Annotated in this window: 37 protein-coding genes, 3 pseudogenes and 1 riboswitch; of the genes and pseudogenes, 6 read left to right on the top strand and 34 right to left on the bottom strand. The window is 71.4% G+C overall.

Annotation, left to right across the window (positions count from 1 at the left end; translation table 11 throughout):
• Positions 1-139 precede the first annotated feature (139 nt).
• The 10 genes from ACZ7G3_RS32425 to rpsB form a co-directional block, all read right to left on the bottom strand.
• Positions 140-940, bottom strand: coding sequence for a maleylpyruvate isomerase family mycothiol-dependent enzyme (locus tag ACZ7G3_RS32425; RefSeq protein ID WP_426600161.1), 801 nt, complete (start codon positions 938-940; stop codon positions 140-142).
• Positions 941-965: 25 nt separating this feature from the next.
• Positions 966-1985 (bottom strand): ABC transporter ATP-binding protein, encoded by a 1020-nt coding sequence (locus ACZ7G3_RS32420; protein WP_470929954.1) that lies wholly within the window; start codon positions 1983-1985, stop codon positions 966-968.
• Positions 1986-2004: 19 nt separating this feature from the next.
• Positions 2005-3606, bottom strand: coding sequence for an ABC transporter permease (locus tag ACZ7G3_RS32415; RefSeq protein ID WP_470929952.1), 1602 nt, complete (start codon positions 3604-3606; stop codon positions 2005-2007).
• A 44-nt stretch (positions 3607-3650) separates the two neighbouring features.
• A complete protein-coding gene (locus tag ACZ7G3_RS32410) occupies positions 3651-4739 on the bottom strand; it encodes a thiamine ABC transporter substrate-binding protein (protein ID WP_470929950.1) in 1089 nt (362 codons plus the stop codon).
• 78 nt (positions 4740-4817) lie between these two features.
• Positions 4818-4923, bottom strand: a riboswitch (TPP riboswitch).
• 77 nt (positions 4924-5000) lie between these two features.
• Complete coding sequence (gene rlmN / locus ACZ7G3_RS32405) at positions 5001-6113, bottom strand: dual-specificity RNA methyltransferase RlmN (RefSeq protein WP_470929948.1); 1113 nt, start codon at positions 6111-6113, stop codon at positions 5001-5003.
• Positions 6114-6279: 166 nt separating this feature from the next.
• Positions 6280-7443, bottom strand: a complete 1164-nt coding sequence (locus ACZ7G3_RS32400) for a phosphatidate cytidylyltransferase (protein WP_426600165.1) — start codon at positions 7441-7443, stop codon at positions 6280-6282.
• Complete coding sequence (gene frr / locus ACZ7G3_RS32395) at positions 7443-8000, bottom strand: ribosome recycling factor (protein WP_345588792.1); 558 nt, start codon at positions 7998-8000, stop codon at positions 7443-7445. The genes ACZ7G3_RS32400 and frr overlap by 1 nt, the downstream gene beginning before the upstream one ends.
• Positions 8001-8181: 181 nt before the next feature.
• Positions 8182-8940, bottom strand: coding sequence for a UMP kinase (gene pyrH / locus ACZ7G3_RS32390; RefSeq protein ID WP_398133148.1), 759 nt, complete (start codon positions 8938-8940; stop codon positions 8182-8184).
• A gap of 206 nt (positions 8941-9146) precedes the next feature.
• Positions 9147-9983, bottom strand: coding sequence for a translation elongation factor Ts (gene tsf, locus ACZ7G3_RS32385; RefSeq protein WP_426600166.1), 837 nt, complete (start codon positions 9981-9983; stop codon positions 9147-9149).
• A gap of 156 nt (positions 9984-10139) precedes the next feature.
• Entirely contained in the window at positions 10140-11066 is a 927-nt protein-coding gene (gene rpsB, locus ACZ7G3_RS32380; protein ID WP_426600167.1) for a 30S ribosomal protein S2, read from the bottom strand.
• 301 nt (positions 11067-11367) lie between these two features.
• On the opposite strand from rpsB, the gene ACZ7G3_RS32375 reads away from it, so the two are divergent.
• On the top strand, positions 11368-12009 hold the full coding sequence (locus tag ACZ7G3_RS32375; protein WP_470930001.1) for a murein hydrolase activator EnvC family protein: 642 nt from the start codon (positions 11368-11370) through the stop codon (positions 12007-12009).
• A 140-nt stretch (positions 12010-12149) separates the two neighbouring features.
• Here ACZ7G3_RS32375 and ACZ7G3_RS32370 read toward each other — a convergent pair whose 3' ends face one another.
• The 17 genes and pseudogenes from ACZ7G3_RS32370 to ACZ7G3_RS32290 form a co-directional block, all read right to left on the bottom strand.
• The gene (locus ACZ7G3_RS32370; RefSeq protein ID WP_426600216.1) at positions 12150-12707 is read right to left on the bottom strand and encodes a TetR/AcrR family transcriptional regulator; all 558 of its coding nucleotides are present in this window, start codon (positions 12705-12707) and stop codon (positions 12150-12152) included.
• A gap of 128 nt (positions 12708-12835) precedes the next feature.
• Positions 12836-13678 carry an RNA polymerase sigma factor WhiG gene (gene whiG, locus ACZ7G3_RS32365; RefSeq protein ID WP_426522037.1) on the bottom strand — a complete coding sequence of 281 codons (843 nt, stop codon included), beginning with the start codon at positions 13676-13678 and terminating at the stop codon, positions 12836-12838.
• 261 nt (positions 13679-13939) lie between these two features.
• Positions 13940-15214 carry a DNA-processing protein DprA gene (gene dprA / locus ACZ7G3_RS32360; RefSeq protein ID WP_470929944.1) on the bottom strand — a complete coding sequence of 425 codons (1275 nt, stop codon included), beginning with the start codon at positions 15212-15214 and terminating at the stop codon, positions 13940-13942.
• 391 nt (positions 15215-15605) lie between these two features.
• Positions 15606-17231 carry a YifB family Mg chelatase-like AAA ATPase gene (locus tag ACZ7G3_RS32355; RefSeq protein WP_470929942.1) on the bottom strand — a complete coding sequence of 542 codons (1626 nt, stop codon included), beginning with the start codon at positions 17229-17231 and terminating at the stop codon, positions 15606-15608.
• Positions 17231-17593, bottom strand: coding sequence for a YraN family protein (locus ACZ7G3_RS32350; protein ID WP_426600171.1), 363 nt, complete (start codon positions 17591-17593; stop codon positions 17231-17233). Before ACZ7G3_RS32350 ends, ACZ7G3_RS32355 begins: the two co-directional genes overlap by 1 nt.
• 127 nt (positions 17594-17720) lie before the next feature.
• Positions 17721-18029, bottom strand: a complete 309-nt coding sequence (locus ACZ7G3_RS32345; RefSeq protein WP_003965949.1) for a DUF2469 domain-containing protein — start codon at positions 18027-18029, stop codon at positions 17721-17723.
• 56 nt (positions 18030-18085) lie between these two features.
• A complete protein-coding gene (locus ACZ7G3_RS32340; RefSeq protein ID WP_470929940.1) occupies positions 18086-18610 on the bottom strand; it encodes an NUDIX hydrolase in 525 nt (174 codons plus the stop codon).
• Positions 18600-19376 (bottom strand): signal peptidase I, encoded by a 777-nt coding sequence (gene lepB, locus ACZ7G3_RS32335; protein ID WP_470929938.1) that lies wholly within the window; start codon positions 19374-19376, stop codon positions 18600-18602. The genes ACZ7G3_RS32340 and lepB (ACZ7G3_RS32335) overlap by 11 nt, the downstream gene beginning before the upstream one ends.
• Positions 19377-19681: 305 nt before the next feature.
• Positions 19682-20683 (bottom strand): signal peptidase I, encoded by a 1002-nt coding sequence (gene lepB, locus ACZ7G3_RS32330; RefSeq protein ID WP_426600173.1) that lies wholly within the window; start codon positions 20681-20683, stop codon positions 19682-19684.
• Positions 20574-21656: pseudogene (gene lepB, locus ACZ7G3_RS32325) on the bottom strand (signal peptidase I); the annotation flags it as partial. The gene lepB (ACZ7G3_RS32330) and the pseudogene lepB (ACZ7G3_RS32325), both read right to left, overlap by 110 nt.
• 142 nt (positions 21657-21798) lie before the next feature.
• Positions 21799-22500 (bottom strand): annotated as a pseudogene (gene lepB / locus ACZ7G3_RS32320) (signal peptidase I); the annotation flags it as partial.
• A gap of 45 nt (positions 22501-22545) precedes the next feature.
• Entirely contained in the window at positions 22546-22896 is a 351-nt protein-coding gene (gene rplS / locus ACZ7G3_RS32315; protein ID WP_003973398.1) for a 50S ribosomal protein L19, read from the bottom strand.
• Positions 22897-23032: 136 nt separating this feature from the next.
• The gene (gene trmD, locus ACZ7G3_RS32310; RefSeq protein WP_470929936.1) at positions 23033-23866 is read right to left on the bottom strand and encodes a tRNA (guanosine(37)-N1)-methyltransferase TrmD; all 834 of its coding nucleotides are present in this window, start codon (positions 23864-23866) and stop codon (positions 23033-23035) included.
• Positions 23866-24456: a ribosome maturation factor RimM gene (gene rimM / locus ACZ7G3_RS32305; RefSeq protein ID WP_470929934.1), complete on the bottom strand. Its 591-nt coding sequence runs from the start codon at positions 24454-24456 to the stop codon at positions 23866-23868. The genes trmD and rimM overlap by 1 nt, the downstream gene beginning before the upstream one ends.
• Before the next feature lie 200 nt (positions 24457-24656).
• Positions 24657-24896 (bottom strand): RNA-binding protein, encoded by a 240-nt coding sequence (locus ACZ7G3_RS32300; RefSeq protein WP_426600176.1) that lies wholly within the window; start codon positions 24894-24896, stop codon positions 24657-24659.
• Positions 24897-24898: 2 nt separating this feature from the next.
• Complete coding sequence (gene rpsP, locus ACZ7G3_RS32295) at positions 24899-25318, bottom strand: 30S ribosomal protein S16 (protein ID WP_426522046.1); 420 nt, start codon at positions 25316-25318, stop codon at positions 24899-24901.
• Between the two features lie 211 nt (positions 25319-25529).
• Positions 25530-26126 carry a hypothetical protein gene (locus tag ACZ7G3_RS32290; protein WP_279561947.1) on the bottom strand — a complete coding sequence of 199 codons (597 nt, stop codon included), beginning with the start codon at positions 26124-26126 and terminating at the stop codon, positions 25530-25532.
• A gap of 671 nt (positions 26127-26797) precedes the next feature.
• Between ACZ7G3_RS32290 and ACZ7G3_RS32285 the strand changes: the two genes are divergently transcribed.
• Together ACZ7G3_RS32285 and ACZ7G3_RS32280 are read left to right on the top strand one after the other, a co-directional pair.
• The gene (locus ACZ7G3_RS32285) at positions 26798-27667 is read left to right on the top strand and encodes an SAM-dependent methyltransferase (protein WP_470929931.1); all 870 of its coding nucleotides are present in this window, start codon (positions 26798-26800) and stop codon (positions 27665-27667) included.
• Between the two features lie 212 nt (positions 27668-27879).
• Positions 27880-28476 (top strand): hypothetical protein, encoded by a 597-nt coding sequence (locus ACZ7G3_RS32280; protein ID WP_426600178.1) that lies wholly within the window; start codon positions 27880-27882, stop codon positions 28474-28476.
• Between the two features lie 60 nt (positions 28477-28536).
• Here ACZ7G3_RS32280 and ftsH read toward each other — a convergent pair whose 3' ends face one another.
• The 6 genes from ftsH to nsdA all read right to left on the bottom strand — a co-directional run bounded on the left by ftsH (position 28537) and on the right by nsdA (position 38412).
• Positions 28537-30483: an ATP-dependent zinc metalloprotease FtsH gene (gene ftsH / locus ACZ7G3_RS32275; RefSeq protein ID WP_426600179.1), complete on the bottom strand. Its 1947-nt coding sequence runs from the start codon at positions 30481-30483 to the stop codon at positions 28537-28539.
• Positions 30484-30598: 115 nt separating this feature from the next.
• Positions 30599-32149: a signal recognition particle protein gene (gene ffh, locus ACZ7G3_RS32270; protein ID WP_426600180.1), complete on the bottom strand. Its 1551-nt coding sequence runs from the start codon at positions 32147-32149 to the stop codon at positions 30599-30601.
• A 157-nt stretch (positions 32150-32306) separates the two neighbouring features.
• On the bottom strand, positions 32307-34808 hold the full coding sequence (locus ACZ7G3_RS32265; protein WP_470929928.1) for a [protein-PII] uridylyltransferase: 2502 nt from the start codon (positions 34806-34808) through the stop codon (positions 32307-32309).
• A 26-nt stretch (positions 34809-34834) separates the two neighbouring features.
• Entirely contained in the window at positions 34835-35173 is a 339-nt protein-coding gene (locus tag ACZ7G3_RS32260) for a P-II family nitrogen regulator (protein WP_142192909.1), read from the bottom strand.
• Positions 35170-36516, bottom strand: a complete 1347-nt coding sequence (locus tag ACZ7G3_RS32255) for an ammonium transporter (RefSeq protein ID WP_470929926.1) — start codon at positions 36514-36516, stop codon at positions 35170-35172. Before ACZ7G3_RS32255 ends, ACZ7G3_RS32260 begins: the two co-directional genes overlap by 4 nt.
• A 402-nt stretch (positions 36517-36918) precedes the next feature.
• Positions 36919-38412, bottom strand: a complete 1494-nt coding sequence (gene nsdA / locus ACZ7G3_RS32250; RefSeq protein ID WP_426600183.1) for a transcriptional repressor NsdA — start codon at positions 38410-38412, stop codon at positions 36919-36921.
• Between the two features lie 443 nt (positions 38413-38855).
• On the opposite strand from nsdA, the gene ACZ7G3_RS32245 reads away from it, so the two are divergent.
• Positions 38856-39527, top strand: coding sequence for a bifunctional DNA primase/polymerase (locus tag ACZ7G3_RS32245; RefSeq protein WP_470929924.1), 672 nt, complete (start codon positions 38856-38858; stop codon positions 39525-39527).
• Positions 39528-40041: 514 nt separating this feature from the next.
• Here the strand turns inward: ACZ7G3_RS32245 and ftsY are convergent.
• Positions 40042-41256 carry a signal recognition particle-docking protein FtsY gene (gene ftsY / locus ACZ7G3_RS32240; protein WP_470929922.1) on the bottom strand — a complete coding sequence of 405 codons (1215 nt, stop codon included), beginning with the start codon at positions 41254-41256 and terminating at the stop codon, positions 40042-40044.
• 176 nt (positions 41257-41432) lie between these two features.
• On the opposite strand from ftsY, the gene ACZ7G3_RS32235 reads away from it, so the two are divergent.
• A complete protein-coding gene (locus ACZ7G3_RS32235; RefSeq protein WP_426600186.1) occupies positions 41433-42887 on the top strand; it encodes a cytosine permease in 1455 nt (484 codons plus the stop codon).
• Between the two features lie 371 nt (positions 42888-43258).
• Positions 43259-43833, top strand: a pseudogene (locus ACZ7G3_RS32230) (IS607 family transposase).
• The last annotated feature ends 147 nt before the right edge of the window (positions 43834-43980 follow it).

Raw genomic sequence — 43980 nt, 5'->3', positions numbered from 1 at the left:
GGTGGTTGTTGTTGGGTGGTGCGTTTTTTATTCTCCCCGCGCGGGGGGGAGAAGACAAACCCTCGCCCCCCCCCCCCCCCCCCCTCCACCCGGGCTCCCCCCCCCCCCCCCCCGGCCCCCCCCCCCCCCCCCCGTCACATCAGGCGAACCTCGCCTTCTCCAGCCAGAGTTCCAGCAACTCGCGGTCGCCGAGCACCTGGAGTCCCGGGGCGTCCACCGGGAGCCGGCGGTAGAAGGCCAGCAGCACGTCCGTGAGGGGCCCCCGCAGCGCCACGGTGGCCTTCTCGTGACCACGGCGCCAGGTGACGCCGTCCGCGGGAAGCTCGATGAACCATTCGGCGTCGAGGTCGGCACCGGTGTCGGTGGCGTGCAGGTGGATGCTCCGGCCCGGGGCCCGCAACGCCCTCGCCGGACCGTCCGGCAGAACCCGCTGTACGAACCGCACGATGTCCAGCCACTCGTCGATCGCGTCCGCCGCCACGTCGGCCGCGACGGGCTCGAACGAGCGGCCCGCCGCGAGTGCCGCGTCCGCCCCGTGGACGACGAGTTCGTGCGTCATCCGGCGGGCCCAGAAGCCCGCGGTGTGGTCCCCCGACCACGACCACGCCCGCCCCTCCGGCCCGGCCTCCCGCAGCGCGTGGACGACCGTCGCGGCGGACTCGGCCAGCCAGGACTCCAGGGCTGCCGCGTCCCCGCGGACGTCGGGCCCCGCGGCCCCGGGCGCCCGGTCGATCGCGACGTCCTCCTCCGCGCGGGTGCGGACGATCAGCTCCGTCCAGCGCAGGGCGCGGCCGACGTGCCGCACCAGGTCCTCCAGCGTCCAGTCCGGGCAGGTCGGCACAGTGGCGGACAGGTCGGCGCCGGAGGACAGCACGGACCCGAACCGGCCCGCCTGATGGGCGACTTCATCGCAGTAGCGGTCGTGTGCGAGACGCGTCATGCCCGTCACCCTACGAGGTGGGCGATCATCGGAGCACGACGATTTCCGCCACGTCGAACTCCACCCCCACCGCCTCCCCGACCTCCGGTGCCGCCCGCAGCGCGCACGCCGCCTCCAGGCGCGGCGCGTCCTCGGGCTGGAGGTGGACGGCGACGTGGGTACCGCGGAAGGTGCGGGCGGTGACCGTGCAGCGCAGGCCCGCGTCGGCGGACACCAGGCGGACCCCGGCAGGCCGCACGAGCAGGGTGCGCGTTCCCTGCGAGGCGTCCTCGGGGACCGGCACCTTGCCCCACGGGGTGCCGGCGACCTGCCCGGCCACGGTCGCCTCCACCACGTTGTCGAAACCGAGGAAGCGGGCCACGAACGCGTCGGCCGGCCGCTGCCACACCTCGAGGGGCGTCCCCGACTGGGCGATCCGCCCGTCCCGCATCACGACGACCCGGTCGGCGAGCGCGAAGGCCTCGCCCTGGTCGTGCGTCACGGCGAGCACGGTGGTACCCAGCCGGCCGAACAGCTCGCGCAGTTCCACCACGAGCCGCTCCCGCAGCGAGCGGTCGAGCTGGCCGAGCGGCTCGTCCAGCATCAGCAGGCGGGGCCGTGGCGCGAGGGCGCGGGCCAGCGCCACCCGCTGCTGCTCACCGCCGGAGAGCGCGGCGACGGACCGGCGAGCGGCATCCGGCAGCCCGACCAGTTCCAGCAACTCCGCCACCCGCTCCCGCTGTCCGGTGCGGGAGGCGCCCCGCATCCGCGGTCCGAAGGCGACGTTCCCGGCCACGTCCCGCTGCGGGAACAGCTGGTGGTCCTGGAACATCAGCCCGACCCCACGCTTGTGCGCGGGCACCCCGGACTGGTCCCGCCCGTCGAGCGTCACCCGCCCCGCGTCCAGCGGCTGGAGCCCGGCGACCGCCCGCAGCAGCGTCGACTTGCCGCTGCCGCTGGGCCCGAGCACGCACACCACCTCGTGCTCGGCGACCTCCAGGTCGACGGCGTCGAGCACGGCCCGGCCGCCGAAGCGGACCGTCGCGCCCTCAAGGCTCAGCAGCATCCCGAGAACCCCCGCATTCCTAGAACTCCCCGCTCCGGTCGGTCCGCAGCCGCTCCAGCACCACCAGGGCCACCGCGCACACCAGCATGAGAATCGTCGACAGGGCCATCGCCTGGCCGTAGTTCATGTCCCCGGGCCGCCCCAGCAGCCGTGCCACGGCCACCGGCAGCGTCGGGTTGTCGGGCCGCGCGATGAACACGGTCGCCCCGAACTCCCCGAGCGACACCGCGAAGGCGAACCCGGCCGCGACCAGCAGCGCCCGCCGCACCATCGGCAGGTCGACCTCCCGCCACACCCGCCACGGCGACGCCCCGAGCACCGCCGCCGCCTCCCGCAGCCGTACGTCCACCGCCCGCAGCACCGGCAGCATGGTCCGTACGACGAACGGGACGCCGACCAGCGCCTGGGCGAGCGGCACGAGGATCCACGACGACCGCAGGTCCAGCGGGGGTTCGTCCAGGGCGATCAGGAACCCGAAGCCGACCGTCACGGCGGACACCCCGAGCGGCAGCATCAGCAGCGCGTCGAAGCCGCGTACGAAGCGGCCCGCGTCGCGGCGGGTGAGCGCGGCGGCGGCCAGCGCGCCGATCACCACGGCGATGGCGGTGGCGGCGACGGCGTACTGGAGGGAGTTGCCGATCGCCTCGATCGGCGGGACGAGGAAGGCGCCGCCGTCCTCGTGGGTCAACGCGCGGTAGTAGCCGAAGCCGGGTGCGCCCAGGGACCGCTGGACCAGCACGGCGAGCGGGAGCACCAGCAGCACGGCGACGGTGACCAGGACCCCGGCCAGCAGCGCCCACTGCCCGGCCCCGCGCGGCCGGCGCGCGGTCGTGCCCGCGTCGACCAGCCGCAGGGCCGTCTCCCGCCGCCGTACCGTCCAGGCGTGTACGGCGAGGACGGCGGCCACCGCGGCGAACTGGACCAAGGTCAGGACGGCGGCCGTGGACAGGTCGAAGATCTGGGAGGTCTGCCGGTAGATCTCCACCTCCAGGGTGGAGAAGGCGGGGCCGCCGAGGATCTGGACGACGCCGAAGGAGGTGAAGGTGAACAGGAACACCATCAGCGCGGCGGCGGCCACGGCGGGCGCGAGCGCGGGCAGCGTCACCTGCCGCCAGGCTTTCGGCCGCGACGCACCGAGCATCCGCGCGGCCTCCTCCTGCCGCGGGTCGAGCTGCGCCCACAGACCCCCGACGGTGCGTACGACGACGGCGTAGTTGAAGAAGACGTGCGCCAGGAGGATCGCCCACACGGTGGTGTCCAGCCGCAGACCCCACAGCTCGTCGAGCAGCCCGCCGCGCCCGACCAGCGCCAGGAACGCCGTACCGACGACGACCGTGGGCAGTACGAACGGCACGGTGACCACGGCCCGCAGCACCTGCTTGCCGGGGAAGTCGAAGCGGGCGAGGACGTACGCGCCGGGCAGGGCGATCAGCAGCGTGAGCGCGGTGGAGGCCAGCGCCTGCCAGGTGGTGAACCACAGCACGTGCCGGACGTCGGACTGCGCGAGCACGTCCGCGATCCGCCCGAACCGCCAGGATCCGTCGGTCTCCAGCCCGCGCGCGACGATCGCGGCGACGGGGTAGGCGAAGAACACCGCGAAGAACGCGACGGGCACGGCCATCAGGGCCAGCCGCGCCGCGTTCCCCGTGCGACGCCCGCGCTCGGCTACTTGAGTACGAGTGAGGTCCACGACTTGACCCACTGGTCGCGGTTGTCGGCGATCTTCGCCGGTTCCATGGTCTGCGGGTCCTCGGCCTGCGGCCCGAACTTCCGGAACGCCTCGGGGATCTGCGCGCCCTCCCGCACCGGGTAGACGAACATGTTCAGCGGCATGTCGTCCTGGAACTCCTTGCCGATCAGGAAGTCGAGGAGTGCCTTGCCGCCCTCGGGGTTCCCGGCGTTGCTCAGCAGACCCGCGTACTCGACCTGGCGGAAGCAGGTGCCGGTGGCGACGCCCGTCGGCGCGGTGGCCGGCTGCGGGTCGGCGTAGATGACCTCGGCGGGCGGGGACGAGGCGTAGGAGACGACGAGCGGACGGTCGCCCTCGGCCTTCTTGCCGCCGGACGAACCGGAGAACTCCTCGTTGTACGCCTGCTCCCAGCTGTCGACGACCTTGACGCCGTTCGCCTTCAGCTTCTTCCAGTAGTCCTGCCACCCCTCGTCGCCGTACTTCGCGGCGGTGCCGAGGAGGAAGCCGAGCCCGGGCGAGGAGCTGCCCGCGTTCTCGGTGACGAGCAGGTCCTTGTACTCGGGCTTGATCAGGTCGTCGAAGGAGTCCGGCGGCGTCAGCCCGTGCTCACTGAAGTACGCCTTGTCGTAGTTGACGCAGACGTCCCCGGTGTCGACGGGCGTGACCCGGTGCTTGTCCTGGTCGGTCCGGTACTCGGGGAGGACGAGGTCGGACCCCTTCGCCTCGTACGGCTGGAACAGCCCGTTGTCGAGCGCCCGGGACAGCAGCGTGTTGTCGACGCCGAAGAAGACGTCGCCCTGCGGGTTGTCCTTGGTGAGGATGGCCTTGTTCACGGCCTGCCCGGCGTCCCCGTCCTCCAGGACCCGGACCTTGTAGCCCGAGCTCTTCTCGAAGGCGGCGATGACGTCCTTCGACGCGGCCCACGAGTCGTGGCTGACGAGGGTCACGGTCCTGGAGTCGCCGGATCCCCGGCCGTCGTCGTCGGCCGACGATCCGCAGGCGGCCAGACCGCCGGCCATGCCGAGCCCGAGGGCCAGGGCGGTGGCCTTCCTGGTGATGCTCACTGAATTCCTCCTGGGTGACCAGGAGAAGACGCGGCCCCGCCCGGAACCCTGGCGAGGGTCCCGGGCAGGGCGCAACAGCTCGAGTGGTGACCGATCTCCCTACCCAGAATGACCTGGGCCAGGTTCGGAGGGTCTGCGGCCGGTGCCGCACTCTCAGCGCTGTGGCGCTCCCCTGTCGGAATATGAAGATGTACTTCCGTTTGAACTTCTGCACGAACTTCTGCATGAAACGTCGTACGACGATGTACGACGCCGGTCAGGTTACCGCTCGCTCGCGGCGAGCTGACCACACGCCCCGTCGATCTCCTGACCACGGGTGTCCCGGATCGTCACCGGCACACCGTGCGCCGCGATCGCCTCCACGAACGCCTTCTCGTCCTCGGGCCGCGACGCGGTCCACTTCGAGCCGGGCGTCGGGTTGAGCGGGATGAGGTTGACGTGCACGGGCCTGCCCTTGAGCAGCCGCCCGAGCCGGTCGCCGCGCCACGCCTGGTCGTTGATGTCCCGGATCAGCGCGTACTCGATCGACAGCCGGCGCCCGGACGTGGCCGCGTACTCGAACCCGGCGTCCAGCACCTCACGCACCTTCCAGCGCGTGTTGACGGGGACGAGGGTGTCCCGCAGCTCGTCGTCGGGCGCGTGCAGCGAGATGGCGAGGCGGCACTTGAAGCCCTCGCCGGTGAAGCGGTGGATGGCCGGGACGAGACCGACCGTCGAGACGGTGATGCCGCGCTGGGAGAGGCCCAGTCCGTCGGGCTCGGGGTCGGTGAGGCGGCGGATGGAACCGACGACGCGGTTGTAGTTGGCGAGGGGCTCGCCCATGCCCATGAACACGATGTTGCTGAGCCGGGCCGGTCCCCCCGGGACCTCGCCGTCCCGCAGGGCCCGCATGCCGTCCACGATCTGGTGCACGATCTCGGCGGTGGACAGGTTCCGGTCCAGGCCCGCCTGCCCCGTGGCGCAGAACGGGCAGTTCATGCCGCAGCCCGCCTGGGAACTGATGCACATGGTCACCCGGTCCGGGTAGCGCATGAGGACGGACTCGACGAGCGTCCCGTCGAACAGCTTCCACAGCGTCTTGCGCGTGCTGCCCTGGTCGGTCGACAGATGCCGCACGACCGTCATCAGCTCGGGCAGCAGAGCTTCCTGGAGCCCCCGGCGCGAGCCGGCCGGGATGTCGGTCCACTGCTCGGGGTCGTGCGCGTACCGCGCGAAGTAGTGCTGCGAGAGCTGCTTGGCGCGGAACGGCTTCTCGCCGATCGCGGCGACGGCCTCCTTGCGCTCGGCGGGCGTGAGGTCGGCGAGGTGCCGCGGTGGCCGCTTCGCTCCGCGGGGTGCGGCGAAGGTGAGCTCACCTGGGGCGGGACGGGCCACGGTCGGACAACTCCTCAAAACGACGGGCCTCGGCGAATCCCCGCTCACGCGGGGACGACGGCAGCCATGCCGAAGCCAGGAGACCTCACCGGACTGTCCCCGCGTCGGCGGGGACACACGAAAGGGCCCGCAGCAGCGCGGGCCCTTCCAGACTACCTGAAGCCTGTCAACCCGATCCGACGAAGATCACCAGCAGCAGCCACACCACCGGCGCCGTGGGCAGCAGCGAGTCCAGGCGGTCCATGATGCCGCCGTGGCCCGGGAGCAGCGTGCCCATGTCCTTGATGCCGAGGTCCCGCTTGATCATGGACTCGCCGAGGTCGCCCAGCGTGGCGCTGACGGCGACCGCGAGGCCGAGCAGCAGACCCTGCCACCAGGTGCCGCCGTCGATCACGAACTGCATGCACAGCGCGCCGGCCGCCATCGCGAACGCCACCGCTCCGAGCAGGCCCTCCCGGGTCTTGCCGGGGCTGATGCGCGGGGCGAGCTTGGTCCTGCCGAAGCGCCAGCCGACGGCATAGGCGCCGGTGTCGCTGACGACCGTCAGCACCAGGAAGACCAGCACGCGCCGCGCGCCGTCGTCGGCCATGAGCATCATCGTGACGAACGTCGCCAGGAAGGGCACGTAGAACGCCGCGAAGAGGCCCGCGGTGACGTCCTTGAGGTAGCCCTCCGGCGGCTCGGTCATCCGCCACACGAGGACCGCGAGGGCGGTGAGCGCCATGGCGACCCACGCGCCTTCGGCGCCCCGCACATACCCGGCGACCACCATCGCCGCGCCACCGACCGCGAGCGGCACGAGGGGCGCCTTGATGCCCTTGCGCTCCTGGAGCCGCTTGGTCAGCTCCCACAGGCCCACCACGACGGCGACCGCGACCACGCCGACGAAGACGGCCTTGACGACGAACAGCGAGGCGACGATCACCGCGCCGAGCCCGAGGCCGACCCCTATCGCGGCACCCAGGTCGCGCCCCGCGCTCTTCTTCTGCGGCTGGGGCCGGTGCTGCGCCGGCTGGGGGGCGTCGGGCATGGGCTCCGGATTCTGCGGCACCGCCGCATACGGCTGCGCCGACGGATTCTCGCCGCGATACGGATCGTCGCGGAACGGCTCGTCTCGGAACAAGGGGCCGCTCAGCCGAGCGGCCCCTTGTTCGTCATCCTGGTCTCCGCCGTGTTCGGGTACGTCGGGCACGATGGGCATGGGGCGAGTCTGCTGCGCGTAGTGCGCATCGTACGCGGGACCCGCCGGGGCAGCGCCCTGGACAGGTCCCTGGTCGGACGGCCCCCAGTACCCGGCTTGTGGCGGCGCTCCCCAGGAAGAGTCGTTCATCAGACCTCGAGCAGCTCGGCTTCCTTGTGCTTGAGGAGCTCGTCCACCTGGGCGACGTACTTGGCGGTGGTGTCGTCGAGCTCCTTCTCCGCACGGCGGCCCTCGTCCTCGCCGACCTCGCCGTCCTTGACCATCTTGTCGATGGTGTCCTTGGCCTTGCGGCGCACGGAGCGGATGGAGACCTTGGCGTCCTCGGCCTTGCTCTTGGCGACCTTGATGTAGTCGCGGCGGCGCTCCTCGGTGAGCTCGGGGAACACCACCCGGATGATGTTGCCGTCGTTGCTGGGGTTGACGCCCAGGTCGGAGTCGCGGATCGCCTGTTCGATGTTGCGCAGGGCGCTCTTGTCGAAGGGGGTCACCACGGCCATGCGCGGCTCCGGCACGGAGAACGAGGCCAGCTGGTTGATCGGCGTCAGCGCGCCGTAGTAGTCGGCCACGATCTTGTTGAACATCGCCGGGTGCGCACGGCCGGTGCGGATCGCGGCGAAGTCCTCCTTGGCGACCACGACGGCCTTCTCCATCTTCTCCTCGGCCTCGAGGAGGGTCTCTTCGATCACCACTTGCTCCTGCGTGTCTTGAGTAGGCCCGGCTGCGGTTCCCTGTCGGGGGTGCGGCCGGCTGCGTCGCGTTCTTCCTGCACGGTTCCCGACCGGCGGGACATTGTCCATCCCCCGGCCCGGCCCCGTCCCGTCCGTCCCCCGGACAGGTGGCGTCCGCGGACAGGGGGTGGTACTCCGGTCAGTCCCGGCTGCCTTGGTCACCCACAAGCGTGCCGATCTTCTCACCCTTGACGGCGCGGGCGATATTGCCCTCCTTCAGAAGCTCGAAGACCACGATCGGGAGGCTGTTGTCGCGGCAGAGCGTGACGGCCGTCGCGTCGGCGACCTTCAGGTCCCGGGTGATGACCTCGCCGTAACCCAGCGCGTCGAACTTGACGGCGTCGGGGTTGGTCTTCGGGTCGGAGTCGTAGACCCCGTCCACACCGTTCTTGCCCATGAGCAGGGCCTCGGCGTCGATCTCGAGGGCGCGCTGGGCGGCGGTGGTGTCGGTGGAGAAGTAGGGCATGCCCATACCGGCGCCGAAGATGACCACGCGGCCCTTCTCCAGGTGGCGCACGGCGCGCAGCGGGATGTACGGCTCGGCGACCTGGCCCATGGTGATGGCGGTCTGCACGCGGCAGTCGACGCCCTCCTTCTCCAGGAAGTCCTGGAGGGCCAGGCAGTTCATCACGGTGCCGAGCATGCCCATGTAGTCGGAGCGGGCGCGGTCCATGCCGCGCACCTGCAGCTCGGCGCCACGGAAGAAGTTGCCCCCGCCGATGACGATCGCGACCTGCGCGCCGTCCCGTACGACGGCCGCGATCTCGCGGGCGATGGCGTGCACCACGTCGGGGTCGACGCCCAGGCCCCCACCGCCGGAGAAGGCCTCTCCGGACAGCTTCAGCATGAAGCGGCCGCGTACTTTGCCGTCGTCGCTCTTCTCGGCCTTGGTGGTCATGGAGATCTCGCCTCTTTTACGTGGGTCACACACACGAAGAAGGCCACTGCCGGTGGGGGCGTGTTTCGCATCCCATACGCGGCAATGGCCTCCTCGTCAGATCTGCTGTCGCCCGCCGCCACGCGCGCGTACGCAACGGCGTAGGCGAACGGCGTCGGCGACTGCTGTCGACCCTACCGGGGTCGCGCGTCCGTCGCGGTACGGACTCAGATGCCGACCTTGATGCGCGAGAAGCGCTTCAGGGTGACGCCGGCCTCGTCCAGAACCTTCTGGACGGACTTCTTGTTGTCGAGCGCGTAGGGCTGGCCCAGCAGCGTGGCGTCCTTGAAGAAGCCGTTGAGACGACCCTCGACGATCTTCGGCAGGGCGGCCTCGGGCTTGCCCTCGGCGCGGGTGGTCTCCTCGGCGACGCGGCGCTCGGTCTCGACGACCTCGGCCGGGACGTCCTCCTTGGAGAGGTACTTCGGCGCGAAGGCGGCGATGTGCTGGGCGACGCCCTTCGCCAGCTCGGCGTTCGGCTTGTCCAGCTCGACGAGGACACCGATCTGCGGCGGCAGGTCGGGCATCGTGCGGTGCATGTACGCGGTCACGAAGCCGCCGGAGAACTGCGCGAAGCGGTCCAGGACGATCTTCTCGCCGAGGTTGGCGTTGGCCTCGTCCACGAAGGCCTGCACGGTCTTGCCGGGCTCGATCTCGGAGGCGAGCAGCGCCTCGAGGTCGGCCGGGGCGGCCTTGGCGACGTGCTCGGCGATGGCCTTGGCGACGTTCTGGAACTTGTCGCCCTTGGCGACGAAGTCCGTCTCGCACTTCAGCTCGACGAGGACGCCCGAGGTGTTGTCGTCGGCGATGATCGAGACGACGGCGCCGTTCTCGGCAGAGCGGCCCTCGCGCTTGGCGACGCCCTTCTGACCCTTGATGCGGAGCGCCTCGACGGCCTTCTCGACGTTGCCCTCGGCCTCGTCCAGCGCCTTCTTGCAGTCCATCATGCCGGCGCCGGTGAGCTCACGAAGCTTCTTGACGTCGGCGGCGGTGTAGTTCGCCATGAGTCTGTGAATCTTTCTGGAAGTCTGGAAGATCGAAGATCTGCGGGATCACGGACCTACATGGAGCTGCAGGCCCATGACCTTCCACCGACCTACGGGTGAACGGCGGGAGCGGTTTCGATGTCACCGCTCCCGCCGTCGACGCCGACGGGACGGTCAGGCCTGCTCGCCCTCGGCGGCCGGAGCCTCGGTGGCGGGCGCCTCGGCGGCGGGGGCCTCGGCAGCCGGCGCCTCGGCGGCGGGGGCGGCCTCGGCGGCCGGAGCCTCGGCGGGCTTCTCGGCGGACTCGTCGTCGGCCTTCTTCTCGGCCTTCTCGCCCTCGAGCAGGTCGCGCTCCCACGCGGCGAGCGGCTCGCCGGCGGCCTTGTCACCCTTGTCGGCGGCAGCGGCGCCGGAGCGGGCGATGAGGCCCTCGGCGACGGCGTCGGCGATCACGCGGGTGAGCAGGGTGACGGAGCGGATCGCGTCGTCGTTGCCCGGGATCTTGTAGTCGACCTCGTCGGGGTCGCAGTTGGTGTCGAGGATGGCGACGACCGGGATGTTGAGCTTCCGGGCCTCGCCGACCGCGATGTGCTCCTTCTTGGTGTCCACGATCCAGACGGCGCTGGGCACCTTGGACATCTCGCGGATACCGCCGAGGGTCTTCTCCAGCTTGGCCTTCTCGCGGGAGAGGACCAGCAGCTCCTTCTTGGTGAGGCCGGAGGCGGCCACGTCCTCGAAGTCGATCTGCTCGAGCTCCTTCAGGCGCTGCAGGCGCTTGTAGACGGTCGAGAAGTTGGTGAGCATGCCGCCCAGCCAGCGCTGGTTGACGTAGGGCATGCCGACGCGGGTGGCCTGCTCGGCGATGGCCTCCTGCGCCTGCTTCTTCGTGCCGACGAACATGACCGTGCCGCCGTGGGCGACGGTCTCCTTGACGAACTCGTAGGCGCGGTCGATGTACGACAGCGACTGGAGCAGGTCGATGATGTAGATGCCGTTGCGCTCCGTGAAGATGAAGCGCTTCATCTTCGGGTTCCAACGACGGGTCTGGTGACCGAAGTGGACGCCGCTTTCCAGCAGCTCCCGCATCGTGACGACGGCCATGGCCGTATCTCCTCGAGTTTCTCGGTTGTGCCGCGGAAGCCGGACGGCTCCCGCGCCTGACGCCCGTGACGCGCCTGCCGCAAGGGACCGAGGGGCGCTGACACGAGCCTTGACGGGCCTCGTGTCGGGGCGTGCGAAGTCGACCCGGTGACCCGGATCGCCATCAGAAGTGTACGGGACCCGCGGGGTACCGGGTGACGCGGCTGTCCACAAGCGGCAAACGGTCCACAGGGCCGGACGGCGATCGGCCCTGGTGCGGGACGGTTCTCGCATGCGAGCGAGACGATGTGCGAGTGCGTGTATGTGGGTGGTGCTGCTGGCCGTCATGGTCCCGGGACCGCCGCGACCGGCGCCGGTGGCGCCGGTGGCGCCGGTGTCGGCAACGGGGTGGGCGATGACGGTGACCGCCGCGGACGCCGGGGCGGGTCCGGATCCGACGGTACCGGCGGTGGCCCGCCACTGGCCGGTCGGTGTCCGGCCCGCGGTTCTACGGGGCTGGGAGCCCCCGGCCACCCCGTACGGCCCGGGCCACCGCGGCGTGGACCTCGCCGCGGTGGACGCGGCCCCGGTTCGGGCGGTGGCGGCGGGCAAGGTGTCGTTCGCGGGGCGGGTGGCGGGAAGAGGCGTCGTCTCACTGGAACTGACGGGGACGGGCGCCCCGCCCCTGCGGACGACGTACGAGCCGGTCGAGGCGACGGTGCAGAAGGGCGACGAGGTCGCGGCGGGTGAGGTGCTCGGCACGGTGGAGCCGACGGGCTCCCACTGCGCGGCCTGTCTGCACTGGGGCCTGCTGCGGGGCGACGTCTATCTGAACCCGCTGTCGGTGCTCCCTCCGTGGCTGCTCGCGCGGGGTCCGTCGAGACTGCTGCCGGTTCTGGGAGTTCCCCTGCCCACGCGGCCACGGATGGGCGCCGGGGTCCCCTCCCAGGCAGGCACCCCGTAGCGTCGGGCCGCGCAACCGGCTCGCAGCCAGGGCGCCGGCCCCGGGCCCAGGGAACGCCGAGGATCCTCGGTCAGTCCTGCCGGTCAGCCCCACTCCCAGCCGATCAGCTCCACCCGGCCGGTCAGCTCGGCCCCGGGCGGTCAGCCCCGCACACCCCGCAACGCCATGGAAACCGCCGCCTCCGTAATCGCCGTCGGCTCCTCCGCCGCCCCCAGCTCGATCCGCCGCACCGCCGAGTCCACGACGCCTTGGAGCAACATCGCCGCCAGCCGCGGCTGCCCGTGCCCCATCTCCCCCAGCGCCTCGACGATCATCGCGATCAACCCGCCGTGCGCCGCCCGGATCTTCTCCCGCGCGCCGGCGTCGAGCTCGCTCGCGGAGATGGCCACGACGGCCCGGTGCCGTCGGTCCCCGACCAGGTCGAGCTGCTTGCGCACATACGCCTCGACCTTGGCCTCGGGGGTCTCCTCGCGCTCCATCGCCGCCTCGACCTCCGCGGCCCAGACCGGGAAGTCGACGGCACACAGCTCCTCGACGACCGCCGCCCGCGACCGGAAGTACTCGTAGACGGACGACCGCGCGAGACCCGTCCGTTCGGCGAGGGCGGGGAAGGTCAGCGCCTCCGTTCCGCCGTCGGACAGCAGGGAGCGTGCCGCGTCCAGCAGGGAGGCACGCTGCATCGACCGGTGCTCGGCCACGGAGGCCGCTCGAATCCTTGGCACGTCACCACTTTACGGACGTGCCACGCCGTACGGGAGTCAGCCACCCGGACGCGCGACCGCCGACAGTGTCACAGGCGGAGCCGGTCGCGTGCCATAAGTCCAGGTCAGCGACCAAACCCCGCCAACTTCGCCCGCAGTTGCAACACCGACTTGGTGTGAATCTGGCTGACCCGGCTCTCCGTCACGCCCAGCACGTTCCCGATCTCGGCGAGCGTGAGCCCCTCGTAGTAGTAGAGCGTGACGACGGTCTTCTCCCGCTCGGGCAGCGTGTTGATCGCACGTGCCAGGAACCGCCGCAGCTCCCGGTCCTCGGCGACCTCCACCGGATTGTCGGCGGCGGTGTCCTCCAGCGTGTCCATGAGACTCAGCCGGTCCCCGCCCTCGCCGCCGGCATGCAGCAACTCCTCCAGCGCCACCACGTTGGCCAGCGACAACTGGCTGAACACCGCGTGGAGGTCCTCCACCGCGATCCCCATCTCGCCGGCCACCTCGCTCTCCGACGGGGTGCGGCGCAGCCGTGCCTCCAGCGTCGCGTACGCGCGTTCCACGTTCCGCGCCTTCTGCCGGACCGACCGCGGGATCCAGTCCAGTGCCCGCAGCTCGTCGATCATCGCGCCCCGGATCCGGGTGATCGCGTACGTCTCGAACTTGATCTCCCGGTCGACGTCGAACTTCTCGATCGCGTCGATCAGCCCGAACACACCCGAGGAGACGAAGTCCGCCTGCTCGACATTGGGTGGCAGTCCCACGCTCACCCGGCCCGCCACATATTTCACCAGGGGCGAGTAGTGCAGGATCAGCTGTTCCCGCAGCCGCTCGTCGCCCGTCGCCTTGTACGACCGCCACAGCTCGTCGAGCGTCGAGGGGGCGGGCGGTCGCACGCTGCCACCGTCGCGGGCGGCTGGGGGGATCGCCGCCCGGTCGGACCCGGAGGTGTGCTGGGGCATTCGTCGCCTTGTGCCGTTCTGCCGTGATGTGGTGTGTGCCTGGGTGAGGCCGCCGGTCTGCTGTCTACATGGGGGTCCTCGTGAGCGTAGCGTGACTGGACTGTCGCGGTGCGCGAAGAGCAGGGTGGGGTCGTACGCAGATACGTTCCGCTGAACGCTCTACAGGGGGGACGGCGATCGTTGCGCGTAATCACTCGAATACCTCAACTGCCACTGTTCACAAGGGCGTCGGGGTTCCCCCGGACGGCCGAACACCCTGGGTCAGTACGGATCGCGGCCTTCACGGACCGAGATCATCATCTGGCGTGTCAACATCCAGCCGTCGCCGTGTCGTTCGACGTAACCAAGTGCTCGAAGCTCGTACAGTCTCGCGATCGCGTCGTCCTGTGTGGTCTGGGCGCGGCGCGCCACCTCGGCCGCTGCCGCCGTTCCACGCGCGGGGAGCCCGGCCAGCACCTGGCGGGTGCGAGGTTCCAGCAGGTCGGTGGGGAGTACCGGCCCACGCCGGTCCGGGGGCAGCTCGCCCATGTCACCCACCAGTTCGACGACCTCGGCGGCGTCGCTGACGAGCACCGCGTCGCCACGCAGCAGTTCGTGCACACCCGCCGAGAGCGCGCTGGTGGCCGGCCCCGGCACACCCATCGTGTGCCGGCCCAGGCGCTGGGCCGCCCGTGCCGTGACCAGCGACCCGCTGCGGTAGGCGGCCTCGACGACCACGGTGCCCCGGGTGAGTGCGGCGATCACACGATTGCGCAGGACGAACCTGCTCGGCGTCGGATGATCGCCCGGCGGCAGCTCACCGATGACCAGTCCCTGTTCCGCGATCCTGGTGATCAGCCCGGTGTGCCCGGGCGGGTAAGGGCGGTCGACGCCGCAGGCGAGGACGGCGGCGGTGGCGCCGCCCGCGCCGAGAGCACCCCGGTGGGCGGCTCCGTCGACCCCGTAGGCACCGCCGGACACCACGACCCAGCCGCGTTCGGCGAGCCCGGCGGCGAGGGTGGCCGCCATGTGGGCGCCGTACTCGGTGCAGGCGCGGGCGCCGACGACGGCCACCGACCTGAGCGCCCACATACGCAGGCTGGGCCCGCCGCGCACCCACAGTCCAAGAGGCCTGGCGTCCCCGAGGTCGTCCAGCTGACGCGGCCACTCGGCCGCCCCGGGGGCAACGAACCTCACCCCTGCCGCCCGGGCGGCGGTGAGGTCCCGGCGCGGCTCGGCCCGGCCTGCTCGGGCACACAGCCCGGCCCACCGTTTCGCGCTCACCCCCGGCAGGGCACGCCCGCCCTCGCGCAGCCGCCGCACCACGTCCGCGACACCGCGCTCCCGCACCCACCGACCGGCGGTCTCGTCTCCGGGCTCGATGACCCGGGTCAGGAAGACCCGGCCGAGCAGCTCATCACCGGCCTGGGTGCCCCACGCGGCGTCGTCGTCCCTGCCCGCCCCGGCCGCTTCGACGGCATGCGGGCCGTCGTCACGGGCCGAGCCGTCACCCCGGACCGGGCCTTCGCCGCGGACCCGGTCGTCGCACGAGCCCAATGCGTCGCCTCTGGCCGGAGTGCCACCCTGGGCCACGGCGTCACCGCTTCGCCCGGAGCCGCCCCGAACAGCGGCGTCACCACTTCGTCCGGAGCCTCCCCGAACAGCGCAGTCATCCCGCCGTACGGTGTTCTCCCTGTTCATGACCTCGCCCCTCGACGCGGCGACACCCCCGATCATCGCGTCATCCGCCGCTCGACCACCGTCCTGGGCCACAGCCCGGTCCCAGGCCCCAGCACCGCGCCCAGCCCCAGCCCCAGCCCCAGCCCCAGCACTGTCCCCAGCCACGGCACTCCCTCCAGTCACAGCGCCCTCATCGGTCACAGCACCCTCCCCTCCACGGCCTTCTCCTCTGTCACGGCACCCTCGCCAGCCACAGCGCTTTCCCCGGTCACGCCAGCGCCCCAAGGGCCATGGGGACTCCCCTCGGCACCCCCGTGCGCAGTTGCAGCGCCAGAGCGACGTCCTGCGCGTCGGGGCGGTCGTGGCCGACGAGGTCCGCGACGGTCCAGGCGACGCGGAGGACCCGGTCGAGGCCACGGGCGGTGAGCACACCCCGTTCCAGGCAGCGTTCCGCGTCCTCCAGTGCGCCGGGCGCCGCGTACCAGCGGCTGCGCAGCTCCCTTCCGGGAACCTCGCTGTTGGAACGCCACGGGGTGCCCTCGAGACGTACGGCCGCCCGGTCCCGGGCCGCACGCACCCGGTCGGCGACCGTCGCGGTGGCGTCACCCCGGGGGCCGTCCCCCGCCAGCTGACTGCGCGTGACCCGGTCCACCTCGACCCGGAGGTCGACCCGGTCGAGCAGCGGGCCGGACAGCCTGGCCTGGTAGCGGCGGATCGCCGAGGGCGGGCATTCGCAGAACTCGTCCTTCTGCGAGTACCGCCCGCACGGGCAGGGATTTGCGGCCAGCACCATCAGGAACCGTGCCGGGAACCGCACCACGCCCGCGCTGCGCGCGATGACGACGTGCCCGGACTCCAGCGGCTGGCGCAGAGCATCCAGCGCATGGCTGCTGAATTCCGGTGTTTCGTCCAGGAAAAGGACTCCTCGGTGCGCCAGCGACACGGCTCCCGGCCGTCCGATGCCGGGGCCGCCCCCGACGAGGGCCTGCATCGTGGCGGAGTGGTGCGGCGCGCAGTAGGGGGCCACGTCGATCAGTGGCTTGCCCGGTGGCAGCAGGCCCGCGACCGAGTGCACCGCGGTGACCTCGAGTGATTCCGCCCGGCGCAGCCGGGGCAGGATGGCGGGCAGTCGTTCGGCGAGCATCGTCTTACCGGCGCCGGGCGGCCCTTCCAGGAACAGGTGGTGGCCGCCGGCCGCGGCGACCTCCACCGCCGTGCGCGCCGATTCCTGGCCCACGACGTCGGCGAGGTCGTGCCCGTGGTCGTGCTGCGCCGCTCCCGTGGCGTGCATTCCGGTGGCGGCGCCCGTGCCGGGCATCCGCAGGCCGGCGAGGAGCGGGTCGGGCCGGCCCCGCTGGTCCGGTTCCTCCTCCGGCACGGGCTCGTCCGCGAGGAGGGCGATCAGCTGGCGCAGGCTGCGCACGCCGAGCACCGACACGCCGGGCACCAGGGACGCCTCGGCAGCGGCGCACTCGGGGACGACCACCTGTTCGTAGCCGGCCTCCGCCGCGGCCAGTACCGCCGGCAGGATGCCGCGCACCGGCCGCACCCGTCCGTCCAGGCCCAGCTCCCCGATCATCACGATGTCGGCGAGCACACGGGGATCGACGCGCTCGGCGGCGCCGAGGACGGCCGCGGCGACCGCCAGGTCGAATCCGCTGCCGCTCTTCGGCACCGAGGCCGGACTGAGCCCCACCGTCAGCTTCTTCTGCGGCCACTCGGCGCCCGAGTTGACCACTGCGGCCCGCACCCGGTCCCGGCTCTCGGTCAGGCTCTTGTCCGGCAGCCCGACCAGAGTGAACGCCGCCACGCCCGGTTCGAGGTCGGCCTGGACCTCGACCACCACGCCCTCGACGCCGACGAGCGCCACGGAGCACGTACGCGCGAACCCCATCACGCCACCCCCCGCGCATGCTCGACCACGGGGGCGCCGCGCTGCGGCAGGAGTACACCGACCAGGTCGATGCGGACGCCGCCGGGCGGGGCTCCTCCGTGGGTCTGGATCCAGCGCTCGGCGAGCCGTCGCAGCCGCTCCGCCTTTTCCGGGGTCACCGCGGCCATCGGGTGCTCGAAGGAGCCACCCCTGCGGGTCTTGACCTCGCAGACGACCAGGACTTCCCCGTCCCGGGCGACGATGTCGACCTCACCGGTCCTGCCGCAGCGCCAGTTGCGCTCCAGGACCGCCATCCCTGCGTCGGCCAGCCGGCGGGCCGCGAGTGTCTCACCGTACTTGCCCATCGCACCTCGTGCGTTCATGTCGGCACCACCTCCGGCGCCAACGATGAGGGCAGCTCAGCGAGCTTTTGGATCTTGGTGGACGGTCAGACGGCTGTGGACAACCTCGTCACCCACACGAGTGCGGCCTGCCGGTCACGGAGCGGAGTCAGCCGCCGGGAAGCTCCAGGTCGCTCTTGTTCAGCTCCTCGATGTTCACGTCCTTGAACGTCAACACGCGCACCTGCTTCACGAACCGGGCCGGCCGGTACATGTCCCACACCCAGGCATCGGCCATCGACACCTCGAAAAACACCTCACCCTGGACCGAGTGCACCTGCATCTCGTAGTCGTTGGTGAGGTAGAAGCGCCGCTCGGTCTCGATCACGTATTTGAACAGGCCGACGACGTCACGGTACTCCCGGTAGAGCTTGAGCTCCATCTCGGTCTCGTACTTCTCGAGGTCCTCGGCGCTCATGGCATGTTCCCCTTCAGCCGTGCGGTCCCACCATTGTGCGCCAGTCCCGTGCGCCCCTAGACGATTTCGGTGTCCAGGGTCACCGGTCCGGCCGGGGGGCCTTCGTCGAGCAGCGTGCGCAGCAGCTCGGCGAGTCTGGTCGGGTACACCGTCTCATGTGCCCGGGTCAGTTCCCGACAGGTCCACCAGCGTGCTCCGGCGACACTGCGCCGCTCCAGCTCGGTGAGGCCCACGGCCCTGGTCGCGGTCTGGGTCGTGCGGGCCAGGTAGTACCACTCGTCCTGGTCCCAGCGACGGCCGGCGAAGGGGAAGGAGCACCTGCGCCGCCACAGCACCGGGCCGAGCTCGATGTCGGTGATGCCGGTCTCCTCGACGAGTTCCCGCCGCGCGGCCTCCTCACGGGTCTCGTCGCCCTCCACACCGCCGCCCGGGGTGAACCACCAGTCGTCGGCCGGATCGTCCGGTTCGTGCCCGTGCAGCAGCAGGATGCGGTCGTCGGGGTCGAGCAGGACCACCCTGGCGACCCTGCGCAACCCGCCCGCGCAGGAGTCCTGCCCCGCTCGCGTCGGTTCAGCGGGCACCGGTGGTCCCCGTTCCGGTTCGGGCGCGCGAGGCGGCGGCCCGTGCGGCGACGGGGCCGTAGGCCGCGCCGCCGAGGATCAGCACGGCCCCGGCGATCACCAGCGCGACGACCGTCCGCAGCGGGCCCGGTGAGGAGAGGTCCCCCAGCGTCTCGAAGCCGGTCGGCCGCTCCAGCATGCCGTTCACGGGCCAGACCACGGCATCGACGCGGGCGTCCACGGCATCGCGCGAGACGGTGCCGCCGGCGGCGTCGGTGAGGTGGGCGGTGGAGTCCACGGAGGTGTCGCGCTCGTCGCCGAGGAGGAACAGGCGGCCCTCGGGAACGGTCACCGTCGGGAAGCCGCTGCTTTCGGCCGGCATACCGGCGGGCAGGTACGGCTCGTCGACGGCCTTGCCGTTGACCTTCAGCCTGCCTTCCTGGCAGCAGGAGACGGTGTCCCCGCCGACCGCGACCACGCGCTTGACCATCGGGGCGTTGGCCCAGGCCTTGTCCTTGAAGACGACGACGTCGCCGCGGCGGACGTCACCGCCGTCGATGCGCTGCGCCAGCACCCGGTCACCCGCGTCGATCGACGGTGTCATCGAGTTGGTCGGCACGGTGTAGGGCCGGTAGACCACCGCTGCCCAGGCGAAGCCTCCGAGGAACAGCACCAGGCCCAGCGCCACGGCAAGGTTGGACAGCCGCTGCCCGGTCCGGCTGCCCGCCGGGCGCTTGTTCGCGCCGCCGCCAGGCGGGGACGTACGTGTCGTGCTCTCGCCACCCATGGATCCGCACCTTACCCGGCGGTACCCGAACGGGGCAGCCCCTCCCGCGGAGGCCTGACGGACCAGCCGCCGGCCCCAAGACAGGCCGCACGGGCCAGCCCCCGGCCGCTCCCGGGTGGGCCGAACGAGGCGGCCCCTCCCAAGAAGCCCGGGAGGGGCCGGGAGGCGCCGGGAGGGGCCGGGAGGGGCCGGGAGGGGCCGGGAGGGGCCGGGAGGGGCCGGGAGGGGCCGGAAGGATCGTCAGGGACCGGCAGGCTGCCTCGCCACATGCCGCCCTCGAGCGGCGGGCGTGCGCCCCGAGGCGCTCAGCGGGACTCGGCGGCGGACGCGATGCGCCTGCGGCGCCACCAGACGACCGGGACGACTCCGGCGAGGGCCAGTCCCTGGGGAGCGACCGACAGCGCGGCGGCGGCCGACGACCGGGCCTGCAGGCCTTCCTGGTCGAAGGTGTCGGGGACCGGCAGGGTGTCCCAGCGGTTCATCGGCCAGGCGATCACGATGGCGCGGCCGACCACCTCCTTCACCGGGACCATGCCGCCGTGCTCGTCCGACTGGTTGTAACGGGAGTCCCGGGAGTTCTGCCGGTGGTCGCCCATGACCCAGATGGAGCCCTCGGGGACCTCGACCTTGAACTGGCCGCCCTGTTCGTCGACGCTGCACGGCGTGTTGTTCGGGTAGACGTACGGCTCGTCCAGCGCCACGCCGTTGACCTTGAGCGGGCCGGTCTTGCTGCACTCGACGGTGTCGCCGCCGACCCCGATGACGCGCTTGATCAGGTCCTTCTCGTCCGCGGACGGCATCAGGCCGATCCAGCTGAGGACCGTCTGCAGCGCGTTCGGGTCGGGCGTCGGCTCGCCCGCCAGCCAGTCGTCCGGGTCGTGGAAGACGACGACCTCGCCCCGCTCGGGCTCAGAGCCGAACCAGGGGGTCAGCTTGTCGACCAGGACCCGGTCGCCGATCGTGAGCGTGTTCTGCATCGAGGCGGACGGGATCGAGAACGCCTGGACCAGGAACGTCTTGATCAGCAGCGCGAGCACCAGCGCGATACCGATCAGGATCGGCAGTTCCTTCCAGAAGGAGCGCGGTTTCTTGGCCGCGGAGGCCGTCGCCGGGGGCGTCCCGCCCACTCCCTCGTCCTGGGTCCCGCTCTGTTCGTCCGTCACCCTGCCGTCCTCGGTCCCCTCGGTCCCGGAGTCGCGCCCGGAGGCCGGGGCGCCGTCCGCGGCCGGGCCGGCTGTCTCCACGGGGCGTCCGTGGTTCTCCTCGCCGTCGTGTCCGGACCGTGCGCCAACCGCCACATCCCCCACGCCAACTCCTTACTTTCTGACGCCGCCCGCCCTGTACACGGAGCAGGCCCACCACTCCCATAACGAGCGGGAGTTCCGCAGGGGTCGGGAGTTGAATCATCGTGTTCGGATCGTAGGGGGCAACCCTATGCGACAGCCGGGGAGCGGCGGTCGAGCCGGAGGCCGAGTCGGACACGGACGCATACGTTTTCGGTTCGTCCAGGGTGGTCCAGTGGCCGAACGGCCAGGCGATCACCATGGCCCGCCCGACCACCTCGTCCTCGGAGACCGTGCCGAAGTCCGTCCCCTGGTGGAAGCGGGAGTCGGCGGAGTTGGACCGGTGATCACCCATCACCCACAGCCGTCCCTCGGGGACCGTGACGTCGAACGGAGTCTCGGACGGCTTGTCGCCGGGATACAGGTAGTCCTCGTTCAGGGGAACGCCGTTGACGGTGACCCGGCCTTGGGTGTCACAGCACTTGACCCGGTCCCCGCCCACTCCGACGACCCGCTTGATGAGGTCCTTCTCGTCGTCGGACGGCAGCAGACCGATGAACGCGAGGCCTTCCTTGACCTGCTTGACGACGACGGGGTCGTCCTTCTTGGTGGTCTGCTCGCCCTGGAGCCAGCCGCCGGGGTCACGGAAGACGACGACGTCCCCGCGCTTCGGCTTGGAGCCGAACCACGGGGTGAGCTTGTCCACCAGGACCCGGTCACCGATCTGGATGGTCTGCTCCATGGAGCCCGACGGGATCACGAAGGCCTGGACGAGGAAGGTCTTCAGTACCAGCGCTATGAGGATGGCGACGCCGACGAGAAGGGGTACCTCCTTCACCGCGCCGCGTCTGCGGCGCCGTTTGACCTTGCGCTGCAGCTTGCGCCGCTCGGCGCGGGACCGGCCGCCGGACGGCGCGCCGGCGCGCCGGGAGCCGGTGGGCAACAGGTTCTCCGTGGGGCTGCTGGGTGACCCGCGCGGTTTGCCCCGGCTACCCATCGGCGCCCTTGGCGTGCTCGGGCAGACGTGGGTCAGTGACCGGCCCGCCGGCCGCGGTCGGCGTCTCCTCCCCGATGACCGACTGGTCCGCGGTGACCTGGCCCCCCTCCTCACCCGAACCCGAACCCGACCTTGAACCCGCACCGACGTCCGGCACGCGCGCGTAGGCGTCGGGACGGTCGAGGTGGGTGGCGTGGCCGAAGGGCCAGACGATCCAGTCGGCGCGGCCTATCACCGCGTCCACCGGGACCATGCCGCCGCCCGGCGAGCCCAGATGGTCGCGGGAGTCGCTGGAGTCGGCGCGGTGGTCGCCGAGGACGAAGAGGGTGCCGTCGGGGACGACGATGTCGAAGGGCACCGTGGACGGGCGGTCGCCGGGGTACAGGAACGCCGACTCGTCGACCGACTGGCCGTTTACCTGGACCATCCCCTCCCTGTCGCAGCACACCACGTGGTCCCCGCCCACACCGACAACGCGTTTGATGTAGTCGCCGTGCCCGAAGAGCCCGGTGCCGTCGAAGACGACGACGTCGCCCCGCTGCGGACGGCCATCGAAACGGTACGCCAACTTGTTCACGAGAACCCGGTCACCGATCCTCAATCCGCGCTCCATGGATCCGCTGGGGATCTGGAACGGCTGCAGCACGAAGGTGGTGAGCAGCAGCAGGGACAGCAGCAGCGTCAGGAGGGTGACGGTGAACCGGCCGCCCGGCACCCAGTCCGTGATCCGCCCCGCGAACGCGGAACGCGACCGTTCCTCCGGGCCCTCCGGGTCCGAGGCTTGCTCGGATTCGGAGGGGCGGGAGGAGCGGTCGCGCTCCGTGGGCTGTGCTTCGGTGTCCATCGGGGCCAGATGTTATCCGGCCCCGGTGTGGACCCCGGAAGGCGCTCAGCTGTCGCGCTTCTCCTTGATCTTCGCGGCCTTGCCGCGCAGCTCGCGCAGGTAGTACAGCTTGGCGCGGCGGACGTCACCGCGGGTGACGAGCTCGATCTTCTCCACGATCGGGGTGTGCACCGGGAAGGTGCGCTCGACGCCGACGGAGAAGGAGACCTTGCGGACCGTGAAGGTCTCGCGCACGCCGGCACCCTGGCGGCGGATGACTACGCCCTTGAACTGCTGCACACGGGAGCGGTTGCCCTCGATGACGCGGACGTGGACGTTGACGGTGTCGCCGGGGCGGAAGGCCGGGACGTCGCTGCGCAGCGACGCGGCGTCGACGGAGTCGAGCAGGTGAGACATTTCGTCTGCTTTCTTCGCTGATGCCACAGGTCATCAACGGAAACTAGGTGTTTCGGAATCTGGGCCGTGCGGGTCGGGACGGGCGTCGTGTCCCCCTGTGGCAGGGGCGCGCTCCGGACGGACGCACAACAGCGCCCTATTCTTCCACGCCCGGCGTCCTGCGCCAAAATCGGCCGTACGGTCCCCCGCCCGGATCGGGCTCCCAGCCCAGGATGGAGAGCATCTCGCGGTCCTTCTTGTCGAAGGCCTCGGGGGCGCACCGTTCGATCAGGTCGGGCCGGTTGGCCGTCGTGCGCCGCAGGGCCTCGTCGCGGCGCCAGCGGGCGATCTTCCCGTGGTGGCCGCTGAGCAGCACGTCGGGGATGCCGCGGCCGCGCCACTGCGGCGGCTTGGTGTGGACGGGGCCCTCCAGCAGGTTGGCCATGGCGCCGGGGGCGAAGGAGTCGTCCCGGTGGGACTCGGCGTTGCCGAGGACGCCGGGCAGCAGCCGCGCCACGGCCTCGGTGACGACGAGTACGGCCGCCTCGCCGCCGGCCAGGACGTAGTCGCCGATGGACACCTCGTACACGGGCATCCGGGTGGCGTACTCGTCGATGACGCGGCGGTCGATGCCCTCGTAGCGGGCGGGCGTGAAGATCAGCCAGGGCCGCTCGGAGAGGTGGACGGCGAGTTCCTGGGTGAAGGGCCGGCCGCTGGGCGTGGGCACGATGAGGGCGGGCGCGCCGGAGCCCGCCTCGTAGCCGTCGGCCAGGACGGAGTCCAGCGCGTCGCCCCACGGCTCGGTCTTCATGACCATGCCGGGGCCGCCGCCGTAGGGCGTGTCGTCGACGGTGTTGTGCCGGTCGTAGGTCCAGGAGCGCAGGTCGTGCACGTGGACGTCGAGTTGTCCACGCGCGCGTGCCTTGCCGACCAGGGAGACGTTCAGCGGTTCCAGGTACTCGGGGAAGATCGTGACGACGTCGAGCCGCATTACGCCTCTTCCTCCGGGGAATCCGCCGGGGAATCCGCGGGGGCGTCCGCCGAGGCGTCCCGCGCGGACGCGATCTCGGCGCGGTCGTCGATCAGGCCGGGGGGCGGGTCGATGACCGCTCGCTGCTCGTCCAGGTCGATCTCGGTGACGATCTCCGAGACGAACGGCACGTAGACCTCGCTGCCGTCGGGGCGCTCCACCACGAACAGGTCCTGCGTGGGCAGGTGGGAGATCTCGGTGATTCGGCCCACCTCCTCGCCGTCCTTGGTCACCACGTCGAGGTCGATCAGCTGGTGGTCGTAGTACTCGTCCTCGTCCTCGGGGCGCTCGTCCGGGTCGACGTCGGCGATCAGGAGGGTGTTGCGCAGCGCCTCGGCTCCGGTGCGGTCGTGGACGCCGGCGAAGCGGAGCAGGAGGCGGCCGCTGTGGACCCGGCCGGTCTCGATGGTGAGGGGCCCGACGGATGCGGGGTCGGTGGTCAGTACGGCACCGGGTCCGAGCCGCAGCTCCGGCTCGTCGGTGCGGACCTCGACGGTCACCTCGCCCTTGATTCCGTGGGCGCGGCCGATGCGCGCGACTACCAGCTGCACTGTGCTTGATCTCCTGTCGGTACTGCGACGAGCCGGTCACGGCTCGTACGACGCCGGTCACGGCGCACACGACCACTCCGGTCGCGGCGTGGTGCGGCTACGCCGGTCGCGGCGTATACGACTACGGTCACGGCCGTACGACTACGGGCCGGGGACGGCCCAGTGGCCCTCCCCGGCCCGAGCCGGTGCTGCGTTTGGCGTCAGCGGACGTGGTCCACGTCGACGAGGTCGACGCGGACACCGCGGCCGCCGATGGCGCCCACGACGGTGCGCAGGGCGCGTGCGGTGCGGCCGTTGCGGCCGATCACCTTGCCGAGGTCGTCGGGGTGGACCCGGACCTCGATCACACTCCCGCGACGCAGGTTGCGCGAGGCGACCTGCACATCGTCAGGATTGTCGACGATGCCCTTCACGAGGTGCTCGAGAGCCTCCTCGAGCATGCTCAGGCCTCGGTCGACTCGGACGCAGCGGCAGCCTCGTCCTTCTTGTCGGCCTTCTTCTTCTGGGTGATCGCCTCACCCTTGCCCTCGTCGTCGCCACCGATCGCCTCGAAGGACGGACGGGCCGCCTTCTCGGCCGGCTGCAGCAGCGGCGCCGGGGCGGGCTCGCCCTTGAACTTCTGCCAGTCGCCGGTCTTCTTCAGGATGGCGAGCACGGGCTCGGTCGGCTGGGCGCCGACGCGCAGCCAGTAGGCGACACGCTCGGCGTCGACCTCCATCACCGACGGGTTGTACGTCGGGTGGTACTTGCCGATCTCCTCGATGGCCCGGCCGTCACGGCGGGTACGGGAGTCGGCGACGACGATGCGGTAGTGAGGCGAACGGATCTTGCCCAGACGCTTCAGCTTGATCTTGACTGCCACTGGAGTGAGTTCTCCTGGATTTGACGTGATTGGGCACGGCGGGAGAGCCGCGTGGGGTTGCGGTACCCGAGTGCCCGATGGACGCGTCAGCCGGAGGAGAGAGGGGTCCTGTGCGACTGTCGAGTACAGCTAGCCATTGTGCCACACGCGGGCAGACCCGCCGGACCGAGGGCACTGCACCCGCATCCGGCTGCCACGGGCAGCCGGGCCGTCAGCTCGCCGCCGCGCCGACCACCTCCGGGATCCGGAACGGCTTGCCGCAGCCGCCGCACATGATCGGAGCCTGTGCCAGGACGGACGGGACGACCCGTACGTTGCGCCCGCAGTCGCAGACCGCCTTCACGCGCACCCCACCCCCGGAAGAGCCGTGCCGGGCGGCCGGACCGCGGAAACTGCGGACCGAGTCGGTCGCCGTCGCGGCGGTGTGGGCCTTCAGTGCGCGCTGGAGGCGCTCCATCGTCGGGCGGTAGCGGCGCTTCGCCTCGGGGGTGAGCGTGACCAGCGAGAAGCCGCTGCTGGGATGCGGCTCTTCGGGGTGGTCGAGGCCCAGTTCCTCGGCGATCGCAAGGAATCGTCGGTTGTGGTAGCGCCCCGCGCGGGAGGTGTCGCGTACTCCACGCGCGGCGGCGATGCCGTGGACTGCCTCATGGAGCAGTCGTTCGAAGGAGAGCTCGTGCCCGCAGGCGGACGACGACTCTCCGATCAGGGACTCGGGCGCGGCAAGATCGGGCAGCTCGGTGTGGTGCCGCTGAATGTCGGCCCACGCCTGCGCCAGCTCTGCGGCGAGAACAGGTGGTGTCGTGCTCACGTAATGGCAACGAGCCGGAGTGCCGCTGTGTTCCTATTCCGGGGCATCCCAAATAATTTGCACGTACCCGTCAGTTGCCGCTGATGCGTCCCGACGAGGGCGGGTGCGCTGATCTGCGGAGAAGCCTCGCAGCTCATACCAAGCTGGTGCGTAGTCCGTCGTACGCGCCGGCGCGTAGACCCCGTCCATGCGCCGGGGGGCGTGGGGCTCGGGGGTGCGCAAGGGGCGTTTCGGCCGCCGTCGCGCCGGAAGCACACCACCCGATGGGGCACATCGACGGGCGCGACGTTACCGGGTGCGCCGTCGGCGTGCGGCACCGCCCCGCCCCCTGTCGGTTCCCGCACCCGCGAGGCGGCCGCCGGGCCCGTCGACCTTGGCCGGAACCGCCTCGTCGGCACCACCGCCACCCGCTGTCATCACCGAGCGGCACGATCAGGCCATCCGACGAAGGAGTCGGGAGGGAGCTACCGGGAGTACCGCGCGGCCAGGCCCATGTTGCCGGGAAGTGAAATCTCGCCACTGAGGCCGGGTCCGGGCAAACCGGCCCCCGCTACCACTGGACGCCGCGGCGAGCCCGGAGTTTCCTGGCATACGGGGGAAGTGCGAGCGCACTGCACGGGGGCCACGGAATCGGGCACAGCGGCAACACTCGGCGATTGGGGCGCTTTCCTATGACACCTACGCTCGTGCGGCAGCACTCGTCCCACGCGGGGGCGACGCCTCGTGTGGACCCCGGTGCACGCGCGCGTGACTGGTCCGAGATCCAGGAGCGGATGCTCGTACCGCTCTACGAGGCCGTCTACGAGCGTCTGGACGTGGGCGGCGACACCAGAATGCTGGGGCTGGGCTGTGGTTCCGGGCTGGCCCTGCTGATGGCCGCCGCGCGCGGCGCCGCGGTGACCGGTGTCGACTCCCGGTCCCCGGAACGCCTGGCCCTGGCACGGCAGCGGCTGCTTCCCGAGGTGGCCGGCGCGCGAGACACGCGCGCGCGTGCGCGCGCGGCACGCGTCGTCGACGGCACGCCCCGGGACGCGAAGGACCCGTCGGCCCCGGCGTTCACCCTGGTGACCGCCTTCGAGCCCATCGGATGCCTGGCGGGCGACGCGGAGGGACTGGGTGAGCTGCTCGCCCAGGCGACACCACTCGCCGGGCGCGGCGCGGCCGTGGTGCTGGCCGGGTGGGGCCCGCCGGAGCGGTGCGCCACGACGTCGGTGCTGCGGGTGGCCACCAAACTCGCGGACCCGCTGCGCAACGCGGGCAGCTGGCGCCCCGCCCTGCGTGACGACCTGGAGGAGGTCGCCCAGCGGGCCGGGCTCAGGCCGGACGGCTCCGGTCGGGTGGCGTGCCCCTTCGGATACGCCGACGCGGGCAGCGCGGTGCGGGGGCTGCTGTCGACCGGGCTGTTCGACGCGGCGATCGCGGCGACCGACCAGGAACAGGTCGACAAGGAGCTGTCGGAGGCCCTGCATCCGTACCGGCGGCCGGACGGGACCGTGTGGATGCCGAACGTGTTCCGGTATCTGATCGCCCGGCTTCCCTGACACCCGTTCCGGTCGCATCCGCGCGGCCCCCGAGGAGACGCGGCCTCCTGCGCGGCCTCTGAAGGAACTTCCCCGGCGGGGCGTCTCCTGATACGGGTGTGAACGGCGTGAAGAAGCCGGGCGAGGGATTCCGCCGTGTCCCCCGGTGGATCACGGGCCTAATCTGATCCACCGTTCGGGGGGACAGACACGTCTGCGTACAGGAGCCTGTAGTGCCGCACCACAAGACCGCGCTGCGTCTCGCCGCGCCCGTCGCCGTCCTCGCCCTGGCCCTCACCGCCTGCGGGGGCGGTGACGACACCGACGCCAAGAGTCCGGAGAGCCCCGACGCGTCGGCCTCTCCCTCCCCTACGGCCTCGGGCGGCGACATGGCGACGGACGAGAGCGCGACGGGGAAGGTCACGGAGGACCCCGGCGAGGTCACCTACGACGTCGTGGCGCGAAAGGTCGACGTCGGCACCGAGGCGGAGGCCGCGAAGGCGGTGGCGGACGCGGCGGACGCCAAGGGCAAGGTGCTGGCCGTCGCGCACGTCAGGTACACGCACAGGAGCGGCCCGGCCCTCACCGGGGGCTCCGGCGTGCACGACCGCACCACGGTCTTCGCCGACGGGCAGCGCGGCGGCGTCCTCGTCGGCGCCTCCGACGACGCCCCGGGCTGCGAGGACCCGTACGGCGTGGAGAGCTGGGAACAGGGCGAGAGCCACGTCTTCTGCGCTACGTACCTGGTTCCCGCGGACGCCACGAGCGTGGAGGTGCACTGGGAGGAGGAGGACGGCGTGCCCTACGTCTGGAAGTTCCCGCGGTCCTGACGCCAGGGAACGGGAACGCACGACGAGGGACAAGGGTCAAGGGACACCCGGAGGGCGCCGTCACGCCTCCGCGTCGCCCTTCGCCGGGCGGGTGATCCCGGCGATGCGGTACGCGTCCGCCTCGTCCAGCGTCTCGTTCGCCAGCAGCGCCTCGGCCAGCGCGTCGAGCTGCCCGCGGTGGTCGCGCAGCTTGCGGACGGCCTCCGCGTAGCACTCGTCGACGACCCGTCGCATCTCCCCGTCGATGGCGTCGAGGGTCCCCGGCGCGGCGGCGAGCCCGTAGGCCTGCTGGGCGTCGCCGGGCAGGGCGGAGAGCCGGCCGACCTGTTCACTCATGCCCCAGCGGCCGACCATGCCGCGCGCGATGCGGGTGACCTGTTCGAGGTCGCTCTCCGAACCGGTCGTGATCACGTCGTACACCACCTGCTCGGCCGCCATGCCGCCCAGCGCACCGATGATCCGCCCGCGCAGGTACTCCTCCGTGTACGCGTACTTGTCCGCGTCCGGCGTCGACAGTGTCACCCCGAGTGCCCGTCCGCGCGGGACGATCGTGATCTTGCGAACGGGGTCGGCGCCCGGCTGCAGCATGCCCAGCAGGGCGTGCCCGCTCTCGTGGTAGGCGGTGCGCCGGCGCTCCTCCTCGGGCATCACCAGCGGGCGTTCGGCTCCCAGCTGGACCTTCTCCAGTGCCTCGGAGAGGTTCGCCTGCGTCACCCGGTCCTGCTTGCGTTTGACCGCGAGCAGCGCGGCCTCGTTGGCGAGGTTGGCGAGTTCGGCGCCGGTCATGCCCGGGGTCGTGCGGGCGACCTGGGCGAGGTCGACGTCGGGGGCGAGCGGGATCTCGCGGGTGTGGATCTCCAGGATCGCCTTCCGGCCGCCCCGGTCCGGCGGCGAGACGCTGACCACCCGGTCGAAGCGGCCGGGGCGGGTCAGGGCCGGGTCCAGGATGTCGGCGCGGTTGGTGGCGGCGATGACGATCACGCCCTCGGCGCCCGAGAAGCCGTCCATCTCGGTGAGGATCTGGTTCAGGGTCTGCTCGCGCTCGTCGTGGCCGCCCATGCCGGAGCCGCCGCCGCGGGCCCGGCCGATGGTGTCGATCTCGTCGATGAAGATGATCGACGGCGCCACCTTCCGGGCCTCGGCGAAAAGCTCCCGCACCCGGGAGGCGCCCACGCCCACGATCATCTCGATGAACTCGGACGCGGACGCCGAGAAGAACGGCACACCCGCCTCGCCGGCGACCGCGCGCGCGAGGAGGGTCTTTCCGGTGCCGGGCGGGCCGGACAGGAGGACGCCGCGGGGCATCTTGGCGCCCATGCGGCGGTAGGCGTCGGGGTTCTTCAGGAAGTCCACGACGTCGCTGAGCTCGCCCTCCACCTCGTCGATACCGGCCACGTCGGCGAAGGTGGTGCGCGGCTCGCCGGCCTCCAGCTCGACCGGCTTGGGCGGCGCCTTGCGGCCGAGCATGCCGCCCGCCCCGCCGCCCAGGGCGCCCCTCATGCGCCGTGCGATGACGACCCACAGCACCACCAGGAGCAGCATCGGGGCCAGCGAGATCAGCAGATTGACCAGGAGACTGCGCTGCTGGACGACCGGTTCGGCCGTGACGGTGACGTCGTGCTCGGTCAGCTCGTTCCAGAGCCGGTCGTCCGCGAAGGTCGGCCGCTCGGTCATGAACTTGGTGTAGGTCCCGTCGCCCTCGGGATTGTCCCGGGCCTTCTTCAGCTGGCCCTGGATCGCGTCGCCCTTGGCGTAGATCTTGCTGACGTTGCCCGCCTCGACCTGCTTGCTGAACTCCGTGTAGGAGATGGTCGGCTCGTCGCCCTCGTTGAAGAAGGAGAGCACGAGGTTGGCGACCAGGAAGACGATCAGCGCTGCCAGGACCAGGTTCCACCGGCCGCCACGCATCCTCCTGCCGCCGGACGGCGGCTTGGGGGGCTCGTCGGGCGTGCCCTCGGTGCGCCAGGGCGGCTCGGGGGCCTTGCGCGGCGGGGACGGGTTGGTCATATCCGGACGTTACGACAGGAAAGCCGTCCGGGCATGTGGGTGTACGGCGCTGGGGGCGCCCCTCCGGTGAGGGGCGCCCCCAGCGCCGTACGGAATACGCGGACCGAACGAGCCGTCAGCCCATGAACTTCTTGAACTCGTCCGGCAGCTCGAAGTCCTGGCCGCCCTGCTGCGGCAGCCCGAAGGCACCGCCGTTCTGCGCGGCCGCGGCGCGGCGGGCGGCCTCCTCCTGCTCCTGCTGCTTGCGCTTCATCGGGTTCCCGGAGCGCTGCTTGCCCTTGGCCTTCTTCTGCTGCTTCTTCTGCCGGCCGGGACCGCCACCCATGCCCGGCATCCCCGGCATTCCGGGCATGCCGCCGCCCTGGGCCATGCGGGACATCATCTTGCGGGCCTCGAAGAACCGCTCCACGAGCGACTTGACCGCACTGACGTCGACCCCGGAGCCCTTGGCGATACGGGCGCGGCGCGAGCCGTTGATGATCGTCGGCTCCTGGCGCTCGGCCGGGGTCATCGACTTGATGATGGCGGCCGTGCGGTCGACGTCGCGCTCGTCGAGGTTGTTGATCTGGTCCTTCATCTGGCCCATGCCGGGCAGCATGCCGAGCAGCTTGCTGATGCTGCCCATCTTCCGGACCTGCTCCATCTGGGCCAGGAAGTCGTCCAGGGTGAAGTCCTGGCCCTTCTTGGACGCCAGCTTGGAGGCCATCTTCTCGGCCTCTTCCTGGCTGAACGTCTTCTCCGCCTGCTCGATCAGGGTGAGCAGGTCACCCATGTCGAGGATGCGGGAGGCCATCCGGTCAGGGTGGAAGGCGTCGAAGTCCGTGAGCTTCTCGCCGTTGGACGCGAACATGATCGGCTTGCCGGTCACCGAGGCGATCGACAGGGCCGCACCACCACGGGCGTCACCGTCGAGCTTGGACAGCACCACGCCGTCGAAGCCGACACCGTCGCGGAACGCCTCGGCGGTGTTGACCGCGTCCTGCCCGATCATGGCGTCGACGACGAAAAGAATCTCATCGGGGTGAACCGCGTCGCGGATGTCCGCGGCCTGCTGCATCAGCTCCTGGTCGATACCCAGGCGGCCGGCCGTGTCGACGATGACCAGGTCGTGGACCTTGGTCTTGGCGAACTCGATGGAGTCCTTGGCGACCTTGACCGGGTCACCGACGCCGTTGCCCGGCTCGGGGGCGTAGACCGCGACACCGGCGCGCTCGGCGACGACGCTGAGCTGGTTGACGGCGTTGGGGCGCTGGAGGTCACAGGCCACGAGCAGCGGCGAGTGGCCCTGCTCCTTGAGCCAGTGGCCGAGCTTGCCCGCGAGGGTGGTCTTACCGGCGCCCTGCAGACCGGCCAGCATGATCACGGTCGGCGGCTGCTTGGCGAAGCGCAGGCGGCGGGTCTCGCCGCCGAGGATGCCGACCAGTTCCTCGTTGACGATCTTGAGGACCTGCTGGGCGGGGTTGAGGGCCTTGGAGACCTCGGCGCCCAGAGAGCGCTCCTTGACCTTCTTGATGAAGGCACGCACGACGGGCAGGGCCACGTCGGCCTCGAGGAGCGCGATGCGGATCTCGCGGGCCGTGGCGTCGATGTCCGCCTCGGACAGCCGTCCTTTACCCCGGAGGGATTTGAAGGTGGCTGACAGGCGGTCGGAGAGAGTATCGAACACGGCGGCGTAGGTCCTCGCGTCGGCGTTGGTGTGGGTCGCCCTCCAGGGTATCCGGCCCGGCAAGCAAATCGTCCCTGCCCGCTGCGGAGAGCGGACAGGACTGGCTCCCCGCGTGTGCGGGGAGCACATCCGGTCGAGGCACGACGCGACCATGTGGTCACGCCTCCAGCGACTCCTCCAGCTCCCGGGCCACGGACGCCGCCTCCTCCCCCGGCAACGGCGCGCCCCCGCCCCGCGTCACATAGAACGCGTCCACCGCGTTCGCCCCCAAGGTCGACACATGCGCGCTCCGCACCCGTACCCCCGCCCCCTCCAGCGCCCGCCCGATGCGGAAGAGCAGCCCGGGGGCGTCCTGGGCGCGGACCTCGATCACCGTGGCCAGCCGGGACGCGGCCGGCGCGACCGTCACGCGGGGCGGCGGCGGCTCCACGCCCCTGCGCCGTGGGTAGGCGGCGTCCCGCTCGGCGAGCCGGCTGGCGATGTCCAGGGTGCCGTCCAGCGCCCTGACCAGGTCGGCGCGGAGCCGGGTGGCCTGGGGCAGGGAGCCGTACTCGGCGGCGACCCGCCAGTCCAGCAGCAGCACGGAGCCGTCCACGCCGTCCGGCAGAGGAAGGGACCGCAGCTCCGCGGTGCGGACGGTCAGCCGGTGCATGGCCAGGACCCCGGCGACCGCGGGGAGCACGCCCGGCTGGTCGGGTACGGCGATCAGCAGCTCCACACCGAGCGGCTCCGGGTCGGCGCTCGGCTCCGGACCGGCCGGCGGCTCGGTCTGGGCGCGCAGGGCGAGCACCGGCCCGCCCGTGCGGAGGGCCTCGACGGCGAGCCGTTCCTGCTCGGCGGTGGGCGCGTCGGCCTCGGGCTCCGCGGGCGGATGCCCGGCCAGGACCGCCGAGACGCGTTTGACCAGGTCCGCGACGAGGGAGCCGCGCCAGGACGACCAGGCTGCCGGTCCGGTGGCCAGCGCGTCGGCCTCGGTCAGGGCGTGCAGCAGCTCCAGGGTGCCCTCGGTGCCGACCGCCTCGGCGACCGCCCGCACGGTGGCCGGGTCGTCGAGGTCGCGCCGGGTGGCCGTCTCGACGAGCAGCAGGTGGTGGCGTACAAGGGTGGCGAGGACGGCCGCGTCCGCGCGGTCGAAGCCGATCCGGGCGGCCACGTCCCGGGTGATGGTCTCCCCGGCCACGGAGTGGTCACCGGGCCAGCCCTTGCCGATGTCGTGCAGCAGCGCGGCGACCAGGAGCAGGTCGGGCCGGTGGACCCGGCGGGCGAACCTGGCGGCGTGGACCGCGGTCTCGATCAGGTGCCGGTCGACGGTCCACACGTGCACGGCGTTGCGCTGCGGGCGGCAGCGCACCCGCTCCCAGTCGGGCAGCAGCCGGGTGATCAGCCCCTCGGCCTCCAGCGCCTCCCAGACCTGTACCGTGGGCCGGCCCGAACCCAGCAGCGTCACCAGCTGCTCCCGCGCTTCGGCGGGCCAGGGCGTGGGCAGCGGGCGCACGGTGGCCGCCAGACGCCGTACGGCGTGCAGGGAGAGCGGAAGCCCGGCCTGCGCGGCGGCGGCCGCGGCCCGCAGCGGGAGCACGGGGTCGCGCTCGGGGCGCGCGGTGCGGGCGAGCACCACCTCGCCGTCCTGCTCGACGACGCCCTCGGCGAGCGGGGAGCGCTCGGCGACCGGTCTGCCGCCGCCCAGCGCCCTCCCGTCGCCCGCCACCGCCCTTCTGAGGAAGTCGCTCCGCTCCCTTGCCATTCTGCGCAGTCTCGGCCGCACGGAGCGCGAGCGCAGTACGCGCCCCACCTCGCGCCAGGTGACGTCCCCGGCGTACGAGATGACGCGCGCCGCCTCGTACACCTGCCGCAGCAGCGTGTCGGCGTCCAGCAGGCCGAGCTCCGCCGCCACCTGGTCCTGCTCCTGCAACGCCAGCCGGTCGGTCGCCCGGCCCGTCGCCAGGTGGAGCGCGTCCCGTACGTCGAGCAGTCGGCGCCGGGCGTCGGCGAGGCCCTCGCGCGGGGCGTCGGCCAGCCAGGAGGCGGCGACGGCGCGCAGGGCGGTGGCGTCGCGCAGGCCGCCCCTGGCCTCCTTGAGGTCGGGTTCGAGCAGGAACTGCAGCTCGCCCTGGCGTTCGGCGCGCTCGGCGCAGAGTTCCTGGAGCTCGGGGAGGCGTCTGGGTGCCTGGTTGCGCCAGTCGGCGAGGACGGTGGTGCGCAGTGAGGTGGTCAGTCCCAGGTCGCCGGCGAGGTGGCGGGCGTCCAGGAGGCCGAGCTGGACCTTGAGGTCCAGCTCGGCCGTCTTCCTGGCTTCGGCCGGTGTGCGTACGGAGTGGTCGAGGGCGAGGCCGAGGTCCCAGACGGGGTACCAGAGGCGGTCGGCGAGTGCGGCGACCGCCTTGTCGTCGCCGCCGTCGTGCAGCAGGAGCAGGTCCAGGTCGCTGCGCGGGGACAGCTCGCCGCGGCCGTAGCCGCCGACGGCGATCAGGCAGACGCCCCTGGGCGGGCCGCCCGCCGCGCCGAAGAGGCCCGACAGCCAGCCGTCCGTCAGTTCGGCGAGGGCCGTACGGCGCGGCGGCCCGGACCGCGTCCCCTCGGTGAGGAGGCGCAGCCGGGCCGCCGCGTAGCCGCTGGGTCCCGAGTCCTCTGCTTCTTCCGTCACGTCCGTGCTCGTCACCCGGCGACTCCTGTTCGTCCGTCGTGTCAGAGCGCGTCGGGGCCGCGCTCGCCGGTCCGGACCCGTACCGCAGTGTCGACCGGGACCGACCAGACCTTGCCGTCGCCGATCTTGCCGGTGCGGGCCGCCTTGACCACGACGTCGATCAGCTGCTCGGCGTCGTCGTCCTCGACCAGCACCTCGATGCGGATCTTGGGTACCAGGTCGACGGTGTACTCGGCGCCCCGGTAGACCTCGGTGTGGCCGCGCTGGCGGCCGTAGCCGCTGGCCTCGGTGACGGTCAGGCCGTGGACCCCGAAGGCCTGCAGGGCCTCCTTGATCTCGTCGAGCCGGTGCGGCTTGACGACGGCGGTGATGAGCTTCATGCGTCCACCTTCTTGCTCTGGGCCGACGCGGCCGCGGAGGCGGCCGGCGGGGCGGTCGTCCGGGCGGCACCGCCGCCGGCGCCGCTGAAGTCGTATGCGGTCTCGGCGTGCTCGGCCTGGTCGATGCCGGCCACCTCGTCGTCCTCCGGCACCCGCATGCCGATCGTCCTGTGCAGGACGAGGGCGAGGAGGGCGGAGACGACCAGGGAGTAGGCGAACACGCCGAAGACACCGGCGCACTGCTTCCAGAACTGGTCCAGGCCGCCTCCGTAGAAGAGGCCCTCGACCTCGGACTGGCCCTTGCCGGTGGCGAAGAGGCCGACGAGGAGGGAGCCGAGGATGCCGCCGACGAGGTGGACGCCGACGACGTCGAGGGAGTCGTCGTAGCCGAACTTGTACTTCAGTCCGACCGCCATGGCACACAGCACACCGGCGATCAGGCCGACGGCGATGGCGCCGAGCGGGGAGACCGCGCCGCCCGCCGGGGTGATGGCGACCAGGCCGGAGACGGCGCCGGAGGCGGCGCCCAGGGTGGTGAAGGCGCCGTGCCGGATCTTCTCGTAGGCGAGCCAGCCGAGGACGGCCGCGCCGGTGGCGACCTGAGTGTTGACGAACATCAGCGCGCCGACGCCGTCGTCGTTGCCGAGCCAGGAGCCGGCGTTGAAGCCGAACCAGCCGAACCAGAGCAGGCCGGCGCCGAGCATGACCAGGGGCAGGCTGTGCGGGCGCATCGGGTCCTTCTTGAAGCCGACCCGCTTGCCGATGACGAGGATCACGCCGAGCGCGGCGGCGCCGGCGTTGATGTGCACGGCCGTACCGCCGGCGAAGTCGATCACGCCGAGTTCGAAGGCCCAGCCGCCGGCGCCCCACACCCAGTGGGCGACCGGGAAGTAGACGATCGTGGCCCACAGGGCGATGAACAGCGCCCAGGCCGTGAACTTCACGCGGTCGGCGAGGGCGCCGCTGATCAGGGCGGGCGTGAGGACGGCAAACATCAGCTGGAAGACCAGGAAGACGAAGACGGGGATGGTGTAGCCGTCCCAGAGCTCGGTCAGGCCGATGTTGCTGAGGCCGACCCAGTCGGAGTTCCAGCCGACGAGGCTGCCGGTGTCGGTGCCGAACGCCATGGAGAAGCCGTACAGCACCCACAGGACGGTGACGATGCCGAGGCTGATGAAGCTCATCATCAGCATGTTCAGGGTGCTCTTGACGCGGACCATGCCTCCGTAGAAGAAGGCCAGGGCCGGGGTCATGAGCATCACCAGGGCGGAGCAGATGAGCATGAAGCCCGTGTTGGCGGCAGAGAGCTCCGTCTCTGCGGCGAGCGTGATGGCTGGAGCCATCGGCGTCTCCTCGTCGTTGGTACGGCCCCGTGCGGGCGAAGCCTGAGCGGGCGGCGGGCTGTGAGGGGTGGGCCGGTTATGCGCCATGAGATTGGCGCAGCGCGGTTTCGGTGGGCGCCCCTCGCTGTTTCGCCGCCGTGACGAAGGCGCTGTGCGTGTTACGCGTGAGTGAACGGCCGGCTCGCGGACCGGGGTCACGGATACCGTGACGCGCCCTTACCGACGACGGCCCCAACCATCAATTGAGCAACCCCCACGGCGAGCAACCACCTCCGCGAGAGCGGCGCCGGCTCAGGCGCACAAAGGGGCCCGGCCGCGGCGGGCCTCCGAGTGACCTGGCATGGGGGAGCCGAGTCGGGCAGGTTCGGGAGGGCCGGCCGCGGCCGGGGCTGGTGGGGGAGGTCAGACCGCTTCGGCGGTCTCGGGCAGCTCGACGGCGAGCCGTTCGGTGAGGTCGACGACCTCGCCGAGGTCGCCGAAATCGCGTACAGCCGTGTCGACGGTCTTGCGGATGCGGGTGTTGACGCGTTCGGAGCGGACCTTCTTGGCGATTCTCATCGCTTCGACGGCCAGGACGGTGCTCTCCTCGGGCTCGCGGCGCAGCAGGTGCACGGTGGCCATGCCGATCAGGTTCAGCGCGTACGAGCGCTGGTGCTCGTCGTCCTTGGCGAACAGCTCCACCGCGCGGCGCATCAGCGGCTCGGCCAGGGACGCGTAGGCGGGGCTGCGGCCGGCGACGTAGGCGAGATCGCGGAAGGAGTGGCTGTTCTCCCCGTGCAGCTCGGCCTCGGAGAAGAAGCGGATCCAGTCTGGGTCCGGCTCGTCCCACTCGTCGGCCTCGGTGTAGGTGTCCTCGGCCATGCGCACGGCCCGTTTGCAGCGGCCGGGCTGTCCCATGTTGGCGTAGGCGCGGGCCTCCATCGCGTACAGCATCGACTGGGTGCGGGGGCTGGCGCAGTCCCGGCTGCCGTACTGCGCGAGGTGGATCAGTTCCAGGGCGTCGTCGGGCCGGCCGAGGTGGATCATCTGCCGGCTCATGCTGGAGAGGATGTACGAGCCGAGCGGCCGGTCACCGGCCTCCTTGGCGGCGTGCAGGGCGAGGACGAAGTACTTCTGCGCGGTGGGCTGCAGCCCCACGTCGTACGACATCCAGCCGGCCAGCTCGGCGAGTTCGGCGGCGACCTTGAACAGTCTGGACCGGGTGGCGTCCGTCTGGGGTTCCTGCAGGAGATCGGTCACCTCGTGCAGCTGGCCGACCACGGCCTTGCGGCGCAGGCCGCCACCGCACTGGGCGTCCCAGCGGCGGAACATCACGGCGGTGGACTCCAGCAGGTCCAGCTCCGGCCTGGACAGGCGGCCACGCGCGCGCGTGGCAGGCGCGGGCTCGTGTCCGGACGCGGTGGCCGGCGGCGCGGGGACGAGCCAGCGCTGCATGGGCTCGATGAGGGACGGGCCCGCGGAGAGGGCGAGCGAGCTGCCGAGGAAGCCGCGCCGGGCGAGCATCAGGTCGCTGCGCGAGAACTCGCTGAGCAGGGCCACGGTCTGCGGGCCCGTCCAGGGCAGGTCGACGCCGGTCGCGGAGGGCGTCGGGCGGGTGGAGCGCAGGCCCAGGTCCTCGACGGAGACGACGACGCCGAAGCGCTCGGAGAACAGCTCGGACAGGATCCGCGGGATCGGCTCACGCGGATTCTCGCCGTCGAGCCATCGGCGCACGCGTGAGGTGTCCGTGGAGATGTGACCGGCGCCCAACTGGCGTGCCCGGCGGTTGACCTGGCGGGCCAGTTCGCCCTTGGACCAGCCGCTGCGGGCGAACCAGGAGGTGAGCAGCTCGTTGGGGCGCTTGTCAGCAGGCGACGCGCTTGCCGCGCTCGTACCGCTTCCGCCGTTGCCGCTCACTGGAACGCCCCCATCTCTGAGACCACCTGTCGCTGAGTGCGCCAAGCCCTATCAGAATGCCGGTGGTTACGGTCGTCCGTCCGGCGGATGCCACCCTCCGAACGGAAAGCCGCATTGCCTCCGGCATACCCACAAGGGCATGTGCCCCAAGGCTCCATGCACACAAAGTAATCCGGTGATCACGGTCCAGCCATGGCGATTGCGGAATCGCCACCATTCGCCACCCCTTCGGATGAACTCCCAGTGGTCTGCGCACGATTCACTTGACACAGGCCAACCGGGAGTCGGTGCAACGGTGCACGCCGGGGCGCGCATGGTCGGGCACACCACCCGGAGTGCTTCCGAACGCTGCGTGAACCGCGCCGGACTGGGGAGTTGGAAGCAGAGAGTCACGTTTCACGTCCGCTGCGTAACCGCCGTTGCGTCGACCCGTTGGAGGGGGCATGGGCTTCACGATCGGCATCGGCGGCAGTCGGGGCATGCGGGACATCCGGTCCGGCGCACGTCGCCGAGGCCGCGCGTCGGAGTGCACCGTCGTGGCCGAGTTCACCGGACTGTGGGGCTGGTCCGTGGTGCCGGGTGCCCGGGCCGCCGCGGGCGTCTGCTCGTGCGGTCGGCGCGACTGCCCGGAGCCCGGCGCGCATCCGCTGGGCTTCGCGCCGGAGGTGCCCGCCGGTGCGACGCTGGGCGAGGCCGGCGAGGCCTGGGGCCAGTTCCCCGGGGCCGCGGTGATGCTGCCGGTCGGACGGTTCTTCGACGTCATCGAGGTGGCCGAGCCGGCCGGGCTGCGGGCACTGGCCAGACTGGAGCGCATGGGCCTGCCGCTCGGCCCGGTCACGGTGACCCCGCAGGGCCGCTCCCACTTCTTCGTCGCTCCCGGCGCCGCCGCCGAACTGCCCCGGCTGCTCTACCGCATGGGCTGGGACGACCCTTCCGCCCTGGACCTGCGAGGCCTCGGCCCCGGTACGTACATCACGGCCCCGCCCTCCGACCGCGGCGGCCGGGGACCGGTGCGCTGGCTGCGTCCGCCGGCCCTCGACTCGGCGACCAGGCCGCCGGCGGCACGGCTGCTGCTGGGAACACTGGCGTACGTGGCCCATCGGTCGCGGGCGTAGGCCTCCGGCCGCGGTCGCGGGCACCGCCGGCATCGGCACCGCCGGCATCGGCGCCACCGGCATCCTCGGCATCGCCGTCATCGGCACCACCGGCATCGCCGTCATCGGCACCACCGGCATCGCCCGTCATCGGCACCACCGGCACCACCATCCGCACGTCGAAGGGCGGGCCGCCCGGCAGCAAACGGGCGGGCGCTTCCCGCGCGCGTGCGCGGCACGCTCTGACGGCGGCACGCTCTGACGGTGAGGTGCTCTGACGGTGAGGTGCTCTGGCTGGGGGCGGGGCGCACCGCGGCCCGGCAGGCGGCACGATCCGCCGCCGAACGCTCCGCCCTCGAAACACCCGGTGCCGGGTGCACCCGCGGGACACGGGTTCCGCAGGCGTCGTGCCCGTCCGGGCCGGGCCCGGCCCGGACGGCGTCAAGGGCGCGCGGCCTCCTCGGACACGCTCCAGGAGGCCGCCCGAGCCAGGAATCCCATCCCTCCCTCCAGGGAGGCTTCAGGGAGGGAGGAGTCAGTCGCCGATGAGGGCATCCACGAACGCCCCGGGCTCGAACGGCGCCAGGTCGTCCGCGCCCTCGCCGAGCCCGATCAGCTTGACCGGCACGCCCAGCTCACGCTGCACGGCGACCACGATGCCGCCCTTGGCCGTGCCGTCCAGCTTGGTGAGCACGATGCCGCTGATGTCGACGACCTCGGCGAAGACCCGCGCCTGGATCAGGCCGTTCTGGCCGGTGGTGGCATCGAGGACGAGCAACACCTCGTCCAGCGGCGCGTGCTTCTCCACGACGCGCTTGACCTTGCCGAGCTCGTCCATGAGACCGGTCTTGGTGTGCAGGCGGCCGGCGGTGTCGATGAGCACGACGTCCGAGCCCATCTCCTTGCCCTCCTTGACCGCGTCGAAGGCGACGGAGGCGGGGTCGCCGCCCTCCGGGCCGCGCACGGTGTGCGCGCCGACCCGTTCGCCCCAGGTCTGCAGCTGGTCGGCGGCGGCGGCACGGAAGGTGTCGGCGGCGCCGAGGACGACGCTGCGGCCGTCGGCGACCAGCACGCGGGCGAGCTTGCCCGTGGTGGTGGTCTTGCCGGTGCCGTTGACCCCGACGACCATGACGATGCCGGGCTTGCCCGACGCGGGCTCGGTCTTGACCTCGCGGTCCATCTCGGGCCCGAGGAGGGTGATCAGCTCTTCGCGCAGGAGGCCGCGCAGTTCCTCGGGCGTGCGGGTGCCGAGCACCTTCACACGCTCACGCAACCGCTCGACCAGCTCCTGGGTGGGCTGCACGCCGACGTCGGCGGTGAGCAGCGTGTCCTCGATCTCCTCCCAGGTGTCCTCGTCGAGATGCTCCCGGGAGAGCAGGGTGAGCAGGCCCTTGCCGAGGGCGTTCTGCGAGCGGGAGAGGCGGGCACGGAGCCGGACCAGACGGCCGGCGGTGGGCTCGGGAACCTCGATCTGCGGGATCTCGAGCTCTTCGACGACGGGCGGCTCCTCGACGGTGGCGGGAGCGGTGCCGCCGTCCGGGAGGTCGACCTCCTCTATCGTCCGGCGCGTTTCGTCGCGCGGCGTCTCGGCCTCTTCGCCGACGTGGGGTTCGGCCGGAGGGGCGGTGATGTCGGGCGCGGCGGGGGGCGGCGGAGGCAGCTGCTTCTTGCGGCGGCTGCCCACGATCAGCCCGCCGAGCGCGCCGATCACGACGACGGCGATGACTACAGCAAGGATGACGATTTCCATAACCCGTCCAGTATCAGTCATGGGTCCCCGGAGACCGCCCCTTGTGACTTCCTCCAAAGGACAAAGGCCACTGGAAGGAAGGAGTCGGATCAAAGTACGATGGAGGAGGCCACGTCAACGCGCGTAGAGTCCCGACCGCCCCCTCTTCTCCCACGATCGAGGCACGGACCCCCCACATGAGCAAGACCGCCGAGACCGAAGGCGCCCTGGAAACCCGTGGCATCGAGCAGGTGCCCGATCACGAGCGCACCGCCCGGACCCGTGAGCTTTTCCCGACCTGGGTCGGCGCCAACATCAGCGTGCTGCTGCTCACGATGGGCGCGAGCCTGGTCGTGGCGTACCGGCTCAACTTCTGGCAGGCCCTCGTCGTCGCGGGCGCCGCACCGGTCGTGTCGTACGGACTCGTCGGACTGATCGGCATCGCGGGCAAGCGCGGGGGCGCTCCCGGCATGGCGCTGTCCCGGGCCGTCTTCGGGCAGCGGGGCAATCTGCTCCCGGGTTCGCTGATCTGGATCGCCCGCTGGGGATGGGAGACGATCAACGCGGTGACCGGCGCCTACGCGCTGCTCACCGTGCTGGACATCGTGTTCGGCATCCGTGCCAACGGCGTGCTCGACATGGTGACGCTACTCGCCTTCGTCGTGGCCACGTTCGCGATCTCCGGGCTGGGCATCAACGCCGTGCAGAAGTGCAACAAGTACGCGGCGTACCTCTTCGGCGCCTTCTCGGTGCTGGTCCTCGCCTACCTGGTCGTCGACACCGACTGGTCCGCGGTCTTCGACCGGTCCGCCGGTTCGGTCGCCGCGATGATCACCGGCGTCGGCCTGATCGCGGCCGGCGGCGTCAGCTGGATCCCGTCCGCCCCGGACTTCACCCGGTACCTGCCGCGCACGGCCTCCTCGAAGGGGATCGTGGGCGTGACCATCGGCGGCGCCGGCATCGTCGTACTGCCCATGGTCCTGATGGGCATGGTCATGGCCGTCTCCACACCCGACCTGGCCTCGGCCGCCGACCCGGTCTCCTTCCTCGGCGAGATCCTGCCGACCTGGATCGCGGTGCCCTACCTGCTCATCGCGCTGATCGGCATGCTGCTGATCAACTCGATGTCGATGTACTCGGCCGGCTTCACCGCGCAGACGCTGGGCATCAAGGTCCCCCGGCACTGGGCGGTCTCGGTCAACGCCGTGATCTCGCTGGTCTTCGGCGGGGTGCTGATGCTGGTGGCGACCAGCTTCATGGGCTCCTTCATCGCCTTCCTGTCGCTGCTCGCGGTCGCCTTCTCCGCCTGGGTCGGCGTCTTCGGCGTGGACATGCTGCGCCGCAGGGAGTACGACGGCGAGGCCCTCGCCGACACCGGCCGCACCAGCGCCTACTGGTACCGCGGAGGCTTCTCCCCCGCCGCCGTCGCCGCCTGGGCGGTGGGGCTGGTCGCGGGCCTGATGTTCACGACGTCCGACTGGTTCACCGGTCCCCTCGCCGCGAACAACGTCATCGGCGAGTACGGCCTCGGCTGGGTGGCCACGGTGCTGATCTCCGGCTTGCTGTACGCGGTGCTGCCGAAGCCCGCCGTGGTCGTCCCCGCGTCGGCTGCCTCGGACCGGACCGAGCGGCCCGAGGCAGCGACCGTCTGACGTACACGGCCGACGCCCCCTTCTCCACCCGGCGCCGAGGACTACTTCTCGAGCGGCACCGGGTGGGGCGAGGGGCGTCGTGCTCCCTACCCCCGCTGCCCGTGGCCCCGCCGCCCGTGGCCCCGCCGCCCTCGACGGCGCTAACCCGTTACCCGCCCCGTCGTCCCGGGGTGGTTACCCGCGTCCATGAGCCTGCTGGTGAAAGTCTTCGTCCGGGAACCGGACGGTTCCAGGCGTTTCCCTGACGAGGACGCCTACAACTCCGGCGGCTTCGAGTCCTGGCGCACCACGGTGTGGGGGTCTTCACCTGCTGGGCGTCGAAGTCGAGTAGGTGAGCGTGACCATGTATGAGTGAGTGTCGTTGTCAGAGTGTGAATCTGACGGAATGGGCGAAGGCGCAGGGCGTGCATCCGCAGACCGCGTATCGCTGGTTCCGTGAGGGGGTGTTGCCGGTACCGGCTCAGCGGTCGGGTCACGCACGATCCTGGTGAACATCGACACGAACGCCATGCCCGGGACCGTCGGCGGGTTGGGTCTGTATGCCCGCGTGTCCTCGCACGATCAGAAGGCCGATCTTGAGCGCCAGGTCGCCCGGTTGTCGGCGTGGGCGGTGAAGGCCGGTCACCGAGTTGTTCGTGTTGAGGCGGAGATCGCTTCCGGGATGAACGGCTGCCGTTCCAAAGCCCGGCGTCTGCTGGCCGACCCGCACGTGACCTGCGTGGTGGTGGAGCACAAGGACCGGCTGGGCCGGATGAACGTCGAGCTTGTCGAGGCCGCCTTGTCCGCGACGGGCCGTCGCCTGCTGGTGCTGGACGATGGTGAGGTCGAAGACGACCTGGTGCGGGAGATGGTGGAGGTACTGACGTCGTTCTGCGCCCGCCTGTACGGGCGCAGGTCGGCGAAGAACCGCGCCCGCAAGGCACTGGAAGCCGCCGAGCATGGCTGACCTCCGCCCGATCGCCGCGCCGTTCGTCGTTCTCGGCCCGTCCGGTGTGGCGGTACGCACCCGGCTCAAAGACCTCACGCCCGAGGACGAGAAGGTTCTGCGCTCGGTGGGTGCGCACCTGGGCTCGCTCGCCTCGAAGGACCTCAA

This window comes from Streptomyces sp. NPDC037271, assembly GCF_055603605.1.
The sequence above is the reverse complement of the archived record's forward strand: the minus strand, read 5'-3'. Positions and strand labels throughout refer to the sequence as shown.

What these genes read in the sequence shown, in the direction of transcription:
- rplS (WP_003973398.1), bottom strand. Translation starts at nt 22,896, where the DNA reads ATGTCTCACCTGCTCGACTCCGTCGACGCCGCGTCGCTGCGCAGCGAC.
- tsf (WP_426600166.1), bottom strand. Translation starts at nt 9,983, where the DNA reads ATGGCGAACTACACCGCCGCCGACGTCAAGAAGCTTCGTGAGCTCACC.
- ACZ7G3_RS32255 (WP_470929926.1), bottom strand. Translation starts at nt 36,516, where the DNA reads ATGGCTCCAGCCATCACGCTCGCCGCAGAGACGGAGCTCTCTGCCGCC.
- ACZ7G3_RS32285 (WP_470929931.1), top strand. Translation starts at nt 26,798, where the DNA reads ATGACACCTACGCTCGTGCGGCAGCACTCGTCCCACGCGGGGGCGACG.
- ACZ7G3_RS32425 (WP_426600161.1), bottom strand. Translation starts at nt 940, where the DNA reads ATGACGCGTCTCGCACACGACCGCTACTGCGATGAAGTCGCCCATCAG.
- ACZ7G3_RS32345 (WP_003965949.1), bottom strand. Translation starts at nt 18,029, where the DNA reads ATGAGCGCCGAGGACCTCGAGAAGTACGAGACCGAGATGGAGCTCAAG.
- trmD (WP_470929936.1), bottom strand. Translation starts at nt 23,866, where the DNA reads ATGCGGCTCGACGTCGTCACGATCTTCCCCGAGTACCTGGAACCGCTG.
- pyrH (WP_398133148.1), bottom strand. Translation starts at nt 8,940, where the DNA reads ATGACCACCAAGGCCGAGAAGAGCGACGACGGCAAAGTACGCGGCCGC.
- ACZ7G3_RS32420 (WP_470929954.1), bottom strand. Translation starts at nt 1,985, where the DNA reads ATGCTGCTGAGCCTTGAGGGCGCGACGGTCCGCTTCGGCGGCCGGGCC.
- ACZ7G3_RS32375 (WP_470930001.1), top strand. Translation starts at nt 11,368, where the DNA reads ATGTGGGTGGTGCTGCTGGCCGTCATGGTCCCGGGACCGCCGCGACCG.
- ACZ7G3_RS32260 (WP_142192909.1), bottom strand. Translation starts at nt 35,173, where the DNA reads ATGAAGCTCATCACCGCCGTCGTCAAGCCGCACCGGCTCGACGAGATC.
- ACZ7G3_RS32235 (WP_426600186.1), top strand. Translation starts at nt 41,433, where the DNA reads ATGAGCAAGACCGCCGAGACCGAAGGCGCCCTGGAAACCCGTGGCATC.
- lepB (WP_470929938.1), bottom strand. Translation starts at nt 19,376, where the DNA reads ATGGGTGGCGAGAGCACGACACGTACGTCCCCGCCTGGCGGCGGCGCG.
- ftsY (WP_470929922.1), bottom strand. Translation starts at nt 41,256, where the DNA reads ATGGAAATCGTCATCCTTGCTGTAGTCATCGCCGTCGTCGTGATCGGC.
- ACZ7G3_RS32300 (WP_426600176.1), bottom strand. Translation starts at nt 24,896, where the DNA reads ATGCTCGAGGAGGCTCTCGAGCACCTCGTGAAGGGCATCGTCGACAAT.
- ACZ7G3_RS32350 (WP_426600171.1), bottom strand. Translation starts at nt 17,593, where the DNA reads ATGAACGCACGAGGTGCGATGGGCAAGTACGGTGAGACACTCGCGGCC.
- ACZ7G3_RS32400 (WP_426600165.1), bottom strand. Translation starts at nt 7,443, where the DNA reads ATGAACGACTCTTCCTGGGGAGCGCCGCCACAAGCCGGGTACTGGGGG.
- whiG (WP_426522037.1), bottom strand. Translation starts at nt 13,678, where the DNA reads ATGCCCCAGCACACCTCCGGGTCCGACCGGGCGGCGATCCCCCCAGCC.
- ftsH (WP_426600179.1), bottom strand. Translation starts at nt 30,483, where the DNA reads ATGACCAACCCGTCCCCGCCGCGCAAGGCCCCCGAGCCGCCCTGGCGC.
- ACZ7G3_RS32355 (WP_470929942.1), bottom strand. Translation starts at nt 17,231, where the DNA reads ATGGGGTTCGCGCGTACGTGCTCCGTGGCGCTCGTCGGCGTCGAGGGC.
- ACZ7G3_RS32245 (WP_470929924.1), top strand. Translation starts at nt 38,856, where the DNA reads ATGGGCTTCACGATCGGCATCGGCGGCAGTCGGGGCATGCGGGACATC.
- rpsB (WP_426600167.1), bottom strand. Translation starts at nt 11,066, where the DNA reads ATGGCCGTCGTCACGATGCGGGAGCTGCTGGAAAGCGGCGTCCACTTC.
- ACZ7G3_RS32415 (WP_470929952.1), bottom strand. Translation starts at nt 3,606, where the DNA reads ATGGCCGTGCCCGTCGCGTTCTTCGCGGTGTTCTTCGCCTACCCCGTC.